This window comes from Roseibium aggregatum IAM 12614, from assembly GCF_000168975.1.
Classification (GTDB): Bacteria; Pseudomonadota; Alphaproteobacteria; order Rhizobiales; family Stappiaceae; genus Roseibium; species Roseibium aggregatum.
The window spans coordinates 1-55,069 of record NZ_AAUW01000028.1 but is presented as its reverse complement, the minus strand read 5'-3'; the positions used below and the strand labels follow the sequence as shown (position 1 = coordinate 55,069).

General features: G+C 59.5%; 54 protein-coding genes and 1 tRNA gene (1 of these 55 cut by a window edge). 28 read left to right on the top strand and 27 right to left on the bottom strand.

Going from position 1 to position 55,069, the window contains the following annotated elements; all coding sequences use genetic code 11:
- From SIAM614_RS28060 to SIAM614_RS28025, 8 genes are all read left to right on the top strand, one after another.
- Positions 1-1,506, top strand: partial view of a putative monovalent cation/H+ antiporter subunit A gene (locus SIAM614_RS28060; RefSeq protein ID WP_006939837.1) — the 3' portion only. The gene continues 885 nt to the left of window position 1, outside the view; 1,506 of the gene's 2,391 nt are visible here — the last part of the coding sequence; its start codon lies beyond the left edge, outside the window; its stop codon occupies positions 1,504-1,506.
- A complete protein-coding gene (locus SIAM614_RS28055; RefSeq protein ID WP_006939835.1) occupies positions 1,506-1,925 on the top strand; it encodes a Na(+)/H(+) antiporter subunit B in 420 nt (139 codons plus the stop codon). The genes SIAM614_RS28060 and SIAM614_RS28055 overlap by 1 nt, the downstream gene beginning before the upstream one ends.
- Complete coding sequence (locus tag SIAM614_RS28050) at positions 1,925-2,302, top strand: Na+/H+ antiporter subunit C (protein ID WP_006939833.1); 378 nt, start codon at positions 1,925-1,927, stop codon at positions 2,300-2,302. The genes SIAM614_RS28055 and SIAM614_RS28050 overlap by 1 nt, the downstream gene beginning before the upstream one ends.
- 5 nt (positions 2,303-2,307) lie before the next feature.
- Positions 2,308-3,897 carry a Na+/H+ antiporter subunit D gene (locus SIAM614_RS28045; protein ID WP_006939832.1) on the top strand — a complete coding sequence of 530 codons (1,590 nt, stop codon included), beginning with the start codon at positions 2,308-2,310 and terminating at the stop codon, positions 3,895-3,897.
- Complete coding sequence (locus tag SIAM614_RS28040; protein ID WP_006939830.1) at positions 3,894-4,370, top strand: Na+/H+ antiporter subunit E; 477 nt, start codon at positions 3,894-3,896, stop codon at positions 4,368-4,370. Before SIAM614_RS28045 ends, SIAM614_RS28040 begins: the two co-directional genes overlap by 4 nt.
- On the top strand, positions 4,367-4,723 hold the full coding sequence (locus SIAM614_RS28035; protein ID WP_006939829.1) for a cation:proton antiporter: 357 nt from the start codon (positions 4,367-4,369) through the stop codon (positions 4,721-4,723). Before SIAM614_RS28040 ends, SIAM614_RS28035 begins: the two co-directional genes overlap by 4 nt.
- Entirely contained in the window at positions 4,720-5,064 is a 345-nt protein-coding gene (mnhG, locus tag SIAM614_RS28030; RefSeq protein WP_006939827.1) for a monovalent cation/H(+) antiporter subunit G, read from the top strand. Before SIAM614_RS28035 ends, mnhG begins: the two co-directional genes overlap by 4 nt.
- Before the next feature lie 315 nt (positions 5,065-5,379).
- Positions 5,380-5,796 carry a MucR family transcriptional regulator gene (locus SIAM614_RS28025; RefSeq protein ID WP_006939826.1) on the top strand — a complete coding sequence of 139 codons (417 nt, stop codon included), beginning with the start codon at positions 5,380-5,382 and terminating at the stop codon, positions 5,794-5,796.
- A gap of 159 nt (positions 5,797-5,955) precedes the next feature.
- On the opposite strand, the gene SIAM614_RS28020 is transcribed toward SIAM614_RS28025, so the two are convergent.
- Together SIAM614_RS28020 and SIAM614_RS28015 are read right to left on the bottom strand one after the other, a co-directional pair.
- The gene (locus SIAM614_RS28020) at positions 5,956-6,387 is read right to left on the bottom strand and encodes a SufE family protein (protein WP_006939824.1); all 432 of its coding nucleotides are present in this window, start codon (positions 6,385-6,387) and stop codon (positions 5,956-5,958) included.
- Between the two features lie 256 nt (positions 6,388-6,643).
- Positions 6,644-7,195, bottom strand: a complete 552-nt coding sequence (locus SIAM614_RS28015; protein ID WP_006939820.1) for a DUF5330 domain-containing protein — start codon at positions 7,193-7,195, stop codon at positions 6,644-6,646.
- 297 nt (positions 7,196-7,492) lie between these two features.
- Between SIAM614_RS28015 and SIAM614_RS28005 the strand changes: the two genes are divergently transcribed.
- The 3 genes from SIAM614_RS28005 (at position 7,493) to SIAM614_RS27995 (ending at position 10,452) form a co-directional block, all read left to right on the top strand.
- Positions 7,493-9,193: a sensor histidine kinase gene (locus tag SIAM614_RS28005; protein ID WP_157140138.1), complete on the top strand. Its 1,701-nt coding sequence runs from the start codon at positions 7,493-7,495 to the stop codon at positions 9,191-9,193.
- Positions 9,194-9,201: 8 nt separating this feature from the next.
- Positions 9,202-9,981 carry a peptidoglycan-binding domain-containing protein gene (locus tag SIAM614_RS28000; RefSeq protein WP_006939817.1) on the top strand — a complete coding sequence of 260 codons (780 nt, stop codon included), beginning with the start codon at positions 9,202-9,204 and terminating at the stop codon, positions 9,979-9,981.
- 99 nt (positions 9,982-10,080) lie between these two features.
- A complete protein-coding gene (locus SIAM614_RS27995) occupies positions 10,081-10,452 on the top strand; it encodes a DUF1491 family protein (protein WP_006939816.1) in 372 nt (123 codons plus the stop codon).
- Between the two features lie 58 nt (positions 10,453-10,510).
- Here the strand turns inward: SIAM614_RS27995 and SIAM614_RS27990 are convergent, their stop codons facing one another.
- A complete protein-coding gene (locus SIAM614_RS27990) occupies positions 10,511-11,671 on the bottom strand; it encodes a DUF2336 domain-containing protein (protein WP_081455376.1) in 1,161 nt (386 codons plus the stop codon).
- Positions 11,672-12,135: 464 nt separating this feature from the next.
- Between SIAM614_RS27990 and SIAM614_RS27985 the strand changes: the two genes are divergently transcribed.
- Both SIAM614_RS27985 and SIAM614_RS27980 read left to right on the top strand, forming a co-directional pair.
- A complete protein-coding gene (locus tag SIAM614_RS27985) occupies positions 12,136-12,999 on the top strand; it encodes a hypothetical protein (RefSeq protein WP_006939811.1) in 864 nt (287 codons plus the stop codon).
- Between the two features lie 548 nt (positions 13,000-13,547).
- A complete protein-coding gene (locus tag SIAM614_RS27980) occupies positions 13,548-15,230 on the top strand; it encodes a tetratricopeptide repeat-containing sulfotransferase family protein (protein WP_006939805.1) in 1,683 nt (560 codons plus the stop codon).
- 139 nt (positions 15,231-15,369) lie between these two features.
- Here SIAM614_RS27980 and SIAM614_RS27975 read toward each other — a convergent pair whose 3' ends face one another.
- From SIAM614_RS27975 to SIAM614_RS27965, 3 genes are read right to left on the bottom strand one after another with little or no spacing between them, the layout of a single operon-like run.
- Positions 15,370-15,933 (bottom strand): DUF1254 domain-containing protein, encoded by a 564-nt coding sequence (locus tag SIAM614_RS27975; RefSeq protein WP_006939803.1) that lies wholly within the window; start codon positions 15,931-15,933, stop codon positions 15,370-15,372.
- Entirely contained in the window at positions 15,930-16,610 is a 681-nt protein-coding gene (locus SIAM614_RS27970; protein ID WP_006939801.1) for a DUF1214 domain-containing protein, read from the bottom strand. The genes SIAM614_RS27975 and SIAM614_RS27970 overlap by 4 nt, the downstream gene beginning before the upstream one ends.
- Positions 16,607-18,820, bottom strand: a complete 2,214-nt coding sequence (locus SIAM614_RS27965) for a transglycosylase domain-containing protein (RefSeq protein WP_006939800.1) — start codon at positions 18,818-18,820, stop codon at positions 16,607-16,609. Before SIAM614_RS27965 ends, SIAM614_RS27970 begins: the two co-directional genes overlap by 4 nt.
- Before the next feature lie 220 nt (positions 18,821-19,040).
- On the opposite strand from SIAM614_RS27965, the gene SIAM614_RS27960 reads away from it, so the two are divergent.
- Positions 19,041-19,526: a YcgN family cysteine cluster protein gene (locus SIAM614_RS27960; RefSeq protein ID WP_006939799.1), complete on the top strand. Its 486-nt coding sequence runs from the start codon at positions 19,041-19,043 to the stop codon at positions 19,524-19,526.
- A 50-nt stretch (positions 19,527-19,576) separates the two neighbouring features.
- Here SIAM614_RS27960 and SIAM614_RS27955 read toward each other — a convergent pair whose 3' ends face one another.
- Positions 19,577-20,194 (bottom strand): TetR/AcrR family transcriptional regulator, encoded by a 618-nt coding sequence (locus SIAM614_RS27955; RefSeq protein WP_006939798.1) that lies wholly within the window; start codon positions 20,192-20,194, stop codon positions 19,577-19,579.
- Positions 20,195-20,310: 116 nt separating this feature from the next.
- Between SIAM614_RS27955 and SIAM614_RS27950 the strand changes: the two genes are divergently transcribed.
- Positions 20,311-20,892 (top strand): NAD(P)H-dependent oxidoreductase, encoded by a 582-nt coding sequence (locus SIAM614_RS27950; RefSeq protein ID WP_006939797.1) that lies wholly within the window; start codon positions 20,311-20,313, stop codon positions 20,890-20,892.
- A gap of 94 nt (positions 20,893-20,986) precedes the next feature.
- On the opposite strand, the gene SIAM614_RS27945 is transcribed toward SIAM614_RS27950, so the two are convergent.
- The 3 genes from SIAM614_RS27945 to SIAM614_RS27935 all read right to left on the bottom strand — a co-directional run bounded on the left by SIAM614_RS27945 (position 20,987) and on the right by SIAM614_RS27935 (position 23,230).
- Positions 20,987-21,505: a DUF3833 family protein gene (locus SIAM614_RS27945; protein WP_006939796.1), complete on the bottom strand. Its 519-nt coding sequence runs from the start codon at positions 21,503-21,505 to the stop codon at positions 20,987-20,989.
- A 138-nt stretch (positions 21,506-21,643) separates the two neighbouring features.
- On the bottom strand, positions 21,644-22,648 hold the full coding sequence (locus SIAM614_RS27940; protein ID WP_006939795.1) for a P1 family peptidase: 1,005 nt from the start codon (positions 22,646-22,648) through the stop codon (positions 21,644-21,646).
- A 54-nt stretch (positions 22,649-22,702) separates the two neighbouring features.
- Positions 22,703-23,230, bottom strand: coding sequence for a flavin reductase (locus SIAM614_RS27935; RefSeq protein ID WP_006939794.1), 528 nt, complete (start codon positions 23,228-23,230; stop codon positions 22,703-22,705).
- Between the two features lie 517 nt (positions 23,231-23,747).
- Here SIAM614_RS27935 and SIAM614_RS27930 point away from each other — a divergent pair.
- Positions 23,748-24,851: a branched-chain amino acid ABC transporter substrate-binding protein gene (locus SIAM614_RS27930; protein ID WP_006939793.1), complete on the top strand. Its 1,104-nt coding sequence runs from the start codon at positions 23,748-23,750 to the stop codon at positions 24,849-24,851.
- Between the two features lie 74 nt (positions 24,852-24,925).
- Here SIAM614_RS27930 and SIAM614_RS27925 read toward each other — a convergent pair whose 3' ends face one another.
- On the bottom strand, positions 24,926-25,540 hold the full coding sequence (locus tag SIAM614_RS27925; protein ID WP_006939792.1) for a YceI family protein: 615 nt from the start codon (positions 25,538-25,540) through the stop codon (positions 24,926-24,928).
- A 353-nt stretch (positions 25,541-25,893) separates the two neighbouring features.
- Between SIAM614_RS27925 and SIAM614_RS27920 the strand changes: the two genes are divergently transcribed.
- Positions 25,894-26,373: a L,D-transpeptidase gene (locus tag SIAM614_RS27920; RefSeq protein ID WP_157140140.1), complete on the top strand. Its 480-nt coding sequence runs from the start codon at positions 25,894-25,896 to the stop codon at positions 26,371-26,373.
- Positions 26,374-26,419: 46 nt separating this feature from the next.
- Here the strand turns inward: SIAM614_RS27920 and SIAM614_RS27915 are convergent, their stop codons facing one another.
- From SIAM614_RS27915 to SIAM614_RS27905, 3 genes are all read right to left on the bottom strand, one after another.
- Complete coding sequence (locus SIAM614_RS27915) at positions 26,420-27,295, bottom strand: hypothetical protein (RefSeq protein WP_006939790.1); 876 nt, start codon at positions 27,293-27,295, stop codon at positions 26,420-26,422.
- Between the two features lie 508 nt (positions 27,296-27,803).
- A complete protein-coding gene (locus SIAM614_RS27910; RefSeq protein ID WP_006939789.1) occupies positions 27,804-29,018 on the bottom strand; it encodes a vWA domain-containing protein in 1,215 nt (404 codons plus the stop codon).
- A gap of 50 nt (positions 29,019-29,068) precedes the next feature.
- Entirely contained in the window at positions 29,069-30,001 is a 933-nt protein-coding gene (locus tag SIAM614_RS27905; RefSeq protein ID WP_006939788.1) for an AAA family ATPase, read from the bottom strand.
- 163 nt (positions 30,002-30,164) lie between these two features.
- Here SIAM614_RS27905 and SIAM614_RS27900 point away from each other — a divergent pair, with 163 nt between their 5' ends.
- Both SIAM614_RS27900 and SIAM614_RS27895 read left to right on the top strand, forming a co-directional pair.
- Positions 30,165-30,512 (top strand): c-type cytochrome, encoded by a 348-nt coding sequence (locus tag SIAM614_RS27900; protein WP_006939787.1) that lies wholly within the window; start codon positions 30,165-30,167, stop codon positions 30,510-30,512.
- Positions 30,513-30,659: 147 nt separating this feature from the next.
- The gene (locus SIAM614_RS27895) at positions 30,660-30,932 is read left to right on the top strand and encodes an usg protein (protein WP_031269297.1); all 273 of its coding nucleotides are present in this window, start codon (positions 30,660-30,662) and stop codon (positions 30,930-30,932) included.
- Between the two features lie 17 nt (positions 30,933-30,949).
- On the opposite strand, the gene SIAM614_RS27890 is transcribed toward SIAM614_RS27895, so the two are convergent.
- Both SIAM614_RS27890 and SIAM614_RS27885 read right to left on the bottom strand, forming a co-directional pair.
- Positions 30,950-31,759: a tRNA1(Val) (adenine(37)-N6)-methyltransferase gene (locus SIAM614_RS27890; RefSeq protein ID WP_006939785.1), complete on the bottom strand. Its 810-nt coding sequence runs from the start codon at positions 31,757-31,759 to the stop codon at positions 30,950-30,952.
- 1 nt (position 31,760) lies between these two features.
- Positions 31,761-31,997 carry a putative signal transducing protein gene (locus tag SIAM614_RS27885; RefSeq protein ID WP_006939784.1) on the bottom strand — a complete coding sequence of 79 codons (237 nt, stop codon included), beginning with the start codon at positions 31,995-31,997 and terminating at the stop codon, positions 31,761-31,763.
- 174 nt (positions 31,998-32,171) lie between these two features.
- On the opposite strand from SIAM614_RS27885, the gene SIAM614_RS27880 reads away from it, so the two are divergent.
- Positions 32,172-33,188, top strand: coding sequence for a polyprenyl synthetase family protein (locus SIAM614_RS27880; protein WP_006939783.1), 1,017 nt, complete (start codon positions 32,172-32,174; stop codon positions 33,186-33,188).
- A 97-nt stretch (positions 33,189-33,285) separates the two neighbouring features.
- Here the strand turns inward: SIAM614_RS27880 and SIAM614_RS27875 are convergent, their stop codons facing one another.
- Entirely contained in the window at positions 33,286-34,167 is an 882-nt protein-coding gene (locus SIAM614_RS27875) for a 4-(cytidine 5'-diphospho)-2-C-methyl-D-erythritol kinase (protein WP_040441351.1), read from the bottom strand.
- Between the two features lie 13 nt (positions 34,168-34,180).
- Positions 34,181-35,968 carry a tetratricopeptide repeat protein gene (locus tag SIAM614_RS27870; protein ID WP_006939781.1) on the bottom strand — a complete coding sequence of 596 codons (1,788 nt, stop codon included), beginning with the start codon at positions 35,966-35,968 and terminating at the stop codon, positions 34,181-34,183.
- Between the two features lie 324 nt (positions 35,969-36,292).
- On the opposite strand from SIAM614_RS27870, the gene ppdK reads away from it, so the two are divergent.
- Both ppdK and SIAM614_RS27860 read left to right on the top strand, forming a co-directional pair.
- A complete protein-coding gene (gene ppdK / locus SIAM614_RS27865; protein WP_006939779.1) occupies positions 36,293-38,965 on the top strand; it encodes a pyruvate, phosphate dikinase in 2,673 nt (890 codons plus the stop codon).
- A 41-nt stretch (positions 38,966-39,006) separates the two neighbouring features.
- On the top strand, positions 39,007-39,963 hold the full coding sequence (locus SIAM614_RS27860; RefSeq protein WP_006939778.1) for an ArgK/MeaB family GTPase: 957 nt from the start codon (positions 39,007-39,009) through the stop codon (positions 39,961-39,963).
- Between the two features lie 75 nt (positions 39,964-40,038).
- Here SIAM614_RS27860 and SIAM614_RS27855 read toward each other — a convergent pair whose 3' ends face one another.
- The 3 genes from SIAM614_RS27855 to map all read right to left on the bottom strand — a co-directional run bounded on the left by SIAM614_RS27855 (position 40,039) and on the right by map (position 44,101).
- Positions 40,039-42,318 carry a bifunctional diguanylate cyclase/phosphodiesterase gene (locus tag SIAM614_RS27855; protein WP_006939777.1) on the bottom strand — a complete coding sequence of 760 codons (2,280 nt, stop codon included), beginning with the start codon at positions 42,316-42,318 and terminating at the stop codon, positions 40,039-40,041.
- 172 nt (positions 42,319-42,490) lie between these two features.
- Complete coding sequence (gene radC / locus SIAM614_RS27850) at positions 42,491-43,204, bottom strand: RadC family protein (RefSeq protein ID WP_006939776.1); 714 nt, start codon at positions 43,202-43,204, stop codon at positions 42,491-42,493.
- 66 nt (positions 43,205-43,270) lie between these two features.
- A complete protein-coding gene (gene map, locus SIAM614_RS27845; protein WP_006939775.1) occupies positions 43,271-44,101 on the bottom strand; it encodes a type I methionyl aminopeptidase in 831 nt (276 codons plus the stop codon).
- 219 nt (positions 44,102-44,320) lie between these two features.
- Between map and SIAM614_RS27840 the strand changes: the two genes are divergently transcribed.
- Positions 44,321-44,406: transfer RNA gene (locus tag SIAM614_RS27840), tRNA-Leu, on the top strand.
- 362 nt (positions 44,407-44,768) lie between these two features.
- Positions 44,769-45,944: an alpha-D-ribose 1-methylphosphonate 5-triphosphate diphosphatase gene (locus SIAM614_RS27835; protein WP_006939773.1), complete on the top strand. Its 1,176-nt coding sequence runs from the start codon at positions 44,769-44,771 to the stop codon at positions 45,942-45,944.
- A gap of 321 nt (positions 45,945-46,265) precedes the next feature.
- Here the strand turns inward: SIAM614_RS27835 and SIAM614_RS27830 are convergent, their stop codons facing one another.
- The 5 genes from SIAM614_RS27830 to phnC (SIAM614_RS27810) all read right to left on the bottom strand — a co-directional run bounded on the left by SIAM614_RS27830 (position 46,266) and on the right by phnC (SIAM614_RS27810) (position 50,648).
- Positions 46,266-46,556, bottom strand: coding sequence for a GIY-YIG nuclease family protein (locus SIAM614_RS27830; RefSeq protein ID WP_006939772.1), 291 nt, complete (start codon positions 46,554-46,556; stop codon positions 46,266-46,268).
- A gap of 343 nt (positions 46,557-46,899) precedes the next feature.
- Entirely contained in the window at positions 46,900-47,757 is an 858-nt protein-coding gene (gene phnE, locus SIAM614_RS27825) for a phosphonate ABC transporter, permease protein PhnE (RefSeq protein ID WP_006939771.1), read from the bottom strand.
- A 2-nt stretch (positions 47,758-47,759) separates the two neighbouring features.
- The gene (gene phnE / locus SIAM614_RS27820; RefSeq protein ID WP_006939770.1) at positions 47,760-48,674 is read right to left on the bottom strand and encodes a phosphonate ABC transporter, permease protein PhnE; all 915 of its coding nucleotides are present in this window, start codon (positions 48,672-48,674) and stop codon (positions 47,760-47,762) included.
- Between the two features lie 152 nt (positions 48,675-48,826).
- Positions 48,827-49,738, bottom strand: a complete 912-nt coding sequence (phnD, locus tag SIAM614_RS27815) for a phosphonate ABC transporter substrate-binding protein (protein ID WP_006939769.1) — start codon at positions 49,736-49,738, stop codon at positions 48,827-48,829.
- Between the two features lie 88 nt (positions 49,739-49,826).
- Positions 49,827-50,648, bottom strand: coding sequence for a phosphonate ABC transporter ATP-binding protein (gene phnC / locus SIAM614_RS27810; protein ID WP_040441349.1), 822 nt, complete (start codon positions 50,646-50,648; stop codon positions 49,827-49,829).
- A gap of 298 nt (positions 50,649-50,946) precedes the next feature.
- Between phnC (SIAM614_RS27810) and SIAM614_RS27805 the strand changes: the two genes are divergently transcribed.
- Genes SIAM614_RS27805 through SIAM614_RS27790 form a run of 4 tightly spaced genes read left to right on the top strand, consistent with a single transcriptional unit; the run spans position 50,947 to position 54,131 of the window.
- Positions 50,947-51,819 carry a phosphate/phosphite/phosphonate ABC transporter substrate-binding protein gene (locus SIAM614_RS27805; RefSeq protein ID WP_006939767.1) on the top strand — a complete coding sequence of 291 codons (873 nt, stop codon included), beginning with the start codon at positions 50,947-50,949 and terminating at the stop codon, positions 51,817-51,819.
- Positions 51,819-52,634: a phosphonate ABC transporter ATP-binding protein gene (phnC, locus tag SIAM614_RS27800; protein WP_006939766.1), complete on the top strand. Its 816-nt coding sequence runs from the start codon at positions 51,819-51,821 to the stop codon at positions 52,632-52,634. The genes SIAM614_RS27805 and phnC (SIAM614_RS27800) overlap by 1 nt, the downstream gene beginning before the upstream one ends.
- Complete coding sequence (phnE, locus tag SIAM614_RS27795) at positions 52,627-53,460, top strand: phosphonate ABC transporter, permease protein PhnE (RefSeq protein WP_006939765.1); 834 nt, start codon at positions 52,627-52,629, stop codon at positions 53,458-53,460. Before phnC (SIAM614_RS27800) ends, phnE (SIAM614_RS27795) begins: the two co-directional genes overlap by 8 nt.
- Positions 53,457-54,131: a class I SAM-dependent methyltransferase gene (locus SIAM614_RS27790; RefSeq protein WP_006939764.1), complete on the top strand. Its 675-nt coding sequence runs from the start codon at positions 53,457-53,459 to the stop codon at positions 54,129-54,131. Before phnE (SIAM614_RS27795) ends, SIAM614_RS27790 begins: the two co-directional genes overlap by 4 nt.
- Before the next feature lie 24 nt (positions 54,132-54,155).
- Here the strand turns inward: SIAM614_RS27790 and SIAM614_RS27785 are convergent.
- Positions 54,156-55,069 (bottom strand): osmoprotectant NAGGN system M42 family peptidase (locus SIAM614_RS27785; RefSeq protein WP_006939763.1); only part of this gene is annotated, 914 nt, incomplete at its 5' end.

Below are 55,069 nucleotides of genomic sequence, written 5' to 3'. Positions count from 1 at the left end.
GCGGTGCGCCAGACCGACCTGAAGCTGATGCTTGCCTATACGACGGTGGCCTCGCTCGGGCTTCTGGTGATGTTGACCGGCACCAGCCAGGAAAAGGCGCTGGAAGGCGCGGTTCTCTATCTGCTTGCGCATTCTCTCTTCAAGGGCGCGCTCTTCATGGTGGCGGGCACGATCGATCACGAAGCCGGAACCCGTGACATCACGAAGCTGGGCGGCTTGCGTTCGGCCATGCCGATCACTTTTGTCGCCGCCTGTCTGGCCGCGCTTTCCATGGCCGGACTGCCGCCGTTCATCGGCTTCATCGCCAAGGAAGTGCTTTACTATGGCACCTGGGGTTGGCTGGAACTTGGCCTGCCGATCACCGTCACGGCTGTTGTCGGCAATGCCCTGATGCTGGTGATTGCAGCCGCGGTCGCCATCAAGCCGTTCCTCGGTCCCAAGGTGGAAACGCCGAAACATGCGCATGAGGGGCCTGTACTGCTGTTTGCCGGTCCCGTGTTCCTTTCGGTCACCGGTCTTGGGCTGGCCTTGATCGCGCATACGACCGGTGAGCTTCTGATCGGGCCAACCCTGTCTTCGCTGGTTGGCCAGACCACGGAAATCGAACTTCACCTGTGGCCGACGTCGATCAATGCACCGCTTCTGCTGTCTCTGGTCACCATTGGCCTTGGTATTGTGCTGTTCACCCAGATCGACCGTCTGCGCGGCCTGATCGGCAGCATTCTTACGGCAATCGGCTGGGGACCGGACAAGGGGTTCGACCAGTTCGTGGCCGGTATCGTCGGATTGTCCTGGCGGATCACCCGTCTGCTGCAATCGGGCAAGATGCAGACCTACATGATCCTGACGTTCATTTTCACGGGCGTTGCGGTGCTGGTGCCCGGCTTCCTGACGGGCAGCCTGCCGGCAATGCCGAAGATGCCGGACTATCGCTTCTATGAATGGGGTATCCTGCTGATCGCCTTCTTCGGTCTGATCGCGGTACTCGTCGCCAATACCCGCCTGACGGCCATCGTGTCTCTGGGCATCCAGGGCTTTGCCGTTGCCCTGATCTTCATGATGTTCGGGGCGCCGGATCTGTCGTTCACCCAGTTCATGGTGGAAACCCTGTCGGTCGTCATCCTGGCGCTGGTCATGACGAGGCTGAACCTGTCACCCAGCGATCATCGGCACGGCCTTGCCGCCATTGGCACCGGCATTGTCGCCATCGGTGTCGGTCTCGGGCTGACCTTGACGCTCCTTGCGATAACGCAGCAGCCCTTCGATAGCCGGCTGTCCGACTTCTTCGCACAGTTCAGTCGCTCCATCGCCCATGGGCGCAATATCGTCAACGTGATCATCGTCGACTTCCGCGGCTTCGATACGCTGGGCGAGATCGCTGTGGTGGTTCTGGCCGGTCTGTGTGTGCTGGCCTTGATCCGGGTGCGCACCAAGCCTGAAAAACCGATCGAGAAGCCCGAGACGGTCTCCCAACCCACATCCGCCCAGACAGGGGAGGTTCGCTGATGCGTACGATCATCTTCCGCACCATTGCGCCCTATCTGTCCGCGCTGATGGTCCTGTTCTCGATCTTCGTGCTTTTGCGGGGCCATAACGAGCCGGGTGGCGGGTTTATCGGCGGTCTGATCGCCGCGTCAGCGCTCGCGATCTTCGGTATTGCCTGCGGCGTTGCTTCCGTGCGCCGTGCCATTGTCTTCCACCCGATGGGGGTTTCCGGTTTCGGCCTGTTCCTGTCGGCCCTGGCCGGGCTGCCGTCGATCTTCAAGGCGCAGGCATTCATGACCAGCCAGTGGCTGGACGTTCATCTCTTCGGCGTGGAGATCGCTCTGTCCACACCGCTGTTCTTCGACATCGGCGTTTATCTGGTGGTGGTCGGGGCAATCGGTTCCATTGCACTAGCGCTTGAAGAAAGGGAGGTCGACTGATGGAAAGTGGTGTCGTCATCCTGATTGGCCTGTTCTTTACAGTGGCCGTCTACCTGATGCTGTCCAAGCAACTCGTGCGCATCCTTCTCGGCATCGCCATTCTGGGCAATGCCGTGAACATGCTCATCTTTACCAACGGTCGCCTGACGCGCGAGGTGCCGCCGCTCATTCCCGATCATCTCTATGCTCCGGAAACGGCGACGGCCAATCCACTGCCGCAGGCGCTGGTGCTGACGGCGATCGTGATTTCTTTCTCGTTCTTTGCCTTTCTTCTGGTTCTGGCCTTCCGGGCCTACCAGGAACTTGGCACCGATGAAGTGAACGAGATGCGAATCGCCGAACCCGAACACGACCAAACTCCGCCGCAAGGGTACTAAGCTACATGGCCGGTTCTTCCGTTTCCGTCGATCTTTCCCAGGCCATGATCACCGCGCCCGTTGCGTTGGGTGACTGGCTGGTGGTCGCGCCTTCGCTGATCACCATCCTGGGCGGTGCGCTGTGCCTGATGCTGCGCAAGAATACAGATTTGCAGCCCAAACTCGGCATCGGGTTCCTGGCATTGCTGGTGGTGGCAAACCTGGCGCTTCTGATCCGGGTGCTCGACCAAGGTGTGATCACCATGGTCATGGGTAGCTGGCTGCCGCCATTCGGCATTGCCTTCACAGTGGATTCCCTTGGCGTAACCCTGTCGCTGATCGGCTCCATCGTCGCCTTCTGCGGCGGCGTTTTCGGGGCTGCGACCGTCGACAGCACCGGCCGCAGATACGGCTTTTATCCGTTTCTCCTGCTGTTGATGACAGGTGTCTGCGGCGCGTTCCTGACTGGCGATATCTTCAACCTCTATGTCTGGTTCGAGGTTCTGCTGATTTCGTCCTATGGTCTTCTGGTCCTCGGCAACGACCGGATCCAGCTTGACGGTGCGGTCAAATACGGCGTCCTGAACCTGATCGGCACGAACCTCTTCCTGATCGCAACCGGCATGCTCTATGGCATTTTCGGCACGCTCAACATGGCGGATCTCGCCATGAAGGTGGCTGCCCTGGAAAATCCGGCGTCCGGTACGCTGGCGACGGTCGCCGCACTCTACTTCCTGGCCTTTGCCATGAAGGCGGCTGCTTTCCCGGTCAATTTCTGGCTGCCGGCATCCTATCATACGCCCAATGTGGTCGTGTCGGCGGTCTTCGCCGGTCTGCTGACCAAGGTTGGCGTTTATGCGCTGATCCGCATCTTCGTGCTGATCCTGCCGGCTTCCCGCGGCTATATGGCGGACGTCATCGCGCTGGTTGCCATCGCCACCTTGCTGACGGGGGCTATCGGCGCGCTGGCGCAGAGCGAGGTAAGACGGCTGCTCGGCTATGTGGTCATCGCCGGTATCGGATCGATGCTCGCCGGCGTTGCTGTCGGTTCGACGCTGGCGGTCTCGGGCGCCATTTTCTACGCGGTTCATTCGATCATCGTCATGACGGCGCTCTATTTTGCCGCGGGCATCATGAACATGATGGGCGGCTCCTACGACCTCAGGCAGCTTGGCGGCCTCTATCAGAAAAGCGCCGCTTTCGCGGCCGTCTTTCTGGTACTGGGGTTTGCCGTTTCCGGGCTGCCGCCGTTTAGCGGCTTCTGGCCCAAGGTCATCCTCGTGGATGCAGCCTTCGCCGATGGCAGGGCCTGGCTGGGGGCCGCCATCCTCTTCAGCGGTTTCCTGACAACCCTGGCGATGGGCCGGGTCTGGATCTTTGCCTTCTGGCGGGGCGGTCCTGAAGGCACGGCGGACGGAGAAACGGTTGCCGTAACGGGCGAGACCGGCACGCAGCTTTCCGGAGCTGCGGTCTGGCTGCCGCTTGGAATTCTGACCGCGCTTGTTGTCTATTTCGGTCTGCAGCCGGAGTGGATGCTGGAGCTTTCAACGCAAGGGGCAAGCGGCATTGTTGAACCGCTTGGCTACCTGCGTTCAGTCTTTGGAGGCCAGGGATGACCAGTCTCTTTCTCATAAACATTCTTCTGATGCTTGCCTGGGGCGCGGTCACGGGCAGTTTTACTGAAATCAATCTGGCCTTCGGCTTCGTGCTGAGCTTCGGTGCGCTTTATCTCATCCGCGAACAGGTTGGCACGGCAGCTTATTTTCAGCGTGTCTCCAAAGGCTTCGGTCTGGCGGTGCTGTTCGTCTACGAACTGGTGCTGTCGGCCTGGCGGGTTGCGATCATCGTTCTGAAACCGAAGATCGAGCTGCAGCCTGGCATCATCGCGTTTCCCCTGACTGTAGACAGGGATTTTGAAATCACGATGCTGGCCAACCTGATCACCCTGACGCCGGGCACATTGTCCGTTGATGTGTCCGAAGACCGGAAGACGCTTTATGTGCACTGTATCGACGTTCCGGACCCGCAAGCCACGATCGACGACATCAAGAACGGTTTCGAACGCAAGATCCTGGAAGTGTTCAGATGACACCGCTTGAGACCTTCTCCGCCCAGTTCCTGGATGTCTGCGTCTCTGTTGCGCTGGCTCTGCTGACGGTTTCCTTCATCATCATCGTCGTCAGGACGGTCAAGGGCCCCAGTCTTCCGGACCGGATTGTCGCCCTGGATATGCTGGTGGCCGTCGGCATCGGCTTCATCGCCGTCATCGGCGTGTCCACCGGCTTTTATCTTTACATCGACATTGCGATTACGCTCGGCCTCGTCGGCTTCCTGGCGACGGTCGCCTTCGCACGCTTCGTCCTGAACCGCGGCCTTGCCGGCGACAAGACGATCATGGACGAAGTCGAGGAAAGCATTAAGCGCAGGGAGGCGGGACAATGAATGCAGCGGTAGAAATCATCACCGGTATCATGCTGATCATCGGCGCATCTTTTGCGTTGGTCGCCTCGATCGGCATCATCCGGCTGAAAGACGTTTACATGCGCATGCATGCGGCTTCCAAAGCCGGTACACTTGGCTCCGGCGTCATGTTGCTGGCGCTGGCAGTCCATGCGAGCGATCTGGCTGTTGTCACGCGTGCAATCGCCGGTGTGGTGTTCTTCCTGCTCACTGCCCCAATTTCGGCTCATTTATTGGCAAAAGCTGCGTATGCAGCCGGTTACCGCCCCTGCGCCGATACCAAGGTAGATGCCCTGGAGAAGATTGTCCGGCCGAAAAGCTGAGACATGGTGAGCAGCAATGGTCATGAAAGACAGTTTTTCCGACAATACTATCGGTCCATTGTCAAACTTGATGCGTTAGCGGAAGCCAATATTTATACAATTTGATTTTTATTGCTTCTGATCGATTTTTATTTGAATTTCGGGGTTGTCGTCCAACGAAAGCGGCGATATAAGGCTGTGACGATTGCCTGCAAAGTAGAATCTTTTTGATTTCTGGGCCCGCAAGTAACTGAATCTCTCATTCCGCTTTCGGCACATATTTTTTGCAGGTAAACCACAAAGCTAATTTTGAAATCAGTAGAGAACGGGTGAAATATGACTGACAGTCCGGTGGATGCGAATCTGATTGATCTTACGGCAGACATCGTCTCAGCCTACGTGAGCAACAATACCGTAGCGTCAACAGATCTGCCAGGCCTGATCAACGAAGTGTATGGCGCGCTGCAGAGAACTGCCAGCACGTCTACCGAGCCGGAGCCGGAGCCGCTGAAGCCTGCTGTGCCGGTCAAGAAGTCGGTCATGCCGGACTACATCATCTGCCTGGAAGACGGCAAGAAGTTCAAGTCGCTGAAGCGTCACCTGCGTACGCACTACAACATGACCCCGGAAGAGTACCGCGAGAAGTGGGACCTGGGTGCCGATTACCCGATGGTTGCGCCGAACTATGCGGCTGCTCGTTCGGAACTGGCCAAGAAAATGGGCCTCGGCCAGCAGCGCAAGCGCTCCAAGTAAAACTTTCAGTTTCGGCTGAGAATAAAAAGAGCTGCCTTCGGGCAGCTCTTTTTGTTTTTATGCTGGTGTTTTTTGAACGAGAGATCTTTACGGGCTTGGGAATGGCTTTCGCCGTCAGGTCAATTCATCACCTGCCGGACGCAGTCCAAGCAAAGGCACTCAAGCTGCTGCAAGCGCGCCCTGGGCATCGCTGCGGATGCGGCCGACCATGGATTTCAGACCGTTTGAACGCTGCGGCGTCAGGTGTTCCTGCAAACCCAGTTTGGCGAAAATGCCTTCGACGTCGGTGTCCAGGATGTCCTGTGCGGTTTTGCCGCTGAACAGACACGTGACGATGGCGACAAGCCCTTGCACGATCAGCGCGTCGCTATCTCCGCGGAAGCTGAGAACAGGCTCGCCCTCGCTATTTTTGTCGATGGTGGTGATCAGCCAGACCTGCGACACACAACCGCGTACCTTGTTGGCATCGGTCTTTTCAGCTTCGGAGAGATCCGGCATCTCCTTGCCGAGGTCGATGAGGTATTTGTAGCGGTCTTCCCAGTCGTCGAGAAAATCAAACGTCTCAAGGATATCGCTCAAGGTTGTGGTCATGGCACCGATCTTTGAAGGTCTTGTTCGCCTTCATATAACTCGTGAGCGGCAAAGTGCAAATGCCGGCAGGTGCGCTGGAAGAGAAGAATAAAGATACGCCGCAGATGAAATGGGCAGCTTTCCATCTGCGGCGCAGCGGAACAAGCCGCTGAAGTGAAGCCGTCTTTGCGATGCTGCCGGGCAGCAGCGCTCCAGCGGGGCGCAATCGGTCGTTTTCGGATCCAGGAGGTCGTAGGATCGTGAACGACCAGTCCGCTCAGGTCTTTTGGCCTGAGCGTGGTTTGGGCCGTGGCACCGGCCCAAGGACTGTCTCTCTGGCAGAGACGTTGTCGAAAACCGGTTGCCACGACGGGCTGCCGGCGAAAATCTCAGTGGCCTGACCGCTCGGCTGAGTGGAGCGTTCACTCGCACTCGGCACGGGTGTCGACCCGGTTACCAGCAGTTCGCTTCCCGGTTTATCTGTGATCTGCGTGTCAAGGAATTCGTAGACGATCCGGGCGCCGTCACGTGCGCGGCTGCCGATTGCCGTCAATGCATCGCCTCCCGTTTCGCAGGCCTGCGGATTGCGTCCGCAAAAGCCGCCAATGTCCGACATCGTTGCCTGAGCCGCCAGGAAGGCGGACACCGGATCGATGTTTTCTGCCGAAGTGTCTTCCCGATCTGACCCGAGGGGAATCAGGACGAGCACCAAGGTGAGCCAAAAGGCCGTCCTCAAGAGAAAGAACATGTCGCTACCCATAGTCTGTTCAGTCTTGCGTGCCTTTGTGCCGTTGGCACGCTTGTTATGGAGGCACACTAGCAGCGACATGAGAATCCCCGGTTGAGCGGGAAAAGCCAATTTTCATAAAATAAATCAGGTATTTAAATCGTATTTTCTGAAATATTGATTCAAATTTTAGCCAATGGCAGTCAACCTGTTGAAGGAAATGAGCTTTTTGGAAAAAAGCGCAATTTGGATTCATCCTTTATCGTTCCTTAAGTGCTGCAACCGACAATGGCCTTACAAAAGGTGCGAGCGGATAATTCCGTGATTGTTGTGTGGTAGAGTAGAGTGCGTAACCTTCTGAAAAACATACAAAATATCTGGGGGCATTGGGTGGCTCGCGTGGATGGAATGATTCATCCCGATGCGGCTTCCGATCCTTTTCTTGCACCGTTGCATCGCTCGTTTCTGTTCAGTTGTTTTGCCAGCGGTGCCGCAGCGCTTGTGGTGCTGCCGTTGCACCTGGCACTCGCCGGGGCACCTCAGGTGGCAACCCTGCTGGCTCTGGCTTGGATGCTGAGCCAATGGCCTCTGGCGCTCTATCTTTCCCAGTCAGGCGCGCTTTCCAAGGCAGCCGGTCTTTCCGCCTCCCTGTTTGCGATGTTCGTTGCCGGTGTCTGTGCGGTTACCGGCGGTGCGCAGTCCTTCGCGCTTGCCTGGCTGCTGGTGCCGCCAGTGGAAGCTGCACTTGCCGCAAGCCGGCGGACAGCTCTTGCGGTCACCGGGCTTTGCGGCGCACTGGTTCTTGGCCTGACCTTTGTTCCCTTGCCTTTATCACCGGTCTCCGGTCTTCCTGGGCTGGCCACACCGCTCGCGGCACTGGCCGCTGTTCTTTACGTAGGGTTGCTGTCGCTCCGTATCGCCTTCGACCGTGCGCTTGCGCAGAAAGTAGTTCGCTCAACGGAAGAAAAACGCCTTCAGATCAGCCAAAGCGTTGCCGACATCTATTGTGAACTTGCCCCGAGCGGGACGCTCAAGGTCATTGGCGGTCCGGTCAAGGAAGTGCTCGGGCATCTGCCCGCAGAAAGTGACGAGGACTGGCTGTTTCCGCGCCTCCACGTTGCGGACCGACCGCTTTATCTGACCTGCCTTTCCGAAGCCCGTTTGAATGGTGTTGCCAGAACCTTCGAGGCGCGGCTGAGGGTCGGGGCAAATCGCCCGGGAGAAGCCGGGCAGGCCGACTACAGGCGGATGGAGGTGCATTTGCGCCCTGGCCGTCAGAGCGGGTCTGTTTCTGCACAGGTGGCAGACCTTTTGCTGACCCTTCGGCCTGTTGAAACCATTGAGCCGCTGGCAGCGGCCGGCGCAGGCATGTCCGCGCTGGGGAGTGCCCGCGCGGACCGTATCTCCCGCGACATGCTGGAAACCGCGGGTGTCGAGGCCTCGCGGGCGCTTGCCGATATTCTGGCGCATTCAGAGCGGCTGGATCGTCTTGGCCGCGAAAACTCCGATCCCGCGCTGAGGCAGGCCGTGGAAGCCCTGCGTCAAAGCGGCGAACGCGGTCTGGCATCACTGACGGCGGCACTGGATCTGGTACCAGCGGAATCAACTGCCAGTCAGCCGGACATCGCCGGTGTCGACGTCGAGACCTGTCTCAATCAATGCATGGACATGGTGGCCACAGCCGCGTTGCGGCGCGGGGTCTCCGTGCAGATGGCGAGTGCCCAGGAATGTCCGCCGGTGGCGGCCGACAGAAAACTGTTGCGCCAAGCGCTGTGTTTCCTGCTGGCGGATATGGTGGAAACCTCCGAGGCTGGCGCCGTGTTGAGTGTTGATGTCCAGTCAGGTGCGGGGAGTGCGGACTTTGTGTTCTCGACAAAGAACCGGCAATCGAGCCTGTGCTGGAGTACCGAAGCCTCCGCGACCGTGCTCGGTCTCTCCAGGGCTCTTCTGGAACGCATGGGCGGCAACCTCACGGTGCACACTGTTCTTGGGCAGGGCGAAAGCGTGATTGTTACCTTGCCGCTCAAGACGCAGGCGCAGCAAGACACCGGTCAATCCGTCAAGGAAACCACGGCCGAACGATTGGCGAGATCGGCATAGGCACCGGAATGGCAAGAGCAAAAAAAACAACAAGGCAGGCCAAGGCGCAGCAGGTGAAGCCGTCCGAATCTCTGATGGCCAAGGCCGGGCATATGGCGCTCGACAATCCTGTCGCGGCGGGTGGAACCGTGGTGATGGGGCTGACGGCGTGTCTGATCGTGGCCAATGCGGTTGGCCTGCAGCCTGGCCGGCACCCGGCGCCCCTGTTCACGACGCGAGACCGGCCGGATTCCATGCAGCTTCCGGAGCCGGATGGCAGGAGCCCGGGTCTGCAGGTGCAGGAAATTTCCACTCTGGTGCTCGACCTGCAGATTTCCCTGCGCAAGATCGGCCTTTACGAAGGGCCACTGGACGGATTGAACGGCCCGGCGACAGAGCGCGCGATCCGGGGCTTCGAGCGCCAGGCCGGGCAGATCGAGACTGGCGAAGCAACGGAAGCCCTGCTTGCCCTTGTGCTGATGCAGGGGGAAAACCCCATGGCGACGGTTCACGGTCCCGTGCCGCGCCCGAAACCCGGGGTCTCCGGCATGGCGAGCCAGGCAAGCGCGCAGCCGCTTGATGCGGATGGCGGCGCAGCGATTGATGTGGACCCGAAGCTGAAGAAGATCCAGCAGGCATTGTCTGAACTCGGATACGGTCCGCTGAAAGCTGACGGTGTCATGGGTGCCAATACGACCGCTGCCATCAGGCGTTTCGAATTTGACAGGGGATTGCCAATGACGGGCGAACCCGGCCCCAAGGTGATCGAGCGGCTGGAAATGGTCAGCGGCCGGTCGCTGTCCGGTTAGCGACGGGCAATACGTTGCCGTCTGCCGGCATCTGGCGTAGAGCAAGGGCACCTTTCTTTTGATTTGAGAGTGTCGGCGTTTACGGCAGAGGCGGGCTGAATGCGGGTTACATCAGATTTTTTTGTCAGCGCATTGGTCCGGCGCGTGTTTGGGGAAGGCGGCTTTGCCGCTGTCTCCAGGCGGGGCGCTCCGGAAGCCGGAGCTGTCTTTATCTGCGTCGACCGCCTGGATGGCAGCTTCGACTTCTACGGTCCCGCTCCCCAGGCCATGTTCAGCAGTTTGCCGGATGGACGCCTTTTCGAAAGGATCTTCGAACAGGCCGACAGGGAGACGATCGATACGCGGCTGGCAGGCGAGGCGCGGATGGATCCTGACTATTGGCTGGTGGACATCGAGGCGCGTGACGGGCAGATCGAGCTGCCACTGGCAGAGGACAAGCCAGAACCCGGTTCAGACGTTTTCCGCTATTGAAGCGGGTTCAGTGATGGGCTTTCAGCCCTTCCGCAGGGCCGAGCTGGTGCGGCTGCAATCAGGAATGGGTCGATTTGCGGATCGCGGTATCCGTTTGAGCGGAACCGGATATCTGCACGTCTGATGCCGCAGCGTTGCGGCGCGCGCTGTCCTGATACTGTGTGCTGTGCCGCACTGCCGCCGGCTGCGTGCCCTGATCGTGCAGGATCCATTGTCCCACAAGCACCTCTGCAGCGCCCTGGCTGAGCGTGCGATAAAGGCGCAACAGGCCGCGCAGTCTTTCCAGGGACAGGTTTTCCCCCAGCATCCGGATCATCACCGTCGCGATCCCGGATGCCGGCATTCCGAGCGCTTTCAGCGCGACGGTCAGACCTTCGGCCTGATCATCATGCATCAGAAGATCGCAAGTCGACTGCGGCAGTCCGAGCCCCTGGCCCAGAAGATCGGCAAAACGGGAGCGATGCTGCAAAAGAGCTTCGCTTACCAGAGCGTCCCGCAACTTGAGGCGCGCAGTGTCCGCGCGTCTGTCTGTCGAAGATCCGGGATTCTGAGCCTGTTTGACCAGACTGGTCATCTCCGCCGCGGCGATCGCTTTCGACTTCAATGGAGCCGGTAGATGCAGGAATTGTCCCATGAGTCCATCCGGGTTTAGAGCGTCCTGACCTGCCAATTCTAAACCAAGAGTGGCAACGATGTCACTGCGACAACTCAGTTTTGCCTGGTGAGCGGGTGTCAGGGTGACGTCTTCCCGGTCGAGAAGGATACGGATTACCGAGGCTCCGGCGTGTTCGCACAATTTCGTGATGACCGATTCGCGCAAGGACGGCCGGTTGGCGACGGCCTTGCGCAGGGAATCCGGCCCGGCTTCCGCAACCTTCAAAAGGAGATCCACAGAAAGCCTCGGGCTGTAACGAAGTGCGGGATAGGCTGTCAGTTCGTCCTCATCGGAGGCGAGCTGGGACAGGAGGTCGTCCGGTATTTCCGGATGCGCGGCCAGCAGACTTGAGATCCGGCGTCTGTCCGGGAGGGAGGTCTTGGGCAGGAAATTGGACGCCAGCTCCAGAAAAATACGTTTTTCTTCAACATCATGCCGGGAACGTCCGGCAAACAGCTCACTTGCGGCCAGAAGCACACCTCGATCGTCGCCCTTGGAGGACGCGGATCTGCCGGGAGAAGTGGAATTCGGCACAGGCTGACTGAAATGTTGGGTTTGGCGCATGACACCCGTCTACAAAATACAAAAGACCGGACCACCGGAGGAACTTGCTTCGTTCAAATTGCAGGAAAAGCGTTAGCATGCTGTTAACCCTGACGGCTTCTTAATGAAGAGCAGGAAGTAATGCGTCGCCCGTTTGACCGTTCCCGGCCGGTAATACACCGTCAGGGGAGATCGGAACCGAAGGAGGAGACGATGGGCACCTTGTTGGACTTTTCATCAGCTCAACGCCCCACGGCACGCGTGGGCTGCCGTTCCAATCATCGCCGAATGTCAAGTCCGGAGACCTTTGGAGAAGTTATCCTCTTTCCAGGTGTCCGGTATGAGCGCCACGACCTTGATCTTGCCGCACGAATCGCGACCATCGGAAAAGCGGCCGGACCTGCTGGCTCCGACAAGGACTGACGGTCCCTGCCTCTCCAGCCGCGCAGGAGACCATTCTTTTTAGCGGCCTGGAGAAGCGCCCGATGGGCAAAGGCAAAGCGGATCGTTCCGCCACCGCATCCCTTGTGGAAAGCGGTCGCAGACCAGGGCAGGGGGCTATCGCCGCCGCTGCCATGCTGATTGCCGTCAGCCTTGCCGCCTGCACGCGCCCGACAGGGGACTTTGATCGTGCCAAGCCATCCGTCATTCATGACAGGGTGATGCCGGCTGCAGGCGACGAAGCAGCACGCCTGCGCGGCGACCCGGTTTCCAAATTCAACTACACCAACGACGAAAAGCTGATGCGCAATCGCGGCTGGACGTTGATACGTCCGCCCTGGACGAAGGACTGGATCGGCGGAACCATGGTTGAGCTGTCGCGCACACGCGTTCTGCCGGAGGTGGAGGGGCGCGTGCCACCGGACCTCTATCTGATCTATCTGAGATCGGACAAGTTCCAGTCTTCCGATGCCCGCTACGACAAGATTGCCGCCGATGCGTCCGGGGACGCGGAACTGGTAATGCCCTTTTGCGAAGTTGCCCTGCGTGTGAGGGCGGCGGACGATGAGCGCTTGCGTGTCCTGCAGAACAAGCCGGTAAAGTCCGAAGAAACCTATGACGGTGCGAAGGCGCGTGTCTGGGAAAACCGCGTGATGATAAAATGGGTCGGTCAGGCGCTGCGCTACCGGATCATCGCTTACAAGAAGGCGCTCGACGGGCTGGAAATCGAAACGCCGACGCGCGACCGCGTCTGGAAGGTCAACAACGCGATCCGGGAACTTGAAGGCCAGGTTCGCATTGCCGAGGCCGGTTGCGACCCGGAAAAGCGTTATGGAGACGACAAACCCGTTCGCAGGTCCCGGATCTATACAGGCTGGGGCACCGAACGCGCTCCGGTGGTGAAATAACACCAGAGCGAATCTGCGGCCCGGATTCAGGCAGTTTTTCAGAGATTTAATCTTCCCACGTCAGAAATACCAATGGCAGAAAGCCACTTTGGCGTGGAATCCGGTGCTGCTTTTCCACAGCCAGCATGCGTGTGCCCAGACCCTCTGTTGCGACACCTTTGACTAACCTTGTGGCCGCAGTATTCCGGAAGAAGCCGGCTAGTTATTATTTTTCAGTTTGGTCGTTTTTGAAAAATTAATACGATCGCGACCCTCACGGTCTTTTTTGCGATCCTCTCTGCGCTCAACCGTATTTTACTTCTTGCATCAGAGTTTTAGTTAAATTGACCTGCCTTAACGGTATGCGCGCATAAGTTTTATTTATTGCAATGCAAAAAAAAGTGAACACCTGAAAAAGATACGTGATCACAAGCTTTTAGCCTAATTTTGGTCGTTTTTCCGGCAAAGGAATGGCCTTTCGAAGGTTTTGACACTTGCCCTCGCTCAGGCATCGAACTAAACCGTTCAGTTTACAGCGTGACCAAATCCCCGAACCTGAAGGTTGTCGAATGAGCCGGAACATCACGCTTCTCGTCAAAGAAGCGCTCGTCCACCAACATGCCGGGCGCATCGGAATTGCACTTGGTATGTTCGAGGAGATTTTGAAGCTCGATCCCAAGAACCCGCAGGCAAATTTTTCGCTGGGCATCGCTGCCTATCAGAATGGTGATGTCGGTCTGGCCATAGAGATGCTTCGCAAGGCAGAGCGCAAAGCCGGAAAGCACCCCCAGGTGCATCAATTGCTCGGATTGGCACTGATGAACGCCGGCGATTTGGCCGGTGCGATGAAGTCATTGAAGAAGGCCGTGGTGCTTGCGCCCAATGTGGCGGATTTTCACGCCCATCTCGGCGATCTTTACACGCTCAAGCGCCAACCGCAGCTCGCGCGCCAGAGCTTTCAGCGTGCATTGGCGGTTGATCCGGAAAACGGCTATGCCATCGTGGGAATGGGGAAGCTGGATGTCACCGTTGGCCGGGTAGACGATGCGATTGGCTGGTTCGAAAAGGCCATAGCCTTGGGCAAGGAGCTTCCTTCGGCGCTTCATAGCCTGACAATGACGCGCACCTACAGGCAGGTCCCGGCCGAACTGGAGAAGATCGAGAACCTGCTCGAAGAGGCAAGCACATTGCCTGAGCCGGAACTTGCTCACCTGCACTGGGCCGCCGGCAAGATCCATTACGACCTCGGCGATACGCCGAGTGCAGCGCAACACTATCGCGCCGCGCGCCGGCTGCGCTACAAGTCCTTTGATCAGAAGGCCCACGAAGAACGCATTTCCTTCATGAAGGAAGTGTTTGATGAAGCGTTTTTTGCGGAACGGACGGAACTGGGAGACAGTTCGCAGAGGCCTGTCTTCATTTTCGGCATGCCTCGCTCCGGAACCACTCTGGCCGAGCAGATCGTCAGCCGGCATTCACGCATCAGCAGCGGTTCGGAAATTCCTTATTTCCGCTTGCTACAGCAGGATCTCGGCCTGCAGGCGCCACCAAGCACTGCCCTGGAAAACCGGTTGAAAAGCCTTGGCCCGCGTGAGTTCAAGCAATTTGCCCGGCACTATCTGGCGGAACTGAGTGCAATCGACCGGCGGGCAGACCGGGTCACCGACAAGATGCCGCATAATTTCGAAATGCTCTGGCTGATGAGCCTTCTGTTTCCAAAGGCCGCATTCATCCATTGCGTCCGCTGCCCTGCGGACACATGCGTCTCGCTGCTGTCGCATTCACTTTCGCCCGCACACAATTACGCGCTGAACCAGAAGTCTCTGGGCAGCTATTTCGTGACCTACGACGGCCTGATGAAACACTGGGAGAAAGTTCTTCCGGTCCGCATCCACACGCTTTCCTACGAAGACCTTGTTTACAACCAGGAGGAGGAAAGCAAAGCCCTTCTGGCCTGCACGGGCATGGACTGGGAAGAGGAGTGTCTGGAGTTTTACAACGGCGACAGTCCCGTGACCACGTTCTCCAATCTGCAGGTCCGAAAGCCGATGTTCCGATCTTCGATCGGGCGCTGGAAACGTCACAAGAATCTTTTGGGGGACCTGTTCGACGCGCTGGGGCCTTTGTCGCCCCTCGAAGAAGGACAGGAGGACGGCAACGGAACAGGGTACGGTCAGCAACAATCGCTTTCGGCCGGGGTGCCGGATAACGACACGTCGCAATTCCGGAGCGTGAGTTCGCCGGTTTCCTGAACTCTCCCCGGTAGACCTAGCCGGCGTTCTGGCAGCCTACCGGTCAAGCATGCTGACGATACGCGGTGAAGCCATTTCTCATGCCATTTCGTCTTCGTTTACGGGTCCACACCCTGGATAATCCTGCTGCCAGGGACGCTTAGCGAATGGAGCCGCAGCTTGCGGCCTGAAGCGCACGGTCGATACTGTCTTCGCGGGTCGGGTGCGGGACATAGGCCCGCAGCAACGCGAAGCCGCTCAACGGTTCTTCCGTTTCAATGACAATGAGATCTTCCAGGTTTTCCGGCGGGTTCTCCCGCAGGATCGACAATTGTTCGGTGGTCAGTACCAGCATCGACAGACGCTCCGCGCCTGCGGTGCGGTTGTTGAGGCTGTAGACGGCTTCTCCCGCCGCGTTGAACAAGCCGATTGACCAGAAGGGCACCGGAATGCTGGCGTCGAAGAGAACCGGCCCGTCAGCAAGCTGAAACCGGCACGCGGCGTGTTTCATGGCTGGATCAAGATCGGGCAGGGCTTCCTCACCGGGGCGGACATCCGGAAGCAGGTTGAATTGCCTGTCGGGTCCGTAGGTTCCGATATTGTCATAGGCGCTGTGCAGCACGTTGTGCGGAATGCTCAGCACCACCAGGATATGAATGATGGCTGCCAGACAGAGCGTGGCCAGCAAGCCGACGGACAGGGAAAAGCGGGAAGAAAGGGTCACGGGCAGCCCATCCTGTCAATGGTGGGCATGGTGACGCCATCGAGGGCGGCGCCCGTCGTGACTGGTGCGTCATAGACCCTCAGCACAAAGCGCAGACCGTCGGCAGCCCGTGCTCCAACTGCCAGCGGCAGCCAGTTGCCGGAGTGGGGCCAGGTAGCGGCGGTGATCTCGAAGGTGCCGTCCGGATTTCGCAGCAAGGTGTCGCTCGCCAGGTTCACCCGGCCGGACATCGTCTTCACCAGGCGGCCATGGCCATCAACTGCGGTCAAGGTCCAGAGCCGGGCTGACGGCGTCTGTCCCGCGATACGGTAGACGCAGGTCGGATCAAGCTGGTGGCCGTTGCTGTCCTCACGCGCGACCAGCGCCAGACCTTCGCCCGACGCCAGTGGAATGACGGCACCCCTTGTATAGATCGCAACAGAATAGGGATCGGCCTCGGAGGTTCCGGCTTTCGGATAGGCGTGCCAGGGGCCAAGGGTGACGGCATTGAGCGGCTGTTCCCGCTCGATGATCAGATAGGCCGAGCTGATGCCCAGAAGCGAGGCGAGGACGACGACAAGCGTTATCGTGGCCAGTGTGCGGATGGGGTTGAACCGATGCGAGCGAATGGCACGGGGGAGCCTCTCGTCATACCAGTCTGCCTCGCCGTGAGCGGGCCGGAAACCTGTATCGCTCATTGCACCGCCGCAACATCGGTGTTGGTATTTCCCGGAACTGGCGCGGCTTCGGCGCTCTTGCGCTCAAGCAGCAGGCGCAGTTCCTGGCCGATCTGCAGGAGGATATCCTGCGTGCGCCGTTTCAGCACCCGTGGCTGAGCGGTATCGCCGGTGTCTGTTGCGAGTTTCGCCGGAGCGGACCGGGTGAGGCGGGGCAGGCTTTCCGGATCGACCCCGGGCATACGGGCAAGTTCGATGCCGTTGTGGGCAAAGGCGTTGTATTTCTGCCAGGCCATGGCCGGCAGGCTGCCGCCTGTCACCCGGCGGGTCGAGGTGAAGTCGTCATTGCCGAACCAGACGGCCGTGGCAAAGTTGCCGGTGTAGCCGACGAACCAGGCATCGCGGTAGGCGTTGGTCGTGCCGGTCTTTCCGGCGGCCACCACTCCGTCGATCTGCGCCCGGCGGGCTGTGCCGGCCTCGACCACATTGACCAGGATTTCGTTCATCTCTTCAACCTTGTCCTCGGGCAGGACGCGTTCGGCAGGCGGTTCGTCGCGTTCACGGCGGTAGAGAACCTCGCCGGCGCTGTTCTTGATTTCAAGAACCGCATAGGCCGGTGCCTTCATGCCGCCGTTTGCAAACACGGAGTAGGACGAGGCCATGTCGATGACAGAGACTTCGGACGAGCCGATGGGCAGCGAAACGGAGTTTTCCAACTCATGAGTCAGACCCATGCGATAGGCCGTGTCGATGATCTTCTGACGGCCGAAATCCAGCGACAGGATCACCGGGATGGTGTTGATGGATTTGGTGAGCGCGGTTTTCAGCGTGACAGCGCCCCGGTAACTTCTCGAATAGTTCTTCGGCGACCAGTTGCCGATCCAGACCGGTCGGTCGGAGACGACGCTGTCTGCGGAATAGCCGTTCATGAAAGCCGTCATGTAGACGAAGGGCTTGAACGAGGACCCGGGCTGCCGCAGCGCGTTGACCGCGCGGTTGAACTGGCTTTCGCCATAGGAACTGCCACCGACCATGGCCACCACGGCCCCGTCGGGGATCATGGAAACCATCGCGGCCTCGCTTGCATCGCGCAGCTTGCCGTTTTCCCGAAGGACGGTCTCGACCGCCAGGTCCGCCTGGCGCTGCAGAGCCGGGTCCAGCGTGGTGCGCACGGTGACGATGCGGTCGCGCGCGAGGGCCGGATAGCGGCGTGCGAGTTTCTTTACCTCTTCCAGAGCCCAGTCGAGAAAATACTCCGGCAACTGTTCCTGGGATCTGTCGACGGCAAGGGCCGGATTACGGCGCGCGCCGATGACCTGTCCCTCGGTCAGGAAATTCGCCTGCACCATGTTGGACAGAACCTCGTTGGCCCTGGCACGGGCTGCCGGCAGGTTGATGTGGGGAGCGTATTTGGTCGGCGCCTTGTAAAGGCCGGCGAGCATGGCGCTTTCGGCAAGCGTCAGTTCACGCACATTCTTGTTGAAATAGAATTCTGACGCTGCCGTTACCCCGAACACGCCGCCGCCCATGTAGGCGCGGTCGAGATAGAGCTTCAGGATTTCCTGCTTGGACAGGTTCGCCTCCAGCCACAGTGCCAGATAGGCTTCCTTGATCTTGCGGCTGAGGCTGCGTTCATTGGTCAGGAAGAGGTTCTTGGCGAGCTGCTGTGTCAGCGTCGAACCGCCCTGGACGACACCTCCGGCCCGTGCGTTTTCCACCATGGCGCGGAAAGTACCGAAGAAGTCGATGCCGAAATGGCTGAAGAAACGGCGGTCCTCGGTGGAGAGGGTGGCCTTGATCAGAGAATCGGGAATTTCCTCAAGCGGAACGCTGTCGTTGAGCACGATGCCGCGTCGGCCGATTTCCTTGCCGAAGCGGTCCAGGAATGTGACCGCGAAATCGTCAGTGGTTTTCCAGTCGGCATAGCGTGTTGCCTCGAAGGCGGGCTGGGCAAAGGCCAGCACCACGATGAAACCGGCAAGGCCATAGGTCAGTCCGTCTGACGACAGTTCGGCAAGAACCCGCCAAATGCCCTTGGCTCGGAACCGGCGCAAAAAGGCGTCGTAGCCTTCGAACGTCCGGCGGATGGCTGTTCCGCTCTTCCACAAGGCCGTGTCGATAAGGGCATCGATCGCCAGGAAAAAGCGGCGGATCCGATTGCGCTTTTTCGGCGGTTTCTGCTCCGGCGTGCTGCCGGTCTCGACGTCTTCTGACTGCGGTTTGTCCGTCACGCGAACAAGGTCTCCGGATCAAAATGGGACGGCCCAAGCTAGCCGTTTTTCGGGGCCGTGCAAACAGGTCACCTGGGTGGCCCTTTCAGCGGGCCAGTTTACCGATATTTGTTGCAAATTCATTGAGGAAAAACAGCCCGAATTTCCGCCCGGGTTGCCCGGAGGGCTGTAGCATGATAGGCGCCGGTGGTCCCTGCCCAAGAAAGGCGTGCACGACTTCATGATTGCGGACGATACCTCACTCGAACTTCCGTTCTGGAAAACCCGGACGCTGGAAGACATGACGCAGTCGCAGTGGGAGTCGCTTTGCGACGGCTGCGCGCGCTGCTGCCTCAACAAGCTGGAAGACTGGGATACCGGTGAGATCGTCTGGACGGACGTCGCCTGTACGCTGCTTGATGGCACCAGTTGTCGCTGCAAGGACTATGAAAACAGGGCGTCAATCGTGCCGGACTGCATTCAGCTCACCCCCGGCGAGGTGCGGACGCTGACCTGGCTGCCGCCCACCTGTGCCTACCGGCTGGTTCGCGAGGGCAAGGATCTCTACTGGTGGCATCCGCTGGTTTCGGGGGATCCGGAAACGGTCCATCAGGCAGGTATTTCCGTTCGCGGGAGGACGGTCCCCGAAGACGGCATGGCTCTGGAGGATTACGAGCACCACGTCGTGTTCTGGCCGGGGGAAGTGCCGGAAGCGGCGCAGGACTAGCCAATTTCAGCTCCGAGGACTGAGGCCGTCCTGTCCGGTCTCAAACTGTCTCATTGCCTGAGCAGGAACGCCTCGACATGGCGGCGAAGCCGGTGTTCCAGTTCCGATCTGTCGGTCAACTGATGGCTTTTGACCAGAATGGCCCCATGGATCATTAAGGCAATCAGCCCATCGACCATTTCCTTGGGTGACCGGTCCTGCCGCAGGGCAGGCTTCACGCCGAGTTCCTGCTGCCACATCGTGAGAAAGCTTTCCAGTTCCGCATCCAGTGCGTCCAGCGTCTCGACAAATTCGGCGGCGCAATTGGGTTTGGTGACACCGATATTGTCCAGAAAGAGCCGAAGGATTGCCGGACTGTCGGTGATGACTGCGATCAACGCCATCATGCGCTGCATCAGAAGACCGACCGGATCGGACAATGGCTCTGCCTGCTCCCCCTCGGTTTCCGCTGCCGCGCGCAACGCGTTCAACCGGTCCAGCAGGACGTAGGACAGAAGCCCATCCATATCGCCAAAGTGCGAGAAGACCGTTCCCTTGGCAACGCCCGCCTCGTGGGCAACCGCTTCTGCGGTGACCAGATCCAACCCGTGTTTCTGGCTGAGATCCCGTGCGGCGGCCAGAACCCGCGCGCGTGTGGCGATGCTTCTCTGCTGAGGTTTTCTTGTCATGATTTTCCGTTAAATTGACCGAGGTCAAAAAATATCTTGACGGATGCGTCGTCGAATGTCAAAAAATGACCACGGTCAATTTTGGCGTTCGGCGCCGCAAACTCACAAGGTGACACATGACACGGATACTGGTTTTGGAAGGGCACCCGGCAAAGGACACGTTTTGCGGTGCCCTTGCTGCGGAATATGCGGATCAGGCGCGCACGGGCGGCAACGACGTGCGCGTCCGACATCTGGCGGATCTGAACTTTGACGCGGATTTCGGATTTTCGTCCTTCAAGGATGCAAAACCGCTGGAACCTGACCTGGAAGCAGTGTGGCAGGACATCCTTTGGTGCGAGCATTTCGTGCTGACACATCCGCTGTGGTGGGGTGGGATGCCGGGCAAGTTGAAGGGCTTGTTTGACCGCATCCTGCTGCCGGGCATGTCCTTTCAATATGTGAAGGGCAAACCCCTGCCGCAAAAGCTGCTGAAGGGACGGACCGCGCAGGTTCTGGTGACTTCCGATACGCCGGGCTGGTACTTCACCTGGATCTATGGTGCGGGCGTCAAAAAACAGACGGAGAAGCAGATCCTCGATTTCTGCGGCCTCAAGCCCAAGGGCTACCACATGTTCTCACCGATCCGCGGATCGCGCGACGAGGCCAAACGGAAGATGCTGGCACGGGCTGCTGCGCTTGGGCGCAAGGCTGCGTGAAGGTCGTTCTATCCGCTTCCTGCCAGTCGGAAGCCGTTGAAAGTCCCGATATCACGCAGGCAAGACACTAATCAGAGACTGCCTGCGGGGGATCTCACTTCTTGAAAGTCAGCGAAACCGTTCCAACGGTAATCCCCGCCTTCATGACCTTGGCGGTGTTTTCAACCGTGTTGCGATCCACCTGCTTCAAGGTGTCGTCGAACCGGAGCAGCAAGGGGCCGTTTTCAGTGTCGAGGCTTGCGACATAGGAAAAACGAAGGACACCAGTGTCATCGGTCCGCACATTGGTCAGGCCAAGCACATCGGCTCTCTGGCCTATGTAGCGGTCTTCGGCGACCTTCTGGAAGAACCAGGTCTTCGTGTCCCGTTCACCATCGTCATAGACGAAATCTTCGCGAAGCTTGAGCGTGAACGTACGCTGGTTCCAGGTTCCGGTCAGCTTGACGGTGAACGGACGATAGACACCGGCGATCTTGCTTTCAAAGACGCCCTTGCCGATTGTTTTTCCGCGAAAGAACTCTTCCAGCACCAGGGATTTGGCATGCGCAGGGACAGAGGCGGCGGCGGCAATGGCAATGACGAACAGCAGCAGATATCGGCGGGCACGGGTCATAACGGGCAGAGCCTCCTTCAGGAAAATCTGCCCAGCTTACGCAGGTCGCTGTCATTTGGATTGGGGCCCTTTGGATCTGATGACGAGCTTCTAACGCAAACCGCGACGCGGGATTCTTGCGGTTAAACACGACACGCTTTAGCTCGCGAAGCGCTCTTTCCAGGTTGGGACAGGATCACCGGGGGCCGGGGAGGCGTTATAGACCCCGCGGGCGATTGCGCGGGCCAGGCACGAGGCGGCGGCAGCTCCGAGCTGAACCATGTCCTCCAGTCCGTTTTCCATACGGCGCTGGCCGGTGGACAGCGCAAAGACAAGATCGCCATCCAGGGGCGTGTGCGCCGGCCACAGAGCGCGGGCCAGTCCGTCATGCGCCATGACCGCAAGGCGTTTGGCTTCGCCCTTCGTCAGGATGGCATCGGTCGCCACCGCGGCAATCGTGGTGTTGGCGCCGGCCTTGAGGCCATCCAGCTTGGTGCGGACGGTAATTGCGTCCTGCGGCAGCGGGTGGGCCATGCCCAGGCCGCCGAATTCATCGCCGATTTCAAACGGTGCCGCCCAGAAGTGGGCATTGTCGCCGACAGTTGCCCGCCCGAGCGCGTTCACGCCGACAATGGCACCTACCGTGATGCCGTTGTCCAGAACATGGGAGGCAGAGCCGAGGCCGCCTTTCAGATTGGCAGTGGTGGCACCGGTTCCGGCTCCGACGGAGCCAAGGGCAAAATCGTGGCCGATGGCATCGAGCGCCGAGCGGCCGAGGTCCCGGTAGGGGGCTGCCTGGCCCCAGCTTTTGTCACCGCCGTTCAGAAGATCGAACAGGATGGCCGTTGGAACGATGGGCACACGGACCGGGCCGACCTGAAACCCGTAGCCGAGTTCGGCAAGGCGCCCTTGCACACCGGCGCCTGCATCCAGGCCGAAGGCGGAGCCGCCTGCGAGAACGATAGCATCGATCTTCTCGACGGTCTGTTCCGGCTCCAGCAGGGCGATTTCACGGGTGCCCGGCGCACCGCCGTGAATGGCAACGGAAGTGACCGCCGGTTCGTCGGGAACGAGCACGGTAGCCCCGGATTTCAGCTCGAGATCGGTGGCATTGCCGACCTTGAGGCCCGGGACATCGGTGATCAGATTGCGTAAACCGGGCATGAGCTGGCGGTCCTTGGTTGAAGGTGGACAATGAGGAGTTTGATGGGCTGAACGTCAGGTGTCGAGGCTTTTGTAACCCCGGCGAACGTAAAGGAGAGATTTGCCAGGGTCGGTCATCCGAAGGTCGGTCACGGTGCCGACAATGATCGAATGCGTCCCCATTTCGGTGACGGAATAGACCTCGCAATCGACGCTGAGACGGGCGCTGTCGAGTGCCGGACATCCGGTGGCGAGGCTTGTCCACTCGCCCTTTTCGAACCGCTGGGGCATCTCCAGCTTGTCGCGTCCGGCAAAGGTGTCTGATATTTCCTCGTGATCATCGCTGAGCGTGTTGAGGCAGAAGCAGCGATTTTCAAGAACCGCGCTGTGAATGCGTGTTTTTCTGTTCAGGCAGATCAGGATACTGGCCGGATCGTCGCTGACCGAACAGGCCGCCGAAACGGTCGCACCAACCCGGCCGCCCGGGCCATCTGTGGTGACCACATGAACGGCCGTTGCAATCCGGCTCATGGCTTCGCGAAAAATCGCGGTCTCCAGCGGAAGCCTGTCCTGATCATCGGGGCCTGAAGAGGTTGGAGACATCAAGTCGGTTCCTGAGTGGCTCAGCGGGGAATCATTCGTCTAACGGACGCGGACCGGAGTTTAGGCGGCCATGGATGGGATGCCTAGGTGTGGACACATGAATGAAGTTGAAATGGCTTGAGGAGGACCAATCCGGTTAAATCCGAAGGACATGAAAATGGCTTCACGGCATTTCGTCAGTCTGCTTGACCGGGCAGAAAGCCCGCTCCCCGCACTCTTCCTGGCCTGGTTTCTGTCTTTCTCATGCCAGTTCGTCTTCATTTACGGGTCCACACCCAGACCATGTTGTTGCGAACCGAACTCAGGCAAGTTGTTCTGATACTTCAAGGTTTATCGCCTTCTGATCGTGCGTTCGAGAACAATTGCACATCTGGAGATCTGAAGCCTGGTGCCAGGCACTTGCATTTTCATATGGAGCAGGGACTGACATTTGCCACCTACGCCGCAAGTCCGGATTGAGCTGCGGCCCGGCCCGCGCTAGGGGTAGGGAAGCGATCATCGGACCTCGGGGAAACGAATGACCTATCAGCAGTTTCTGGCCAGCATTGGCCTCCTGACTTTTGTCGTTGTTGCGACACCTGCTGTTGCCGACATCCGGATCGCGGTCGCCGGGCCGATGAAGGGACAGTTTGCAGCTTTCGGTGAGGAGATGCGCATCGGCGCGGAAAGGGCCGTTGCCGATCTGAATGCAGTCGGTGGCGTGAATGGCGAGAGCTTGGTGCTGGAAGTCGCCGACGACGGCTGCGATGCGGACCAGGCTGTTGCCGTTGCCAACCAGCTTATCGGCAAAGGCGTGGTCTTCGTTGCCGGTCATCTTTGTTTCAACAGTTCGATTGCCGCCAGTGAAGTCTATGCCGGTGCAGGCATCGTCCAGATGTCACCGGCAACAACGCTGCCGAAATTCACCGATGAGCGGCCAGGCGAGGGCGTGTTTCGTCTTGCTCCCAGAGATGACCGGCAAGCGGAGGTAGCGGCTGGCTTTCTTTTCAACGAATTCGGCAGCAAGCGGATTGCCCTGCTGCATGACAAGACAGCCTATGGCAAAGGTCTGACCGATGCGGTGAAGGCTGTCCTCAACGAGCTTGGTACCAGTGAAAGCATGGCGCTCGGTTTTGACGCTGGCGGGGATGACTTTCGCACGCTCGTGTCGCAGCTCAAGCTGCAGGCCGTCGATGTCGTCTATCTGGGTGGGTATCACCCGGAAGCAGGGCTGATAAAACTGGAAATGCAACGTCAGGGGCTGGATGCGGTTCTGATGGCCGGGGATGCGCTGATGACGGAGGACTATTGGTCCGTGACCGGCGCGGCGGGTAACGGAACCTTGTTGACCTATCCGGAGATCCCCCGGGACCGGCCGGAGGCGCAGGACCTTGTGTCCGCTCTGGAAGAGGCCGGGCTTTCCGCCGACCGTTTCACCCTGACGACATATGCCGCTGTTCAAGCCTGGGCCGAGGCAGTGGAGGAAGCCGGGAGCACGGCCTTGCCGGACGTTGCGGGCGCCCTTCACGGCGGAACCTTCGATACGGTGATCGGTGACGTCACCTTCAATGGCAACGGCGACAGCAATTTGCCGGATTACATCGTTTACGAGTGGCAGGGCGGTGTGCCGCAGCAACGGTGAGATTTGCCAAAAATGAAGAGCACGCGGCCGTTCAGGCGCGCGTGCTTCTCCACATCCTCGGCAAACATCCGTGCTCAGGTGCGTGATCCGGTGCCGCTGATCGTCAGGTTGACCTTGTCGGCATAGATCGGAAGACCGGCCTCCATGCCGTAAAGGCTGCGGAAAAAGCCACCTGACACTTCGAAACCGACCTGACCGTTGGCCTTGCCGTCGGTAATCGTCACCGAAAGCTTGGTGCGTTTCTGCTGTCCGCGCAGGTTCAATACACCTTCAACATCTGCCGTGTTCTGGCCGGTAATCTGCACCCGGGTGCTCTGGAACGTCGCGACCGGGTATTTGGCGACATCGAACATGGCCGAACTCTTCAGAAAACCGGTGACCTTGTCGTTGTTCGTGTGAACGCTTGTCAAATCGACATTCACAACCACGCGGCTCTTTTCCGGGTGGTTCTGGTCAAGTGTCATCTTGCCGGAAACGGTTTTGAATTCTCCCGTAACCGGACTGCCGCCCAGCACCCGGACAGAAAAGCCGGTGGCAAGTCGAGCCGGTGTCAGCATGTAGGTGCCCGTCAGTGTCCCGGCAAAAGCCGGCAGCGGGGAGGACGCGAGCGCGACCAGACAGACGAAGGTTGCGACGGTTTTTCGAATTGGACGCGTTAAGCCGCGCGAAGTGGCAGAAGTTTGGGTCATTCCAAAGGTCCTTGAAAAAGTTCAGCAATGCGACTTGTGCGGCGACGGTCCGCAGATGTCTCGACTTTGGCCCTTCAGAGCCAGGGGTGCAGTATGTCATGCGGCGGCGTCAGGCATGGTGACGGTCGTCACAGGCAAAACCCGAGGATCGCCGGCCAGCTCGCACCACTGCGCGGCGAAAACAGACCGGGAGGCCGTATTCGCCTACGGAGCCGTGGCGTCAATTAACCTTTCAGTAAGAAATTAGGCGCGCCCCGGTTCTTTCAAGGGATGCGGCAAGGTAATCTGCGCACAACTGCACGGAGTTTGTAATGCGTCTGATCTCCCTGTTCCGCTTTCTCATACCCTTGGCAATGCTTTTTGCCAACGGCATCACACCAGGTTCTGCAAGTGCCGCTGAAGTGGTCGGCTTTTCCGATGCACGATTTCGTGCCGGCACCATCGTTATCAGAAACTCGGAAAAACGGCTTTATCTGGTTCTCGGTGGAAATCGGGCAATTCGCTACAAGGTGGCCGTCGGCAAACGGCAGAAGTCCTGGACCGGTCAAGCTTTCATCACGGCGAAATACGTAAAGCCCGACTGGGCTCCGTCAGAAGAAGTCCGGCGTGATTTTCCACATCTCCCCACGGTCATTCGCGGTGGAGCGCCCAACAACCCTATGGGCGTTGCCGCCATGACCCTCTCGAACGGAAACTACGCCATTCACGGAACCAACCGGCCGGGCTCCATCGGTCGTGCCGTTTCCTATGGCTGCATCCGGATGGCCAATCATGACATTCAGGATCTATTTCAAAGGGTGACGGTCCGTACGCTGGTCGTGGCATTGCCCTGATCCCGCAGGTGGATTTACACGCAGCTACGAGCCGACAACGCGGGCATCAGTCGTCCTTGTTGCGACCAGATCCGGATGTGCTTGATGACCAGGCATTTTCCGGTGGCTTTTTCCGGTCCAGATAAGTTCCCAGCAGAAGAACAATCGCAAGCAGTACACAGCTTGTGCCTGCGAAGAAAAGTTCGAACGGAGCTTTTTCGGAGGGGGAGACCTGCAATTTGTGCAGCGCGACTGTGCCTATGATCATGGGCAGCAGGTAGAGCGCAAGCGCTGTGAACTGAAGGTAGAAGTTCGACCGGCCTGGCTGCAGCACGCTTTTGAACGGCTGCTGATTGCGCATCCGGACCAGGAGGTCCAGCGAGACCAGACCCATGCCGATCTGGGTGATCATCGACAGTTCGTTGCCCCAAAGGAAGAGCGAGTAGACAGTCTCGGCAAAGCCGAGGGACAGGACCGCGAGGCAGACGGACACGAGTAGCAGTCTGACAAATGTATGCCGTTCCTGGGAGAGCTCGAAACCGAAGCAGCAGACAAGAAAGAGTGCGGTTTCAATGGAAAAACGGCCGTACATGCCTACCGCTTCCAGGGACTGGGGGAGCCAACTGTCCGTGTAAACCGTGATTTGATCCGGGAACAAGGCTTCGGCGATGCGCAGGCCCGACAGCAGAACCATTAACCAGCACAGGATGTTCTTGAGCCAGATGGAGTTGTCCCACTGCGGCCGGAAGAAAATAGCGCCCGCCAGGATCAGAAATCCAAGCGCCGTGGCCGGATGGGTCGACGGCGTCCGGCCGGAAAACGGATCTCCGGCAGACAGATAGATATTGTGGCCGAGACCGAACAGCATGACGAGCACGAGCGAACAGCCAATCACCTGATGGTAGACTGTTTTATCGAGATCCAGATGATTGTTCCCAGTCATACAGCAGCACCGGTTTCAAGGTTTGGTCTTTGTCCGGTGCCGAGAGGGTAGCGTAGTTTTGTCACATTTTCGAGAGGGCGAAAATGACAAGAAAACTCTGAGTTGTTTGCTGCTGCAAGGGATCAATCACGCGCGGGCCTGCTTGACCTGCTGACGTCTTTGGCCGTCGTGCCAGGGGTGAGAAACGGCAAGATCGCCGTACCTGCGATCCGCCTGTGCGTGTGGCTCCATCACCTGGTGCGAGGAAGATTGCGTTAAAAGATCAGAGAATTTCGCCCGATAATCCGGTCATGAGCATAGGTGCACCGTTCCGCAGGGACAGCATGACGCATTTAGTTTCAAAAAATTGAATATATGATCGATCCGAGGCCTGCAAACGACCTCTCTCGAGACCCCGCCAGCATCAAGTGCCCCAACACGATGCTGGCGGGGTTTCCTTTCTGGCCGCTTTATCCAATGGAACAGATCGCGCGATGGTTTCCGCTCGAGCGGTACTGTGTCGTAGGTCTCACGATTTCAGCCAACGCCTCGGATTGGCGCTGCTGTCGCGGCCACCGGATCCGGACAAGGCGGCGACAAGGTCGGCGACCGCGTCGAGCGAATGAACCGCTCTGAATTCATCCACATTCGGCAGCATGGCGCGGATACCCTTCGCCTTTGCCTCGAAACCTTCGAAACGGAGCAGGGGATTGAGCCAGATGAGGCGGCGGCAGGAGCGGTGCAGGCGGTCGATCTCGCGTTCCAGGTCCTCGTCGGTATCCCGCTCCAATCCATCGGTTATCAGAAGCACGGTCGGTTGACCGGTCAGAACGCGGCGCGACCAATGCCGGTTGAAATCGTGCAGCGCAGAGGCGATGCGCGTACCGCCCGACCAGTCTTCCACGCCCGACGAGCAGGCTTCCAGGGCCTCGTCAGGATCCTTCATGCGCAGTTGCCTTGTGACGTTCGTCAGGCGTGTGCCAAACAGGAATGTGTGCACGTCGCGCCGCTCCACCGTCAGGCCGTGGAGAAAATGCAGCAACAGCCGGGAGTATTGGCTCATCGATCCGGAAATATCGCAAAGGGCGACAAGAGGCGGGCGTTTTTCCGCCGGCTTGCGGAATTTCAGGTCGATGATGTCACCCCCCGCTCGCATGGAGGCGCGCAAGGTGCGGCGCGGATCGACCTTGCCTCTGGCGGCCGGCTTCAGGCGGCGAAGCCGGATCTTGTCCATCGGCATCGTCATGGCCCGAAGCGCTCGCTTGGCTTCGGTAATTTCATCCGAGGTCATCTGCGCAAAGTCCTTGGACTGCAGCAATTCCTTGCCGGAAACCGTGAACTTTGCATCGATCTCGATCTGCGGTACGGTTTCCTCGGTAACCCGTTCCTGCGCTGCCTGAAACGCCTGGGAAACGCGCGTCTGCCCGGCCTTGGGTTTTTCAGGAGCTCCCCTCGGCGGCGCGACCGGAGACAGGATCGCCAGCATCTTTTCAATCAGGCCGCGGCTTTGCCAGTAGATCCGGAAAGCCTCGTCGAACAGGACCTTCTGTTCGCGCTTGCGCACGAATACGGCATGCAGTGTCCAGTAGAGATCTTCCCGGCTTTCGATACCGGAGACTTCCACGGCCGCCACCGCATCAACAACGGAGGCGGGGCCGACGGGAACACCTGCCTTGCGCAGTGTTCGCGCGAAATAGACGATGTTGTCCGTGATCCGTGACCGCAGCTCAGGAGAGGTTGGCATAGCGACCTCCCGTCAGCGTGCGATGGAACCCTTGCATGTGTGTCACCGTTTCAAACCGCCGGCATGGATTGCTGGTGCGGGGCGTCCTTGCGGATCTCATCGATCATCTGACGCACTTTCGAGCCGCGGACACGTTCGATGTCGTCCTGGTATTTCAGCAGGACACCAAGCGTGTCGGATGCCATGTCCGGATCTAGCGCCATTTCGTTGAGTTCGGAAAGGGCTGTCGCCCAGTCCAGCGTTTCGGCGACACCCGGCTGCTTGAAGAGATCCTCGTCAGCCCGCAGTTTCTGCACGAAGGCCACCACTTCGCTGGCAAGGCGCTGGGCGGCGCCGGGAACCTTGCGGCGGACAATCTCCAGTTCGCGCTCGGCATCGGGGTAGTCGACCCAGTGGTAGAGACAGCGCCGCTTCAGGGCGTCGTGGATTTCCCGCGTGCGGTTGGTCGTGATGATGACGATGGGCGGTTCGGCCGCCTTGATGGTGCCGAGCTCGGGAATGGTTACCTGGTTGTCCGCCAGAACTTCCAGAAGGAAGGCCTCGAAGGCTTCATCCGCCCGGTCGAGTTCGTCGATAAGGAACACTGGCGCACCGGACAAGGAGGGTTCCAGTGCCTGCAGCACGGGACGCTTGATCAGGAAGCGCTCGTCGAAGATCGACTTGGAAAGCTCGGAATGTTCGGTGTCGCCGGCCGCTTCCGCGACACGGATTTCCACCATCTGCGCAGGATAGTTCCATTCATAGACGGCAGAGGCGACATCAAGGCCTTCGTAGCATTGCAGACGGATCAGGTCGCGACCGAGAGTGGCGGAAAGGACCTTGGCTATTTCCGTCTTGCCGACACCGGCTTCGCCTTCCAGAAACAGCGGGCGTTTCATCTTCAGGGCCAGATGCAGAACGGTGGCAAGCGACCGGTCGGCCACATAGCCCGCCTGATCCATCAAGGCGAGAGTTTCGTCAATGGAAGCCGGCAGCTGTTTCATGTTTCCTCCGGTGAACGGGTGATTACCCCGGTTATATAGGGAGACAGGGGTGAAGAACATTGGTTCTGGAGGCAGATTATCCCCGGTCACCGTGTTCCCCCTAATGGGTTTCTGTTTCCGAACCTTCTATAAAAGCGAAACTGATTCAAGGGAGGGAAGAAGAGTGTCGCGCTGCAAGCCGTTTTTGGGTCTCGCCGTTGTCCTGTTCGCAACATCGTCGGTTCTGGCATCTGACGGAGCTTATCCGACTGATCCGGTAAGCGTTGCAACCGGCCGGGAACTGGCCGAGATCCATTGTGCGATGTGCCACGCGGTCGGCAAGGACGACCAGAGTGCACAGGCCGGCGCACCCGCCTTTCGCGACCTTGCCAGCCGTTATCCGCTGGAAAGTCTTGAAGAACCTTTGGCAGAAGGCATCGTCACAGCGCATGACAACATGCCGGAAATTGCCTTCGAACCGGATGACATTGACGCCTTTCTGGGGTATCTGACCTCCATCCAGAAGAAATGACCGGAATTGCAGCGTGCCGAACCTGTTGTTAGCAGGCTCGCGTGAGTGCTGCTAAAGTTCTGTTTTTAAACAGTAAATATCCAAAAGTTGGGTTTGGTTAACCTGATTTCCGTGACAATCTTTCTTTGCACAGAAGAAAGGATTGGCATGAAAACCAGCTCTGACTTTGAAAAGCGCCTGCTTGGCTATGGACTGATGACGGCGGAAATCCTCTACCGTCTGCCCGATCATCCCAAGTTGCTGCAAAGCTTCTTGTGGCAAACGGAAGATCTGGCCCCCAAATTTCCCGAACTGACCCGGTTTCTGGTGTTCTGGGAACGGGAAATAGAAGGCCGCATCCACTCCGTGCGCGTTGCACATCAGACCCTGATCTCGCCGGTGGATTTCCGCTATGCGGACGGGGAGATCGTGGTGCACTGAGTGCGGTGGTGAAGGGATCAGCGCGCGCTGAGACCAAGTCCTTCGCCATCACGCATGACAGCTTTTGACTGAGGGGTGAAATCGGATCCGTCCCCCTCATGCAAAACGAACCCCGGCATCAGCCGCAAGGGGGCCTTGCTCGCGCGGATGGCGCGCAGCAGAACGCGTGTTGCCGCCGCTTCCGGCCTCGGACGCAGCGGAATGACTTCAATTGCGCCGAACCGGCCCTTGAGAACGCTCAACAGCTCCTGCAGCCCGTCGGCCCGGAAGATCACGGTCAGGCTGCCACCTTCCTTGACAATATCCGTTGCGGTTTTCGCCCAGGGCTCCAGTCCCCGGTCGTCCAGCATATGCGCGCCTGCGCGGGCCGAATTGGGCGATGCCCGGAAGCGGTCCGCCTCGTAGTAAGGCGGGTTCATGATGGCGTGGTCTGCGAGCGCAGGCGTGAGACCGGCAGCGTGGCGCACGCTTCCCTTGGCCGTAATGTCGGCCTCCAGAAGAGAGACGCGGTCCGAAAAGGCCCGGTTGGCAGGGTCTTCCAGCCCACGGCGGGCGAGGGCGAGCACGGTCTCGTCGATGTCGACCAGCGTTACTTTAATCTCCGGCAAGCGCGCTGCGGCGCAAAACCCGGCTGTGCCGACGCCTGCACCAAGGTCGACGACATGTCCCCTGGTGCCATCCGGCAGGGCTGCTGCCAGATAGACCGCGTCGAGACCCGCCCGGTGGCGGCCGCGTTTGGGCTGATGCACATAGACCTTGCCGCCGAGAAAGGCGTCATGGGTCGTTTCCTGAGAGGGGCTGCCGGCGCTGTCCGTTGGGGCGTTCATGTCAGGTCTGGCCGCTTTCCGGGCGCAGCTCATGTTCCAGACCGGCGTCCCGTACCAGCTTGCGCGCGACCTGGATCTGGTCTGAATCGACCAGGATGCGGCGCGGGATCATGGCCAGAGAGCCTTCGAGAATGCTCATGTTGCCGTCTGCGACAAAATGTTTGATGCCGGCTTCTTCGAGAATCGATTCCAGAAACGAAATCAGGACGGGATCGTTGGTTCTGACAAGTTCTTCCATAAGATTCCCGGCGTTAGCGGTCCATGTCCAGCGGCTGGACGAAGTGTCCTGCCCGAACGGTTTACAGCAAAACCTGCTGATTGCGGCATTTCAACAGTTTGTCAATGGATTGGCGGCTTGCCCCGGAGGCGTTCGCACCATATTGTCCGCACAAATATTCAGGGAGTGCCATTAGTGGCCGTTGTTGCAACATATACAGACGATCTGCCGCGCCGTCCGAGCATTCAGCCGCTCGTCGATCTGGTGTCCGGCGGCATGGGCGAGGTCAACGAGCTGATCCTGTCGAAGGCAGGATCGAATGTTGAATTGATCCCCGAAATCGCCAAGCACCTGATCTCCTCCGGCGGCAAGAGGCTCCGGCCCATGCTGACGCTCGCCTGCGCGGACATGTTCGGCTACCAGGGCGATGGCCATGTAACGCTGGCCGCCAGTGTGGAATTCATGCACACCGCCACGCTGCTGCATGACGATGTTGTCGACGAGAGCGATATGCGCCGGGGCAAGCTTGCCGCGCGCAAGCTCTGGGGCAACCAGGCCAGCGTGCTTGTGGGCGATTATCTGCTTGGTCAGGCCTTCAAGATGATGGTCGATGTCGGTTCGCTGGAAGCGTTGCGCATTCTGTCCACGGCGTCCGCCGTCATTGCGGAAGGCGAAGTGCTGCAGCTTGGCGCTGCCAAAAATATCGCCACCACCGAAGCAGACTATCTGCGGGTGATCGAGGCAAAGACAGCGGCCCTGTTTGCTGCCGCCGCTGAAGTCGGCCCGGTGATTGCCGGACAGTCGGCCGAAATGAAGCGTGCCGCGAGAACCTATGGTATGGAACTCGGCTACGCGTTCCAGCTCGTTGATGATGCGCTTGATTATGGCGGGTCCTCGGCGGACCTCGGCAAGGACGTCGGTGACGATTTCCGCGAAGGCAAGATCACCTTGCCGGTGGTGCTGGCCGTTGCCCGTGGAACGGATGCCGATCGCGATTTCTGGAGACGTTGCCTGGAAGGCGAGGAAATCCAGGATGGCGATCTGGAACAGGCCATCGAGCTTTTGAACAAATACGACGCCCTGTCCGAAACGATCGAACGGGCCAAGGACTATGGCAACAAAGCCCTTGCGGCTCTGGATACGCTGCCGTCAGGCGCACATAGCGACGCCCTGGGCGATGCTGTTGCCTTCTGCATTTCCCGTGTGAGCTGACGCTTACAAGCCCTTGTTTCCTTGTGAAAATAAAGAGCCGCCATTTTTCGAAATGGCGGCTTTTTTCCTGACCTTTACCGGTTGAAACAGTGTGGCTTCAAGAAAGTGGCCCGGAGGCGATCCACCAGTCTGGATGGGCGGAGCGCAACGTGCGTTCGATCTCCATGGCGTCCTTCAGTTCGCACAGGCCGAAACAGGTCGCGCCGGAGCCCGACATCCTTGCAAGGTCGATGCGAGGCTCGGCTTCCAGTTCGGACAGTACCTGACCGATTTCCGGACACAGGCTCTTGGCTGCGTCCTGCAGGTCGTTGCGGCAAGTCTCCAGATAAGCGACCAGGGAGGCGAGCGTCTCGAACTTTTCCGGCATGAGATCCATGGGGGCATTGTCCCGACGCTCCATGGCCTTGAAGACTTCCGGTGTTGAAACACCGACCCGAGGGTTCACAAGAACGATACCGCAAGCCGGAAGGTCGGGACCGGTGCTGAGATCACCGCCAATGCCGCGCATGATCTGGGGTTCCGGGAACAGGCAAACCGGAACATCCGCGCCGAGTGTCAGCGCCAGAGCGTGCAGGTCTTCGTCGGCAAGGTAGGTTCCGGTGAGGTCTTCCAGGAGCCGCAAGGTTGTTGCCGCATCGGTAGAGCCGCCGCCGATGCCGGAAGCGACGGGCAGGCGTTTGGTCAGGGTCAGGCGGACCTTCGGAACATCGATACCGGCCTTTTCCGCAAAGCTTCGCACCGCTTTCAGGATGAGGTTGTCTTCGACCGGACCGGTCAGATCCCGTGCGAACGGGCCTTCAACGCGCAGATCAAGCTCGTCGGCAGCTTCGATGGCAAGCCTGTCGCCGATCTGCGGGAAGACCACGAGCGAATCCAGCAGGTGATAGCCGTCTGGTTGCCGGCCCGTGATATGCAGTGCCAAATTGACCTTGGCCCGGGCCAGTTCCACCCGGGAGGAAGACTTTGAGGCGAGGGCCATGGCAGTTGTCCGGTTAGCCGCCGTTCTTGCCGTTTTCGGCTTTGGCAGCGTCTGTGCCTGGAACCTCCTGCAGCCCATCTGCAATCTTTTCGAGGATCTTCGGCAGTTCTTCCGCGGTCGGTCCGAGGTCACGGGCGTGGTTCCACTGGAAACGCGCCTCGTTGCGGCGGCCGACCATCCAATAGGCATCGCCCAGGTGATCGTTTATGACCGGATCGGCCGGGCGCAGCTCGATAGCCCGCTCCAGTTCCTTCACCGCTTCCTCGTACCGTCCGAGGCGGAAATAAACCCAGCCAAGGCTGTCGACGATATAGCCGTCCGTCGGCCGCAGTTCGACCGCCTTCTGGATCATGCCCAGGGCTTCATCGAGCTTGAGGCCCTGATCGACCAGGGAATAGCCGAGATAGTTCAGTACAAGCGGCTGATCTTCGTTGAGTTCAAGCGCCTTGCGGAAATCGGCCTCCGCCAGTTCCCATTTCCCCAGTCTTTCGCGGGCGATGCCGCGGAAGTACAGCAGCAGCCAGTGCTGGCTTTCCAGGTCGGAAATGGTGTCGAGGCCCTTGGTGTAGGCCGTCTCCGCTTCGTCATAGATCTCGTGCGCGCGCAGGATGTTGCCAAGCGCAATCACGGCTTCAAGATCCGACGGATCCTGTTTGATCAGCTCTTCCAGATGGCTGCGGGCTTCGTCCAACATGTCCAGGGCGTTGTAGTTCATGCCGACCTGAATTTCGGCCTCACGCTTGAGCACGCTGTCTTCCGGCACCATCATCAGGGCTTCGATTGCCCGATCCGGCTGTTCCATACGTTCGAAGACGCTGCCAAGGGCAATGGCCGCGAATTCGGCCTTGGGATCCAGATAAAGCGCGAGTTGAAGATAAGAGGTGGAGAGTTCTTCACCGCCGTCACGGCCGATCACCGCGCCAAGGCCATAAAGGATTTCCGCCATGCCCGCGGCCGGGTCGGTGACCATCGGCGGGATGATCTCGCCGCTGGTGATGGCCTCGCGGGTCTGGTCGAGCTTGGGATGACCGCGGAACTGCTCGTCGTATTGATCGAGCACATCAAGCGCTTCTTTCTGGCGTCCGTTTGCAGCCAGAAGACGGGTATAGGCGTCCACCACGCGCAGGGCGCCCTGGTCGACGGCATAGGCACTTTCGGCGGCTTCCAGCGCTTCCTTGTTGCGGCCCGCGGCAAACAGCAGATGCGCCTTGTGGGTCGACTTGAACACCTCGAACCAGTCCGGTCCTTCAAGCCCGTCAATCAAGGCGACGGCTTCGTCGATCTTGCCGCTGCCGTAAAGGGTCCAGGCGCGGGAAATGCCGATGGAAAGCTGGGCGAGCGGGCCGTTGCGGCCGCGTTCCAACTCTTCGTTGGCTTTGTCATAGCGGCCGTCCAGCATTTCCTGTGCGCCGAGCGTGAGCTGGGCGAGGAAATTCTGCAGGCCGGCGCTTTCCAGTTCCTTGGAATAGACGACGGCCTGTTCGACGTCGCCATTCGCCAGCTTCAGGAGAAAGGTGCGCTCCAGCAGCATGGTGTTGCTGGGATCGGCCGCCAGGGTTTCTTCATAGAATGCAGCAGCCTGTGCGTAGTCTTTCTGAAAACCAGCAAGCCGTCCCGACAGATAGCTGCCGGACAGGGTGAATGGCAGATCGGACGGTGTGCCAAGGGTTTCCACCTCGGTGCTTGTTTCAGCAAGAGCCGTCGCAGGAAGAAGGGCGAGTACACTGACCAGCGCAAGCAGTTTCTGGCGGAGCGGATTGCGAGCCCTGGTCGAAACGGCACCGGTCGGATTTGTCATCATTGTTCGCACTTCTATCCCTGAATCTGATGGATTTACTGCTTATTGCTTTTGACAATGGCGTCTTTAAGGCTGACCGGCAAGGCGGCCGGGATAACTTTCTGCGGGTTTAAATCCATTTGATTTTGCCCAACGTCAAAAATGCTAAGACTTACGACCAATCATAATCGCTTTCGCGGAAAAAGGGCTTGAAGACAAGCAGTTGCCGTAGCAGGAATGTGCAGTGCAAAAAGATCGGGCAAGTGCGTTCCGGTCAATGCCGGAATGATAATGCGAGTTGGCTGCGTGAGATGAGCCGCAGATCGAACTAGGCGAGGAGAGTGTCAGATGACCAAGTGGGTCTACAGTTTCGGCAATGGTGCTGCAGAAGGTGCTGCGGAGATGCGTAATCTTCTCGGTGGGAAGGGCGCGAACCTTGCTGAAATGAGCAGCCTGGGTCTGCCCGTGCCGCCCGGCTTCACCATCACCACGGAAGTCTGCACCTGGTACTACGAGCATGAGAAATCCTATCCGGACACGCTGACGGCCCAGGTTGCCGAAGCGCTGGAGAAAGTTGGCGAGGCAACCAATCGCAAGTTTGGCGATCCGCAGCGGCCGCTGCTGGTTTCGGTGCGCTCCGGCGCCCGTGTTTCCATGCCCGGCATGATGGATACTGTCCTCAACCTTGGCCTCAACGACCAGACGGTGGAAGCCATCGCGCGCGAAGCGGGCGACCGGCGCTTTGCCTACGACAGCTACCGCCGCTTCATCCAGATGTACTCCGACGTGGTTCTGGGGCTCGATCATCACGAGTTCGAAGAAATTCTGGAAGAGTACAAGGAACGCAACGAACTGACGCTCGATACGCAAATCGATGCGGATGCCTGGCTAGGCATCATCGAAAAATTCAAGGCTCTGGTGGAAGAAGAGCTGGAAAAGCCGTTCCCACAGGATCCGCAGGAGCAGCTCTGGGGCGCCATCGGCGCCGTGTTCAGTTCCTGGATGGTGCCGCGTGCCGTGACCTATCGCCGCCTGCATGATCTGCCGTCGTCCTGGGGCACGGCTGTCAACGTTCAGGCCATGGTCTTCGGCAACATGGGCGAAAGCTCTGCCACCGGTGTTGCCTTCACGCGCAATCCGTCCACCGGCGAAAACGCCCTTTATGGCGAGTTCCTGGTCAACGCCCAGGGCGAGGACGTGGTTGCCGGTATCCGCACGCCGCAGGACATTACCGAGAAGGCCCGCATCGAGGCAGGCTCTTCCAGCCCGTCGCTGGAAGCGCTGATGCCGGAGGCCTTTGCCGAATTCCAGACCTACTGCGCCAGACTGGAAGCACATTACCGGGACATGCAGGATCTGGAATTCACCATCGAAAAGGGCAAGCTCTGGATGCTGCAGACCCGGTCTGGCAAGCGCACCGCCAAGGCGGCGCTGAAGATCGCGGTCGACATGGTGGCGGAAGGGCTGCTGGGTGAGGAAGAGGCCATTGGCCGTGTTGAACCGGCCGCGCTCGATCAGCTCCTGCACCCGACCATCGACCCGAAAGCAAAGCGCGACGTGATCACCACGGGCCTGCCGGCATCGCCCGGCGCTGCGTCCGGTGCCATCGTCTTTTCCTCTGACGAAGCGGAAAAGGCCAAGTCGGAAGGCCGGAAGGTCATCCTCGTGCGGGTCGAGACCAGCCCGGAGGACATTCACGGCATGCATGCGGCCGAAGGCATCCTGACCAGCCGAGGCGGCATGACCAGCCACGCGGCCGTGGTTGCCCGCGGCATGGGCAAGCCTTGCGTCGCCGGGGCAGGGATGCTGCGCATCGACTACCGCAACGGCCTGATCAACGCTGCCGGCCGGCAGCTCAGGGAAGGGGACATCATCACCATTGATGGTGCCACCGGTCAGGTTCTCGTCGGCGAAGTCGAGATGCTGCAGCCGACCCTGTCGGGCGATTTCGGAACGCTGATGGGCTGGGCCGACAAGGGGCGGCGCATGCGCGTGCGCACCAACGCAGAAACCCCGCAGGATGCCAAGGTGGCCCGCGAGTTCGGCGCCGAGGGCATTGGCCTTTGCCGCACCGAGCACATGTTCTTCGAGGGCGAGCGAATCGTTGCCGTGCGCGAGATGATCCTGGCAGACACGGAAGCCGGACGCCGCACAGCACTTGCCAAACTGCTGCCCATGCAGCGGCAGGACTTTACCGAGCTCTTCGAGATCATGCACGGGCTGCCGGTGACGATCCGCCTCCTGGACCCGCCGCTGCATGAGTTCCTGCCGAAATCGGAAGAGGAACTGGCGGACGTCGCGAAAGCCATGGGCGCCGATCCGGAGCTGCTGCGCGACCGCGCGCTGGCGCTGGAGGAATTCAACCCCATGCTTGGCCATCGCGGCTGCCGCCTGCTGGTTTCCTATCCGGAAATCGCTGAAATGCAGGCACGGGCGATCTTCGAGGCAGCTATCGAAGCGGCGAAGAAGACCGGCGCTCCTGTGGTTCCGGAAATCATGGTTCCGCTGGTTGGCCTCAAGGGAGAACTCGACCTCGTGCGCCAGAGCATCGAGGCCATGGCAAAAGCGGTAATGAGCGAAACGGGCGAGGAACTCACCTATCAGATCGGCACCATGGTGGAACTGCCGCGCGCCGCGCTGAAGGCGGCGGAAATCGCCCAGTCCGCCGAGTTCTTCTCCTTCGGCACCAACGACCTGACGCAGACCACCTTCGGTATCTCGCGCGACGATGCTGCTTCGTTCCTCGGAACCTATCAGGCGCGCGGTCTTCTGGAGCAGGACCCGTTCGTCTCGCTCGATCAGGAAGGCGTGGGCGAACTCATCAAGATCGGCGTCGAACGTGGCCGGTCCACCCGTCCCGATATCAAGCTTGGCATCTGCGGTGAACATGGCGGCGATCCGGCGTCCATTTCCTTCTGCGAAAGCGTCGGTCTGGACTATGTCTCCTGTTCGCCGTTCCGCGTGCCGATTGCCCGGCTGGCGGCCGCGCAGGCAGCCTTGAAGTTCAAGTCCGGAAGCTGAATGAGGCGGGGAAGGCCCGTCGGGAAGACAGGGAGTGCACTGTGAGCGATGCCTACCCCAAGCTGGACGCCTTGCGTGCGGGTGGCAAGAGGCAGCTCTCACGTGTGCTCAGCCGGCTGGAAAGCCAGGCCGAAGATGCGGAAACCGCAGCTTTTCTCGATAAGGCAGCCGGTGAAGCCACCGCAAAGGTGCTTGGCCTCACCGGTCCTCCCGGGGTGGGAAAATCCAGTCTGACGGATGCTCTCATCAAGGCGTGCCGGGCGGCGGGGCAAACCGTGGCGGTGCTCGCCATCGATCCGTCATCCACGGTGACAGGTGGTGCGCTTCTGGGCGACCGCACCCGATTGAAAACCGACCCTGCCGATGACGGTGTCTTCGTGCGCTCCATGGCTGCGCGTGACCGCCTTGGCGGCCTGTCAGATCATGCCGTTGCGGCGATTGCCGTTCTCAGGTGCGTGTGCGATTGCGTGATCGTTGAAACAGTCGGCATTGGCCAGTCGGAAGGCGATCTGAAACAGGCTGTCGATACGGTTGTGCTGTGTATTCAGCCGGGATCGGGCGACAGTCTTCAGTTCATGAAGGCCGGCATCATGGAGTTGCCGGACATCGTGGCCGTCACCAAGGCCGATATGGGCCCGCTTGCGCGTCGGGCCGCCTCTGACGTTGCCGGCGCCTTGTCGCTCAGCGACACAGGCGGCACGAACGGGTGGACGGTCCCGGTGTGCGAAGTCTCCGCGCAAACCCTCCGCGGTGTTGACGAACTGACCGGGCATTGGGAGCGCCATCATGCCCATATCGCGTCAGGCGATGCCTTGCAGAGGAAACGGAAAACCCAGCATGTCGCCTGGTTCAAGGATATGGTGCGCACCGAGTTCGGCCATGCGGGACTGAAGCTGGCCGCTGATGCAGGGCAGGACTGGCTGACATCGGCCGAGACGGCCCCTTTCGCAAGCTTTCATGGCTTTGCCGCCAAACTCAGGCCGCTGCTTGGTGTTTGAGCCCGGAACCACAGAGGTGTTTCCGGGGTATCTCAGGATCTGACGGCCTGAAAATTCAGCCCACCCGCAACGGCATCATGCTTCTAATGCGCGTGCCTGGTAGCTGAGGTCGGTGCCGAAGCCGGTGGCGCTGACGTTGTGGAACTCGTCCAGAAACTTCGTTAGAGCCGTGTCCGTCAACGGGCGGGAGATATAGAAGCCCTGCATCCGGTTGCAATCGTGTGCCTGCAGGAACCGGATCTGTTCCTGGGTCTCGATGCCTTCCGCAACGATGGTCATGCCGAGCGCTTTGCCGAGCTGAATGATCGACACGAGGATGGCCTCGGCCTCCGCGTTGCCGTTCATGTCGGAAACGAAGTCCCGATCGATCTTCAGCGTGTCGAAGGGGAACCGGCGCAGATAGCTGAGGCTGGAATAGCCTGAGCCGAAATCATCGAGCGCGACCTTCACACCCAGGTTCTTCAGCCTCCGCAAGGCTTTCAGCACCGAGTCGTTCCGGCCGGCAAAGACGCTTTCCGTCACTTCGATTTCAAGGCGCTGCGGCGGTAGATTGTTGGTGGCAAGGATTGCCATGACCTTCTCGACAAACCGCGGATGCTTGAACTGGTTCGGCGACACATTGACCGACACGGTGATGCCGGGCCACTCATGCGCCTTGGCGCAGGCCTTGTTGAGCACCCAGATGCCCAGATCGTTGATCAGGCCGGTTTCCTCGGCCACCGGAATGAACTGTGCCGGGGAAATGACGGTGCCGTCTTCCTTGGTCCAGCGCGCAAGAGCTTCGACGCTGACGATCCGTTTTGCGGAGGTATCGGATTGCGGCTGATAGGCAAGGTCGAGTTCGTCGTTCTTCAGCGCCAGGCGCAATTCGCGTGACAGCCGGTCCTTGGACTGGACGTGATGCTCCATGTTGGGTTCGAAGAAGGACCGGCGGTTCCGGCCGTTCGCCTTGGCATCGTAGAGGGCGATATCTGCCTTGCGCAGCAGTTCGTCCGGGTCGTTCCCGTCGCGCGGGGCCACGGCCGCCCCCATGGAAAGGCTTGCATGAAGTTCACGGCGTCCAATCATGATCGGGCGGCCGATTTCGTCCTGAACCTGATCCAGAATATATTCCAGCCAGACATCGTCTTCGCAATTCCTGATGACCATCGCGAATTCGTCGCCGCTGATGCGGGCGACGATCCCGGTATCGGGAATGACGCGATGCAGCCTCTGGGCAACGGCGGTGATCACCTTGTCTCCGGCGGAATGACCAAGGGTGTCGTTGATGTCCTTGAAATGATCGAGGTCGATGTAGACAACGGCGGTATTCGTTCCCTCGGCAGCGCTTTCCTCCAGTGTCTCCGTCAACAGCGTATGGAAGCGGGCGCGGTTCGGCAGGCCGGACAGGGCATCGTGGCGCGAGGCATGCACGGCCCTGGCTTCACTGTGCGCCAGCCGCTTGGTCATCTGGTGGGTGAAGATGGTCACCGCGATGACCACGGCGGCGATCATGAAGGCAGCCAATGCCAGGAACGGATTGATGCGGCGCATCATCTGGCTTCCGGGTTCCGTGGTCTGCCAGGCGATCAGGCCGATAGGGTCGCCAAGTGGCGACTTGAGCTGAAACCGGCCGACACCGTCGCGTTCGGTCTGGGTCGCGGAAAGGACGAAGCCGTCCAGGCGCGACATGTCGGAGATTTCCTTCAGCTTTTCACCGCGTAGCGGCACCAGGCTCACCAGAACCGTTGGCGGAAAACGCACCCGGGAGATCGACTGTATCTGCGGCATGACGGCGGCTGCGCTGAAGAGATAAGGTTCACCGGCCAGGGAAACGACGCCGGTTTCGGCGATCGACCGGCGGGCGTCGCTGCTTTGCGGCACGAAACTGTAGAGCCCGGACGGCGTGCGGCGGAAGGAGATGATGTAGCGGGCGCGTACCTTGGCGATTGCGGGCTTCAGCTCGGCGAACAGGTCCTGCGTCATCCACCTGTTGGTGTGGTCCTGAGCGTAGATATATTGCACGTCAAAATCGCGATTGATCAGGATCGACTTGGTGAAACCGTGATTCTGAAACAACCAGTGCATCAGATTGTTGTAGATCCAGCCTTCGTCCGGATTGATCTGGTTGACCCGGTGATAAGCTTCGTCCCAGATCACGACACCGTTCTGCTGCTTGACCATGTAGTTCTGGGTGAGCTGCAGGGCGCCGGAAATCAGCTTGTTCTGGGATTCAACGGCAGTTTCGTCCGACAGGCGGGCAGACCAGTGCAACAGGCCGAAGATACCGAAAACGGATATCATGACGATGACAACCATCGGAATGATGATCGCGTTTGCTATCTGGCCGCCGGAAATTTTAGACGAATTGAACATACAAGAGCCCGGTTTCTTTGGGCCGAGTATTGTCGGTGGGGGTTAAGGAATGCCCCAAAATTCTAAGTAAATTAAGGGTAAAGCCGCAAAATACCCGATCCGGTTCTGCAAACCGTCAAAAGGTTTTCTGCTGCACAGGCGCGCAAACTTCGCCCGCCGTCACCTGGAAAACTCAGATCAGTTGCAGGCTGCGGAAGCTGACGTTGGATCGCAGGCCAACGATGATGTGGTCATGTACCTCGATGCCGAGCGGGCCGGCGATATCGACGATCTTCTTGGTCATCTGTATGTCGGCTCTGGAGGGCGTCGGGTCCCCCGACGGGTGATTATGAACCAGGATCAGCGCCGTCGCCGAAAGCTCCAGCGCGCGCCGGATGACTTCGCGCGGATAGACGGGCGTGTGATCGACCGTGCCTGTCTGCTGAACTTCATCGGCGATCAGCGCGTTTTTCTTGTCGAGAAACAGGATCCTGAATTGCTCGACGGGAGCGAGCCCCATGGAGACCTGCAGGTAATCCATGACTTTCTGCCAGCTGTCGAGAACCTGGCGTTTTTCCAGGCCGGCCTTGTGAAACCGGATGACGGATGCATGCACGGCCTGAAGCGCATCGATACTGATGTCGGAGAGGCCCGGGATTTCCTTCAGCCTTTCCCTTGGCGCGGCAAGAGCCGCCGGGAAAGACCCGAAGCGCTGCAGCAAGGCCTTGGCGATCGGCTTGGTGTCCTGACGGGGCAGGGCGGAAAATAACAGAAATTCCAGAAGCTCGTAATCGGCGAGACCTTGCTCGCCGGTTTTCCGAAATCGTTCCCGCAGCCGCTGGCGGTGCCCCTTGTGGTCGCCGCCGGCGGTGGCCGGTGTTTCACTGGCGGTGGTCGTCTCTTTCATGAGCTCCTGCGTCAGCCGCTGTCAGATGACGGCACATCGCCGCTGATTTCAAGGCAGCCGGCAGCCTCAGTCCGTCTGAAGGCCGGGCTTGTGAATGCCTTTGGGGGAGGTGGTGAAGATCTGGCAGCCTTCCGGTGTGATACCGATGGAATGTTCGAACTGGGCCGACAGGGACCTGTCGCGCGTCACGGCAGTCCAGCCGTCGCTCAGAACCTTCACATGCGGGCGGCCCAGATTGACCATCGGTTCGATGGTGAAAATCATGCCGGGCTTCAGTTCCACACCTTCACCGGGGCGGCCATAGTGCAGGATGTTCGGGGTGTCGTGAAACAGCAGACCTACGCCGTGACCGCAGAAATCGCGCACCACGGAGCAACGTTCCGCTTCGACGTACGTCTGAATGGCAGCGCCGATGTCGCCCGTGGTGTTGCCCGGTTTGGCAGCTTCGATGCCGCGCATCAGCGATTCATAGGTCACATCGATCAGGCGTTCGGCAGCACGCTTCAACGGGCCGACGGGATACATGCGGCTGGAGTCGCCGTGCCAACCGTCCACGATGAAGGTGACGTCGATGTTGACGATATCGCCTTCACGCAGCGCCTTGTCGTTGGGAATGCCGTGACAGACGACATGGTTGATCGACGTGCAGGAGGACTTGGTGTAGCCACGATAGTTCAGCGTTGCCGGAATGGCATTGTGGTCCATGCCGTACTGGTAGACGAAGTCATCGATTTCCTGGGTCGTGGTACCCGGTTTGACCATGTCCGCCAGCTCATCGAGACACGCTGCGGTCAACTGCCCGGCACGCATCATGCCTTCGAAATCCTCTGGACCGTACAATCGTATCTGGCCCGTGTTTTTCAAGGGAGCTTCCGAAGCGTCGATATAGCTGACCATGGGGTTTACCGTGTCTCACAATTTTCCGGTGCATTGTAAGCCGTCTAGGCTCGGTTCGGCACCAATTATCCGTTGCCTGTTCACATACCGCCCCGAGCGCCCAATTTCCAGCTTCTGTTCAGGCAAAATCAGGCTGACGTGGAAACTTCCCGCTTGCGCGCTGAAAAGCTGCGGTGCCTTCTTGCGCTTTTCCGGCAGGAGAGCTAGGGGAAGAGAAAAGCGGGCGTGGTGGAATTGGTAGACACAAGGGACTTAAAATCCCTCGGCCCTAGGCTGTACGGGTTCGAGTCCCGTCGCCCGCACCAAAGTGTCTTTCGCTATCGGCCTATGGCCTGCTTGAGCGCCGACTTGGTTCGAAGTTTCCTTTCTCACTTTTCACTTCGTTTCGCGTGCTCTTGCCTTTGGCACGCTTGAGCGCCGGTTTCAGGTTTGGCCCGGATCATCCATCTCTTCGCCTGCAATCCGCAGATTTTTCCGGATTGTCATGGATCCGTTGAACGACTGTCACAATTTGCGCCTGAAAGAGCGCTAGATCATCAGGCGATCGACCGGGAACGCGTTTGCTTCCGGTCTGGTTCGCTCCCGGTCTCGCGGAGCCATGTTTCCTGGTGGTCCACCTTCGGACTATTCTTTCGTTCGCTCGCCCAATTCGCCGGAAGGAGTTTCCATGACTTATGCCGACAATCGCGTGCCTTCCGGCAGTGCCCTGACAGTTCTCAAAAACGCCCGGCTGGTGCTCGCCGATGAAGTCGTCAGCGGTCACATTGCGTTTTCTGACGCCGGGATCGTTTCGCTTGATCAGGGCAGCGCGCCGCAAGCCGGGGACGATCTTCAGGGCGATTATCTGCTGCCGGGGCTGGTCGACATTCACACCGACCATTTCGAAAAGCACGTCTTTCCGCGCGCTCACGTGCGCTGGGACCCGCTCAGGGCGGCGATGGCACATGATGCGCAGATCATCGGCAGCGGCATCACCACCGTGTTCGACAGCCTGTGCGTCGGTGCGACGATCAAGAACCCGGAACGTCGCGAAATCCTGGCGCCGATGATCGATGCGCTCGAAACGCTTCAGGCCTCGGGTATGCTGAAGTCGGAGCATCTGGTGCACCTGCGCTGCGAGATCACAGATGGCGAGACCACGCGTCTGACGGAAGAAAACATCGGCAAGGACATCGTGCGCATGGTGTCGGTGATGGAACACCTGCCGGGAAGGCGCCAGAGCAAGGACGTTGAGGCTTATCTCCACCGGCGTATGGCCGACACGGGCGAGACACGCGCCGTTGCCGAGCGGGAAACGCAGGAACTTTTGAATTTTTCCGACGAAATCAGCTCGAAGGTGCGGCCGGCGGTGGTCGCGCTGGCGCATGCGCACAGGCTGCCCTTGCTCAGCCACGACGACACGGAACTTGAGCATATCGATGAGGCCCTTGGCGAGGGCATCAGCGTTTCGGAATTTCCCTGCACGCTGGAAGCGGCCCGCAAGGCCAAGAGCCACGCCATGCATGTTGTCGGCGGCGCACCCAATGTCATTCGCGGCGGATCCCAATCCGGCAACATCGCTGTGAGTGCGCTGTTGGCGGAAGATCTGGTCGATATCCTGGCGTCGGACTACGTCCCGCGCTCGCTGCTGGACTGCGCTTTCCTTGTCGGGACGGGAGACGCCTTCCATGCCGACCTGCCGGCGGCAATCCGGATGGTTTCGAAAACCCCGGCCGAAGTTGCAGGGCTGTCGGACAGGGGCGAGATCGCACAGGGCAAACGCGCCGACCTGCTTCACGTCGGCGTCCTCAACGGACATCCTTTCATCAAACAGGCCTGGCGGAACGGACAACGGGTGCTTTGATCGTTCAGCGGTACGACAAGTGCGTTGTTCTTTTCGGGACGGATCGTGTGGGTGAGGTCGCGGCATGGATGCCATGGTCGAGCCATGGCATGACGGATGAGGCGTGTTGTGAGATGTAACCCTGGCCAAGGCGTGTTTTTCCGATCAGCTTTCCTGGGGCGGAAGTCTCGAGCCTCTTGTTGAAACTGATTGAGCTTCGAGGCCGTGGCACGACGGGAGATTGTTGGTTTTGATCTGGAAAAATCTCCTTCCGTCATTGCAGGGCTTGACCCTGCAATCCATGCCAAGGCTTTTCATCAAAGCCGCGACTGTCGAAAATCATCAGGAATTCAGCAAGCGTTTAAGGTCAAACCATTCCGGGTTCGTTTCTTCGATCAATTCGATCTTCCATTTGCGGGGCCAGGTCTTGATTGCCTTTTCCCGGGCGATTGCCTGTGGCGCAACAGGATGCTCTTCGTACCAGACAAGCCGAACTGCACCGTAGCGAGCGGCAAACTTCGAGCCTTGTCCTGTTTCATGCTCATAAATGCGTCTCGTCAGGTCATTGGTTACACCCGTATAGAGTGTTCCATTTTTGCGACTGGCGAGCATGTAAACCCAAAATCGCTTCATGACTGGATAGGAGACGGCATGGATTGCCGGGTCAAGCCCTGCAATGACGGGGGTAGGCGATAACCAACCAGTATCAACACACACTCCGTCATGCCATGGCTTGACCATGGCATCCATGCCGTTGTCCGAGCAGAGCATGAGGCGCTGATCGTTATTTGCGGAAGGTTTGCGGGTCTGGAGGCAAGGCAGTGGAAAAGTGACCCAGCGATTGAATTAGAGCAAATCGCGTCTTATCGGCATCGCTATTCGCTTTCTGAAATCAGAGACAGCAACGCAAAAAGCGATGCAGGATTTTTCCGGTTGAACGCGTCACGCTCTCGATGGTTTTCTCTTTCCGCAAAAATCACGCCCGACCGGATTCCCCGCCGATGATCTTCCGGCGCAGGAAGCCGGAGAAGCCGTCGATCAGGTAGACCACGACGATGATGAGGAAAATGATCGTCCAGGCTTCCGGCCAGCGATAGGCCTGGATGCGGTCGGCGAGGAGGAAGCCGATGCCGCCAGCGCCGACAATGCCCAGGATGGTGCCGGTGCGCGTGTTGGATTCGAAGTTGTAGAGAATGATCGACAGGATCACCGGCAACGCCTGCGGCAGAACTGCGAAGCGGATCGTCTGGAGGTTACCGCCGCCGGACGCGCGCACGCCTTCTGCCGGCTTCTGGGAGGTGTTCTCGATGGCTTCCGAAAAGAGCTTGGAGAAAGTGCCGATTTCTGACACGGCGATGGCCAGAATGCCGGCGAGCGGGCCGAGGCCGAAGGCGCGGATGAAGATGAGGGCAAGGATCAACTGCTCGATAGCGCGCAGGGCATCGAACCCACGCCGAACGCCAAGCCGCAGCCAGGAGAGTGGCAGGATGTTCTTGGCCCCCAGAAACGCCAGCGGAAACGCAATCACGGCCCCCAGAAGCGTACCCATGAAGGCCATGGCGACGGTTTCCCCAAGGCCCTTCAGGATTTCCTTCCATTCCGCCCAGCTCGTCCAGATATGGGGCGGAAACATGAAGGCGAGCACATCGCCGAAGCGGGTCGCGCCCTGAAGGAGCCTGTCCGGAGCAAAGCCGAAATCCCACAGGCACCAGCCCGTCAAGAGAAGGAAAGCTGTCCAGCTGGCAAGCTGGATAAAACGTGTCCGGCGCGGCGTCGTGAAGGCATCTGGAACCAGAGCCCTGGCGCGGGCGATGTCAGGTGTTGGAGCGGTCATTTTCAGATGCCTTTCCCGGTCAGGCCGATGATGCGGTGGCGCACCTTTTCGCTCAGCATGTCGATGACGATCACGGTGACGAAGACAATCAGGAACAGGGCCGAGAGGTCGGTATACTCCTGCAGTGACATGGCCACGCGGATCTCCTGGCCCAGGCCGCCTGCACCGACGAAGCCGATGATGGAGGAGGAGCGGACGTTGATCTCGAAACGCAGCAGTGTGTAGCTGATGATGTTCGGGACAACCTGGGGCACGATGCCGTAGCGGATCTGGTCGAACCAGGAACCGCCCGAGGCCTTGATCCCTTCCAGCGGGCGCATGTCGGCATTCTCGTTGGCCTCGGAGTAAAGCTTGCCAAGGGCACCGGTGGCATGAAGACCGATGGCGAGAACACCGGCCAGCGGGCCGACGCCGAAGCAGAAAACGAAGATGAGGGCCCAGACCAGATCCGGAACGGTCCGGATGATTTCCAGGAAGCGCCGGGTGACGTTCAACACCCATCTGTTGGGCGAGAGATTGCGCGACGCCGGGAAACTCAACACAAAGGCCCCGACGATGCCGAGCAGCGTTGCCATATAGGCGATCAGGATCGTTTCCAGGAGCAGCCAGAGCCAGACCTTCCAGCGCCAGAACCAGTCGGCAAGATCCGCCCCGAGTGACACGCGGTGAAACTCCGGCAAGGTCTTGTAGAGATATTCTCCCAGCCGCGGCAGGCCTGCCCAGATCTTCCACATGGACACGCGCTCGCCACCCGGTAGGGTGACGTCGGTCATGTCGAAGAAGCCGCCGATCCAAGCCGTGGCAAAGAAGCAGAGAGCAAAGAGCAGGGTCGTCACCAGGTTCAGCCGCAGGGCTGACCGGCGGGCGGTGGCGTAGTCGTTTTCGAACTGATCGATGGCGGGGGTAAGGGCTGTCATGGCCACTGCCGTTCTTCGCAATTGAAATGAAAGCGCCGATGGATCGCCGCAAACAGGGGCGGCGAGTTCAGAAACTGCCGCCCATGCATTTTAACCGGGTGCCGCTTCAGGCTTGGCCGAAGGCGCTGCCTGAAGCGGCGGTTGCGTCGATCTCAGCCGCCGCGGCGCTGTTTCTTCAGCCAGTCGCGCATTTCGACGATCCACTGGTAGCGGTCGTGATCAACCTCGATCCAGCCTTCCTGGGTGCTGTCTTCACCACCGGTCATCTCGATGAAGGCCAGCGTATCCTTTTCCGGGATCTCCATGACCGCGGTGCGCATGGCATCGATCAGGCCCTGGGGCAGGTTTGCGCGGGCAGCCAGCGGGCCGGAGGTGATTTCCGGCGATTTCCAGATGGTGCAGATCGAGTCCTTCTCGATCATGCCCTTGGTGACCATACGCTGGGGAATGCCGTCTTCTTCGTTGGTGATGTAGGTGGCGGCAGCGTCATACTGCTTGTTGTAGACGCCGAGCACACCGGTCTCATGGGCACCGGAGAAGGGGATCGCACCGAAAAAGGTCTTCGGCTCGTAGCCCTGTTTGCTCAAGTTGAAGAAAGGCACCGCATAGCCGGAGGTGCTGTCCGGATCAGCAAAGGCGAGGGTCTTGCCCTTGAGGTCGTCCAGGGTCTTGTAGCCGCTGTCGCAACGCACGGCGACGACAGAGAAATAGCCGGTGGAGCCGTCTTTCTGCAGGCGAGAGACCAGCGGAACGACGCCGCCGTTGGTTTCAGTGTAGGCGGCGGCATAGGAGGACGATCCGAAGAAGGCGAACTCGATCTGGTCGGCTGCCATTGCCTGGATCACGCCGTCGTAAGAACCGGCCGTGAAGATCTCGACATCGACGCCGAGTTCATTTTCCAGGTATTTCTCGAAAGGTGTGTAGCGGGCGATCCGGTCCTTTTCGTTTTCACCGGACAGGATGCCGAACTTGACCGTCTTGTACTGGTCCTTCCAGCTTTCCGCCAGGGCCGGGGAGGCTGCAAGAACGGCAACGGATACGGCTGCTGCAAATAAGGCCTTCATCTTAAGTCTCCTTTGGTGCCGGTAGGTCCGGCGGTTTGGCGGCAGAGGCCGCTTCAGGCTGCGCGAGCGGAAAACCGCTTCGCGAAGGTCAGGTCCCGAAGGCCTTGAGGGGCGAGCGGGAAGAGGGTGTTGCGAGGGAGGTTGAGGTCACCGCTTCGTTGATCTCGGCCGAAAGATCGTCGGTGCCGTAGATCTGCCGCACCTTTTCACTTGTCAGCGCTTCGGGCGTGCCGTCGAACTGGACCCGTCCGTCCTTCATCGCGACGATCCGGTCGCAATAGGCGCGGGCGGTGTCGAGCGTGTGCAGGTTGACCAGCACCGTGAGACCGTCCGTCCGGTTGATTTCACGCAGGGCGTCCATCACACGGCTGGCATTGGCCGGATCGAGCGAGGCAATCGGCTCGTCGGCCAGCATGATCCGCGGGTTCTGCACCAGGGCCTTGGCGATGGCGACACGCTGTTGCTGGCCACCGGAAAGGGTTCCGGCACGTTGCAGCGCCTGAGGGACCAGATCCAGCCGGTCCAGCGCTTCGATGGCGCGGGCGCGGTCTTCGTCGGTGAAGGAGCGCGTCATGGACCGCAGGAAGCCTGTGTGGGCTATGCGGCCGAGCATGACATTGGTCAGCACATCCATGCGCTCAACAAGATTGAACTGTTGAAAGATCATGGCGCAGGACGCCCGCCAAAGACGCAGATCGCGGCCCTTCAGGGCCGTGATGTTCTGACCCTCGTTCAGGATCGTGCCCCGGCTGGGGTCGGTCAGCCGGTTGACCATACGCAGGAAGGTGGACTTGCCGGCGCCAGACCGGCCGATCACGCCCACCATCTGCCCCTTGGGGATGGCAAGGGAGATACTGTCCACTGCGGTCAGGTCTCCAAAGACTTTAGATAATTGCTCAATGACCAGCATCGGGCCCTCCGAAAAACGGAGAGCGAACTAGCAGACATGTGCCGAGTTCAGATGTCTATACGATTATACTTTTATGAAGTTTTACGACAATGATGCACTTAAGGTTTGCCGGAGAACAATTAAGTTAAAGAATTTATTGATATATCTAAGAAAAAGAAATTACCCCTGTTGAAGTTCGAAATTTTCAGAATGTAAATTTCGTAAAATTTACATAATACGGTCACGTTCAACAGGGCGCTTGTCGTTACGCTCCTTTTGCCTTGCCGGCTTTGTTTCGGTTTTCTGAGGAGTTCCCGTCATGCGTTTTTTGAAATCCGCCGCCCTTGCGGCTGCCGTTCTCGCCGTTTCCCTGACTTCATCCCTGGCCGATACGTTCAAACTGGCCGTAACCGATGTGGAAGGCCTGGAGCGGCTGCAGGTCGAATGGGGTCCGTTCAAGGAGGCCCTGGAAACGGCAACAGACCACACCTTCGAGTTCTTTCCGGTCACCAGCCGGACAGCCGCCGCTGAAGCCCTTCGCGCCAAACGCGTCGATTTCGTCGTGACCGGGCCGGCAGAATACATCGTGATCAACAAACTGACCGAAGCCCGCCCGCTGATCGGGCTCGGCCGTCCGGATTACTTCTGCGCCATCGTGGTGCGCGCCGACAGCGGCTTCACGCGCCCGGCCGATCTCAAGGGCAAGAATGTGGCCTTCGGCGACATCGGTTCCACTTCCAACATGCTGTGCCCGATGCAGTTGATGGCAGACTATGGTGTCGATCCGGTCAAGGACATCGACAAGCTGCACACCTCGCGCAACATTGCCCACGAGGCTTTGAAGAAGGGCGATGTCGCGGCCATCGGTATCAACCACAATTCCTGGCTGGGCACCCGCAACAAGGACGACAGCGTCCCCAACGGTTTCTTCCGGGTGATCGCCCGTTCCGGCGACCTGCCGAACGACATGATCATGGTCGGCGCCCATGTCGATCCTGCGGTTGCGCAGAGCCTGCGCGAGGCGATCCTCGACAACAATAAAGCGATCATCGCCGCGATCCTACAGCACGAGGAAAACGACAAGTATTCGGGCATGGATCTGGTGGCGATCGAGGATGGTGCCTATGACCTCGTCCGGTCCATGTACACCACGGCCGGCTTCCCGCAATACGACAAGTTCATCGGCGAATAATGGCGCAGCCTCTGCTCCAGTCCGCCGGCGCGGTTGCGCCGGCGGTTCCAGCCGCACACGCGGGGACGAACCCACTCTGCGACCTCAAGGTCGAGGGACTATGCAAGTCGTTCGGCAAGGACCGGAGCGTGTTGCACGGTGTGTCCTTTTCCGTGGGCCGCGAGGAGGCGGTTGCCCTGATCGGTTCCAACGGTGCGGGCAAATCGACCGCCTTGCGCTGTGCCCTTCGGCTGATCGAGCCGGAAGCCGGTTCGGTGCTGCTGTTCGGTGAAGACATTTCCTCCGCGCGTCAGCGTCAACTCAGACGGGTCCGCGCCGAAGTTGGCTTTGTCTTTCAAAAGCACAATCTGGTGCCGCGCGTTTCGGCACTGACCAACGTGATCCATGGCAATCTTGGCCGCGCCGGCGGCATGCGTGGCTGGTCTCAGCTTCTGGCCGCAACGGCCCTGCGGGACCGAGCAATGGCCTGCCTCGACAGAGTCGGGCTTGCGGACCAGGCCTTGAAGCGGGCTGATCAACTCTCCGGCGGCCAGTCCCAGCGGGTGGCGATTGCCAGGGCTTTGATGCAGCAGCCCAGAATGATTGTCGCGGACGAGCCGGTTGCCAGCCTGGACCCGGTTGCCGGTCAGGAAGTGATGGACCTCTTCCGCCAACTGACCCGGGAAGAGGGGATCACGCTGCTGTTCACCTCGCACAACGTGCAACAGGCGCTTGCCTATTCCGACAGGGTTCTGGCGATCCGGCAGGGGGAAGTCGTTCTGGACGAGAACAGCAGCGGACTGAGCGCTGCGGATCTGGGAAAGCATTATGGCTGATCTCCTGACATTCAATCGCTCCCGCCTGCCGGAGAGGTTCGAACGGCCCGGGGCCCTGCATTTTGTTGCCTATGTGGCGCTGCTGGCATTCGTGGTCTGGTCGTTTCAGGGGGCCGGCTGGTCATTCTCCGCCCTGGTCTCGGGCGGTCCGGCTTTGGCCGACTTCCTGTCGCGCTCGTGGCCGCCATCGCTGGAGCGGCTGCCGCAATTGTCGAAGGCGCTGCTGGAAACATTCCAGATGGCGCTGGCGGGCACGCTCATCGGCATTGTTCTGAGCCTGCCGCTGGCGGTTCTGGCCGCAAAGGGCCTGACGCGGCCCTCCTTGCTCTCAAGGGCAGTCTATACGTCCTCGCGATTGCTGATCGCGCTCTTCAGGACGGTGCCGGATCTCGTGTGGGCGCTGGTTTTCGTCATTGCGGTGGGGCTTGGTCCCTTTGCGGGCACGCTTGCCATCGCTGTCGATACCGTGGGTTTCTGCGGGCGTTTCTTCGCCGAAGCCATGGAAGATGTGGAGAAGGGGCCGGCCGAGGCGCTGACGGCCGCCGGTGCGAGCCGTTTCGATACGATCTTCTGTGCGGTGGTGCCCGCCGCCATGCCCTCCTTCATCACCACATCGCTGTTTGCGCTGGAAAAGGCGACGCGGTCTTCCGTTGTGCTCGGCCTTGTCGGGGCAGGGGGCATCGGCATCGAGCTGAAGGTGGCCATGGACTTTTTCGATTACCAGCTCGCGATGACCATCATTCTGATGATCTTCGTGCTGGTTCTTTGTGTTGAACGGCTCGGCACCCTTGCCCGCAGCCGCATACTGGAAGGATCGTCTCAATGAGCAACGCACAAGCCTCACAAAAAACCGACACGGCCCATCTGGCCTGGGACAAGCGCTGGCAGACGGAAGAAGGCCGGGCCGACTGGCTGCGTGCGGACCCGGACGTTGCCGGTCTGATTGAAAGACTGAAAAAGCAGGGCAACGTCAGAGCTCTGGATCTTGGCTGCGGTGTCGGCCGTCATGCCTTGTCTTTCGCCCGCGCCGGTTTCGAGACGCATGCGATGGATCTTTCCGAAGCCGGTCTGGCGGAGCTGAAAAAGAGCGCTGCGGCGGATGGCCTGGAGATTGAAACCCACCTGGCCCCGATGACCGCGCTGCCGTTCGACGACGACAGTTTCGACTACGTTCTGTCGTTCAACGTGATCTATCACGGCGATCCGTCGATCGTTCACACTGCGATCGCGGAGATCGCCCGGGTGTTGAAACCTGGCGGGATCTATCAGGGGACCATGCTGTCGAAGCGCAATGCCAACTTCAGCATCGGGACGGAAGTTGCCACAGACACGTGGATCCGGGATGGTGACGATGACAAGGATCACCCGCATTTTTACTGCAACGCGAGTGAGCTGGTGGCGCTGTTCGACCGTTTCGAGCTGAGCTACCTGGAAGACAAGGTGCACACAAAACCGGGATCGTGGCACTGGCACATGATTGCCGACCTCAACCGCTGACGCAGCGAAACGCGGCGGCGGGCGTTATTCGCCCGCCGGTTCCGGCACCGGTTCATCGATGTCCGGATTGAGTGTCTGGTCGGCGTCAGCGGTCGGCTGGCGTGTGAAGCCCTTGAGGTCTGCAAATTCGCGGGCATCGCGCTGGATTTCCACCGGGCTCAGGGCGTAACCGGTCGCCAGCTCTGCAAGCGACCGCAGCGCATGCATGTGGATGCGTTCATAGCCGTGGCTGGCATCAACACCGAAGGTGATCAGCGCCGTGCGCACGTCCGCGCCCGCTTCGATGGCGGTCGCCGCATCTGAGCGGTAAAAGCGGAAGACGTCCTTCTGGAACTTGATGTCATTGTCCCGGCAGAGCTGAACCATCTTGCGGGTGAGATGAAAGTCGAACGGACCTGTCTGATCTGCCATCGCGATGGTGACGCCAAATTCGTCCGAATTCTGTCCCGGGGCAGTGGTGCCATTGTCGATGGCGACCAGGGAAGCGATGTCGGGCGTCAGGATCGATTGCGCGCCATGGCCGGTTTCTTCCGCGATGGTGAACAGCCAGAACACGTCGACCGTCGGCTCGATCCCGGATTCCACCAGTGCCTTGATGGCCGCCAGCATCACCGCGACCCCGGCCTTGTTGTCTAGGTGACGGGAGACGATAAAGCCGTTGTCCAGGAATTCCGGCGCCGGGTCGATGGAAACGAAATCGCCGACATCGATACCCAGCCGGCGCAGATCATCCACCGACTTGGAATAGGCGTCGACCCGAAGCTCGACATAGGGCCAGCCGACCGGCAGTTCATCGACACCGGTGTTGTAGGTGTGGCCTGAAGCCTTCAGCGGTAAAATGGTGCCTGTGTAGGCACCGCTTTCGGAAAAGATCGTCGTGCGGGCACCTTCCGAAAACCGTGCGGACCAGTGGCCGATGGGGACGAGCTCCAGACGGC

Excerpts from the sequence above, each read along its gene's own strand:
- radC (WP_006939776.1), bottom strand. The coding sequence starts at position 43,204 with ATGAAAGAGACGACCACCGCCAGTGAAACACCGGCCACCGCCGGCGGC.
- SIAM614_RS27905 (WP_006939788.1), bottom strand. The coding sequence starts at position 30,001 with ATGAAACAGCTGCCGGCTTCCATTGACGAAACTCTCGCCTTGATGGAT.
- SIAM614_RS27980 (WP_006939805.1), top strand. The coding sequence starts at position 13,548 with ATGAGCCGGAACATCACGCTTCTCGTCAAAGAAGCGCTCGTCCACCAA.
- SIAM614_RS27970 (WP_006939801.1), bottom strand. The coding sequence starts at position 16,610 with ATGAGCGATACAGGTTTCCGGCCCGCTCACGGCGAGGCAGACTGGTAT.
- SIAM614_RS28055 (WP_006939835.1), top strand. The coding sequence starts at position 1,506 with ATGCGTACGATCATCTTCCGCACCATTGCGCCCTATCTGTCCGCGCTG.
- phnC (WP_006939766.1), top strand. The coding sequence starts at position 51,819 with ATGGCGCAGCCTCTGCTCCAGTCCGCCGGCGCGGTTGCGCCGGCGGTT.
- SIAM614_RS27835 (WP_006939773.1), top strand. The coding sequence starts at position 44,769 with ATGACTTATGCCGACAATCGCGTGCCTTCCGGCAGTGCCCTGACAGTT.
- SIAM614_RS28050 (WP_006939833.1), top strand. The coding sequence starts at position 1,925 with ATGGAAAGTGGTGTCGTCATCCTGATTGGCCTGTTCTTTACAGTGGCC.
- SIAM614_RS27985 (WP_006939811.1), top strand. The coding sequence starts at position 12,136 with ATGGGCAAAGGCAAAGCGGATCGTTCCGCCACCGCATCCCTTGTGGAA.
- phnC (WP_040441349.1), bottom strand. The coding sequence starts at position 50,648 with ATGCTGGTCATTGAGCAATTATCTAAAGTCTTTGGAGACCTGACCGCA.
- SIAM614_RS27925 (WP_006939792.1), bottom strand. The coding sequence starts at position 25,540 with ATGACCCAAACTTCTGCCACTTCGCGCGGCTTAACGCGTCCAATTCGA.
- phnE (WP_006939771.1), bottom strand. The coding sequence starts at position 47,757 with ATGACCGCTCCAACACCTGACATCGCCCGCGCCAGGGCTCTGGTTCCA.
- SIAM614_RS27990 (WP_081455376.1), bottom strand. The coding sequence starts at position 11,671 with ATGCGCCAAACCCAACATTTCAGTCAGCCTGTGCCGAATTCCACTTCT.
- SIAM614_RS27935 (WP_006939794.1), bottom strand. The coding sequence starts at position 23,230 with ATGTCTCCAACCTCTTCAGGCCCCGATGATCAGGACAGGCTTCCGCTG.
- SIAM614_RS27995 (WP_006939816.1), top strand. The coding sequence starts at position 10,081 with ATGCGGGTTACATCAGATTTTTTTGTCAGCGCATTGGTCCGGCGCGTG.
- SIAM614_RS27910 (WP_006939789.1), bottom strand. The coding sequence starts at position 29,018 with ATGCCAACCTCTCCTGAGCTGCGGTCACGGATCACGGACAACATCGTC.
- SIAM614_RS27915 (WP_006939790.1), bottom strand. The coding sequence starts at position 27,295 with ATGACTGGGAACAATCATCTGGATCTCGATAAAACAGTCTACCATCAG.
- SIAM614_RS28025 (WP_006939826.1), top strand. The coding sequence starts at position 5,380 with ATGACTGACAGTCCGGTGGATGCGAATCTGATTGATCTTACGGCAGAC.
- ppdK (WP_006939779.1), top strand. The coding sequence starts at position 36,293 with ATGACCAAGTGGGTCTACAGTTTCGGCAATGGTGCTGCAGAAGGTGCT.
- SIAM614_RS27890 (WP_006939785.1), bottom strand. The coding sequence starts at position 31,759 with ATGAACGCCCCAACGGACAGCGCCGGCAGCCCCTCTCAGGAAACGACC.
- SIAM614_RS28000 (WP_006939817.1), top strand. The coding sequence starts at position 9,202 with ATGGCAAGAGCAAAAAAAACAACAAGGCAGGCCAAGGCGCAGCAGGTG.
- SIAM614_RS28035 (WP_006939829.1), top strand. The coding sequence starts at position 4,367 with ATGACACCGCTTGAGACCTTCTCCGCCCAGTTCCTGGATGTCTGCGTC.
- SIAM614_RS28045 (WP_006939832.1), top strand. The coding sequence starts at position 2,308 with ATGGCCGGTTCTTCCGTTTCCGTCGATCTTTCCCAGGCCATGATCACC.
- SIAM614_RS27805 (WP_006939767.1), top strand. The coding sequence starts at position 50,947 with ATGCGTTTTTTGAAATCCGCCGCCCTTGCGGCTGCCGTTCTCGCCGTT.
- SIAM614_RS27920 (WP_157140140.1), top strand. The coding sequence starts at position 25,894 with ATGCTTTTTGCCAACGGCATCACACCAGGTTCTGCAAGTGCCGCTGAA.
- SIAM614_RS27895 (WP_031269297.1), top strand. The coding sequence starts at position 30,660 with ATGAAAACCAGCTCTGACTTTGAAAAGCGCCTGCTTGGCTATGGACTG.
- SIAM614_RS27930 (WP_006939793.1), top strand. The coding sequence starts at position 23,748 with ATGACCTATCAGCAGTTTCTGGCCAGCATTGGCCTCCTGACTTTTGTC.
- SIAM614_RS27960 (WP_006939799.1), top strand. The coding sequence starts at position 19,041 with ATGATTGCGGACGATACCTCACTCGAACTTCCGTTCTGGAAAACCCGG.
- SIAM614_RS27790 (WP_006939764.1), top strand. The coding sequence starts at position 53,457 with ATGAGCAACGCACAAGCCTCACAAAAAACCGACACGGCCCATCTGGCC.
- mnhG (WP_006939827.1), top strand. The coding sequence starts at position 4,720 with ATGAATGCAGCGGTAGAAATCATCACCGGTATCATGCTGATCATCGGC.
- SIAM614_RS27940 (WP_006939795.1), bottom strand. The coding sequence starts at position 22,648 with ATGCCCGGTTTACGCAATCTGATCACCGATGTCCCGGGCCTCAAGGTC.
- phnD (WP_006939769.1), bottom strand. The coding sequence starts at position 49,738 with ATGAAGGCCTTATTTGCAGCAGCCGTATCCGTTGCCGTTCTTGCAGCC.
- phnE (WP_006939770.1), bottom strand. The coding sequence starts at position 48,674 with ATGACAGCCCTTACCCCCGCCATCGATCAGTTCGAAAACGACTACGCC.
- SIAM614_RS28015 (WP_006939820.1), bottom strand. The coding sequence starts at position 7,195 with ATGTCGCTGCTAGTGTGCCTCCATAACAAGCGTGCCAACGGCACAAAG.
- SIAM614_RS27950 (WP_006939797.1), top strand. The coding sequence starts at position 20,311 with ATGACACGGATACTGGTTTTGGAAGGGCACCCGGCAAAGGACACGTTT.
- SIAM614_RS27885 (WP_006939784.1), bottom strand. The coding sequence starts at position 31,997 with ATGGAAGAACTTGTCAGAACCAACGATCCCGTCCTGATTTCGTTTCTG.
- SIAM614_RS27855 (WP_006939777.1), bottom strand. The coding sequence starts at position 42,318 with ATGTTCAATTCGTCTAAAATTTCCGGCGGCCAGATAGCAAACGCGATC.
- map (WP_006939775.1), bottom strand. The coding sequence starts at position 44,101 with ATGGTCAGCTATATCGACGCTTCGGAAGCTCCCTTGAAAAACACGGGC.
- SIAM614_RS27830 (WP_006939772.1), bottom strand. The coding sequence starts at position 46,556 with ATGAAGCGATTTTGGGTTTACATGCTCGCCAGTCGCAAAAATGGAACA.
- SIAM614_RS27875 (WP_040441351.1), bottom strand. The coding sequence starts at position 34,167 with ATGGCCCTCGCCTCAAAGTCTTCCTCCCGGGTGGAACTGGCCCGGGCC.
- SIAM614_RS27945 (WP_006939796.1), bottom strand. The coding sequence starts at position 21,505 with ATGACCCGTGCCCGCCGATATCTGCTGCTGTTCGTCATTGCCATTGCC.
- SIAM614_RS27955 (WP_006939798.1), bottom strand. The coding sequence starts at position 20,194 with ATGACAAGAAAACCTCAGCAGAGAAGCATCGCCACACGCGCGCGGGTT.
- phnE (WP_006939765.1), top strand. The coding sequence starts at position 52,627 with ATGGCTGATCTCCTGACATTCAATCGCTCCCGCCTGCCGGAGAGGTTC.
- SIAM614_RS28040 (WP_006939830.1), top strand. The coding sequence starts at position 3,894 with ATGACCAGTCTCTTTCTCATAAACATTCTTCTGATGCTTGCCTGGGGC.
- SIAM614_RS28020 (WP_006939824.1), bottom strand. The coding sequence starts at position 6,387 with ATGACCACAACCTTGAGCGATATCCTTGAGACGTTTGATTTTCTCGAC.
- SIAM614_RS27870 (WP_006939781.1), bottom strand. The coding sequence starts at position 35,968 with ATGATGACAAATCCGACCGGTGCCGTTTCGACCAGGGCTCGCAATCCG.